The sequence below is a fragment of the Soehngenia saccharolytica DSM 12858 genome (assembly GCF_059568515.1).
The window spans coordinates 1-47,930 of sequence record NZ_JCANTN010000015.1 but is presented as its reverse complement, the minus strand read 5'-3'; the positions used below and the strand labels follow the sequence as shown (position 1 = coordinate 47,930).

40 protein-coding genes, 1 other RNA gene and 1 riboswitch are annotated in these 47,930 nt (G+C 32.4%); of the genes, 36 read left to right on the top strand and 5 right to left on the bottom strand.

What is annotated here, in order from left to right; translation table 11 throughout:
* From BO51_RS05730 to BO51_RS05595, 28 genes are all read left to right on the top strand, one after another.
* The coding region (locus BO51_RS05730) for an IS30 family transposase (RefSeq protein ID WP_496484813.1) at positions 1-302 on the top strand (302 nt) is incomplete at its 5' end.
* 237 nt (positions 303-539) lie between these two features.
* A riboswitch (glycine riboswitch) is annotated at positions 540-639 on the top strand.
* A gap of 147 nt (positions 640-786) precedes the next feature.
* Positions 787-1,725, top strand: coding sequence for a thioredoxin-disulfide reductase (trxB, locus tag BO51_RS05725; protein ID WP_496484811.1), 939 nt, complete (start codon positions 787-789; stop codon positions 1,723-1,725).
* A gap of 14 nt (positions 1,726-1,739) precedes the next feature.
* Positions 1,740-2,057, top strand: coding sequence for a thioredoxin TrxA (trxA, locus tag BO51_RS05720; RefSeq protein WP_496484809.1), 318 nt, complete (start codon positions 1,740-1,742; stop codon positions 2,055-2,057).
* Between the two features lie 56 nt (positions 2,058-2,113).
* Positions 2,114-3,400: a glycine/sarcosine/betaine reductase component B subunit gene (locus BO51_RS05715; RefSeq protein ID WP_496484807.1), complete on the top strand. Its 1,287-nt coding sequence runs from the start codon at positions 2,114-2,116 to the stop codon at positions 3,398-3,400.
* A gap of 38 nt (positions 3,401-3,438) precedes the next feature.
* On the top strand, positions 3,439-3,912 hold the full coding sequence (gene grdA / locus BO51_RS05710) for a glycine/sarcosine/betaine reductase complex selenoprotein A (protein ID WP_496484805.1): 474 nt from the start codon (positions 3,439-3,441) through the stop codon (positions 3,910-3,912).
* 34 nt (positions 3,913-3,946) lie between these two features.
* A complete protein-coding gene (grdB, locus tag BO51_RS05705) occupies positions 3,947-5,257 on the top strand; it encodes a glycine reductase complex selenoprotein B (protein WP_496484803.1) in 1,311 nt (436 codons plus the stop codon).
* A 78-nt stretch (positions 5,258-5,335) separates the two neighbouring features.
* Positions 5,336-6,874: a glycine/sarcosine/betaine reductase complex component C subunit beta gene (gene grdC / locus BO51_RS05700; RefSeq protein WP_496484801.1), complete on the top strand. Its 1,539-nt coding sequence runs from the start codon at positions 5,336-5,338 to the stop codon at positions 6,872-6,874.
* 10 nt (positions 6,875-6,884) lie between these two features.
* Positions 6,885-8,066: a glycine/sarcosine/betaine reductase complex component C subunit alpha gene (gene grdD, locus BO51_RS05695; RefSeq protein WP_496484799.1), complete on the top strand. Its 1,182-nt coding sequence runs from the start codon at positions 6,885-6,887 to the stop codon at positions 8,064-8,066.
* An 85-nt stretch (positions 8,067-8,151) separates the two neighbouring features.
* A complete protein-coding gene (gene rpoN / locus BO51_RS05690) occupies positions 8,152-9,513 on the top strand; it encodes an RNA polymerase factor sigma-54 (RefSeq protein WP_496484797.1) in 1,362 nt (453 codons plus the stop codon).
* Between the two features lie 136 nt (positions 9,514-9,649).
* Positions 9,650-10,657 carry a sugar-binding transcriptional regulator gene (locus BO51_RS05685; RefSeq protein WP_496484795.1) on the top strand — a complete coding sequence of 336 codons (1,008 nt, stop codon included), beginning with the start codon at positions 9,650-9,652 and terminating at the stop codon, positions 10,655-10,657.
* A gap of 12 nt (positions 10,658-10,669) precedes the next feature.
* The gene (gap, locus tag BO51_RS05680; protein ID WP_496484793.1) at positions 10,670-11,680 is read left to right on the top strand and encodes a type I glyceraldehyde-3-phosphate dehydrogenase; all 1,011 of its coding nucleotides are present in this window, start codon (positions 10,670-10,672) and stop codon (positions 11,678-11,680) included.
* 60 nt (positions 11,681-11,740) lie between these two features.
* On the top strand, positions 11,741-12,937 hold the full coding sequence (locus BO51_RS05675; protein WP_496484791.1) for a phosphoglycerate kinase: 1,197 nt from the start codon (positions 11,741-11,743) through the stop codon (positions 12,935-12,937).
* Positions 12,938-12,956: 19 nt separating this feature from the next.
* Positions 12,957-13,703: a triose-phosphate isomerase gene (gene tpiA / locus BO51_RS05670; RefSeq protein ID WP_496484789.1), complete on the top strand. Its 747-nt coding sequence runs from the start codon at positions 12,957-12,959 to the stop codon at positions 13,701-13,703.
* Between the two features lie 13 nt (positions 13,704-13,716).
* Complete coding sequence (gpmI, locus tag BO51_RS05665) at positions 13,717-15,252, top strand: 2,3-bisphosphoglycerate-independent phosphoglycerate mutase (RefSeq protein WP_496484787.1); 1,536 nt, start codon at positions 13,717-13,719, stop codon at positions 15,250-15,252.
* Between the two features lie 24 nt (positions 15,253-15,276).
* The gene (eno, locus tag BO51_RS05660) at positions 15,277-16,566 is read left to right on the top strand and encodes a phosphopyruvate hydratase (RefSeq protein ID WP_496484785.1); all 1,290 of its coding nucleotides are present in this window, start codon (positions 15,277-15,279) and stop codon (positions 16,564-16,566) included.
* Between the two features lie 86 nt (positions 16,567-16,652).
* Positions 16,653-17,597 (top strand): metal ABC transporter substrate-binding protein, encoded by a 945-nt coding sequence (locus BO51_RS05655; protein ID WP_496484783.1) that lies wholly within the window; start codon positions 16,653-16,655, stop codon positions 17,595-17,597.
* Positions 17,590-18,273, top strand: a complete 684-nt coding sequence (locus BO51_RS05650; RefSeq protein ID WP_496484781.1) for a metal ABC transporter ATP-binding protein — start codon at positions 17,590-17,592, stop codon at positions 18,271-18,273. Before BO51_RS05655 ends, BO51_RS05650 begins: the two co-directional genes overlap by 8 nt.
* A 12-nt stretch (positions 18,274-18,285) precedes the next feature.
* Positions 18,286-19,110: a metal ABC transporter permease gene (locus BO51_RS05645; protein WP_496484779.1), complete on the top strand. Its 825-nt coding sequence runs from the start codon at positions 18,286-18,288 to the stop codon at positions 19,108-19,110.
* A 13-nt stretch (positions 19,111-19,123) separates the two neighbouring features.
* Positions 19,124-19,558 (top strand): Fur family transcriptional regulator, encoded by a 435-nt coding sequence (locus BO51_RS05640; protein ID WP_496484777.1) that lies wholly within the window; start codon positions 19,124-19,126, stop codon positions 19,556-19,558.
* Between the two features lie 80 nt (positions 19,559-19,638).
* Positions 19,639-19,863: a preprotein translocase subunit SecG gene (gene secG / locus BO51_RS05635; protein WP_496484775.1), complete on the top strand. Its 225-nt coding sequence runs from the start codon at positions 19,639-19,641 to the stop codon at positions 19,861-19,863.
* 24 nt (positions 19,864-19,887) lie between these two features.
* Positions 19,888-21,888 carry a sodium-translocating pyrophosphatase gene (locus tag BO51_RS05630; RefSeq protein WP_496484774.1) on the top strand — a complete coding sequence of 667 codons (2,001 nt, stop codon included), beginning with the start codon at positions 19,888-19,890 and terminating at the stop codon, positions 21,886-21,888.
* Between the two features lie 89 nt (positions 21,889-21,977).
* Positions 21,978-22,751 carry an alpha/beta fold hydrolase gene (locus tag BO51_RS05625; RefSeq protein WP_496484815.1) on the top strand — a complete coding sequence of 258 codons (774 nt, stop codon included), beginning with the start codon at positions 21,978-21,980 and terminating at the stop codon, positions 22,749-22,751.
* A 24-nt stretch (positions 22,752-22,775) separates the two neighbouring features.
* Complete coding sequence (locus BO51_RS05620) at positions 22,776-24,290, top strand: UDP-N-acetylmuramoyl-tripeptide--D-alanyl-D-alanine ligase (RefSeq protein ID WP_496484772.1); 1,515 nt, start codon at positions 22,776-22,778, stop codon at positions 24,288-24,290.
* Positions 24,291-24,301: 11 nt separating this feature from the next.
* Positions 24,302-25,462 (top strand): D-alanine--D-alanine ligase family protein, encoded by a 1,161-nt coding sequence (locus BO51_RS05615; protein WP_496484771.1) that lies wholly within the window; start codon positions 24,302-24,304, stop codon positions 25,460-25,462.
* Positions 25,463-25,524: 62 nt separating this feature from the next.
* Positions 25,525-27,648, top strand: coding sequence for a ribonuclease R (gene rnr, locus BO51_RS05610; RefSeq protein ID WP_496484770.1), 2,124 nt, complete (start codon positions 25,525-25,527; stop codon positions 27,646-27,648).
* 11 nt (positions 27,649-27,659) lie between these two features.
* Positions 27,660-28,124 carry an SsrA-binding protein SmpB gene (gene smpB / locus BO51_RS05605; protein ID WP_496484769.1) on the top strand — a complete coding sequence of 155 codons (465 nt, stop codon included), beginning with the start codon at positions 27,660-27,662 and terminating at the stop codon, positions 28,122-28,124.
* A gap of 56 nt (positions 28,125-28,180) precedes the next feature.
* Positions 28,181-28,531, top strand: a transfer-messenger RNA (tmRNA) gene (gene ssrA / locus BO51_RS05600).
* Between the two features lie 214 nt (positions 28,532-28,745).
* Complete coding sequence (locus BO51_RS05595; protein WP_496484768.1) at positions 28,746-29,039, top strand: GIY-YIG nuclease family protein; 294 nt, start codon at positions 28,746-28,748, stop codon at positions 29,037-29,039.
* Between the two features lie 27 nt (positions 29,040-29,066).
* Here the strand turns inward: BO51_RS05595 and istB are convergent, their stop codons facing one another.
* Positions 29,067-29,834 (bottom strand): IS21-like element helper ATPase IstB, encoded by a 768-nt coding sequence (istB, locus tag BO51_RS05590; RefSeq protein WP_496484766.1) that lies wholly within the window; start codon positions 29,832-29,834, stop codon positions 29,067-29,069.
* Positions 29,835-29,839: 5 nt separating this feature from the next.
* On the bottom strand, positions 29,840-31,057 hold the full coding sequence (gene istA / locus BO51_RS05585) for an IS21 family transposase (protein ID WP_074366709.1): 1,218 nt from the start codon (positions 31,055-31,057) through the stop codon (positions 29,840-29,842).
* Between the two features lie 400 nt (positions 31,058-31,457).
* Here istA and BO51_RS05580 point away from each other — a divergent pair, with 400 nt between their 5' ends.
* The 8 genes from BO51_RS05580 (at position 31,458) to BO51_RS05545 (ending at position 43,676) form a co-directional block, all read left to right on the top strand.
* Positions 31,458-34,493 (top strand): PD-(D/E)XK nuclease family protein, encoded by a 3,036-nt coding sequence (locus BO51_RS05580; RefSeq protein ID WP_496484764.1) that lies wholly within the window; start codon positions 31,458-31,460, stop codon positions 34,491-34,493.
* On the top strand, positions 34,490-37,678 hold the full coding sequence (locus BO51_RS05575; RefSeq protein ID WP_496484762.1) for a UvrD-helicase domain-containing protein: 3,189 nt from the start codon (positions 34,490-34,492) through the stop codon (positions 37,676-37,678). The genes BO51_RS05580 and BO51_RS05575 overlap by 4 nt, the downstream gene beginning before the upstream one ends.
* 220 nt (positions 37,679-37,898) lie before the next feature.
* Entirely contained in the window at positions 37,899-39,245 is a 1,347-nt protein-coding gene (locus BO51_RS05570; protein ID WP_496484761.1) for an alanine/glycine:cation symporter family protein, read from the top strand.
* A 147-nt stretch (positions 39,246-39,392) separates the two neighbouring features.
* Positions 39,393-39,899: a GNAT family N-acetyltransferase gene (locus tag BO51_RS05565; RefSeq protein WP_496484760.1), complete on the top strand. Its 507-nt coding sequence runs from the start codon at positions 39,393-39,395 to the stop codon at positions 39,897-39,899.
* 12 nt (positions 39,900-39,911) lie between these two features.
* The gene (gene larE / locus BO51_RS05560; RefSeq protein ID WP_496484759.1) at positions 39,912-40,721 is read left to right on the top strand and encodes an ATP-dependent sacrificial sulfur transferase LarE; all 810 of its coding nucleotides are present in this window, start codon (positions 39,912-39,914) and stop codon (positions 40,719-40,721) included.
* Between the two features lie 13 nt (positions 40,722-40,734).
* Entirely contained in the window at positions 40,735-41,490 is a 756-nt protein-coding gene (gene larB / locus BO51_RS05555; RefSeq protein WP_496484758.1) for a nickel pincer cofactor biosynthesis protein LarB, read from the top strand.
* Complete coding sequence (gene larC, locus BO51_RS05550) at positions 41,480-42,751, top strand: nickel pincer cofactor biosynthesis protein LarC (RefSeq protein ID WP_496484756.1); 1,272 nt, start codon at positions 41,480-41,482, stop codon at positions 42,749-42,751. Before larB ends, larC begins: the two co-directional genes overlap by 11 nt.
* A gap of 106 nt (positions 42,752-42,857) precedes the next feature.
* Positions 42,858-43,676, top strand: coding sequence for an SDH family Clp fold serine proteinase (locus tag BO51_RS05545; RefSeq protein WP_496484754.1), 819 nt, complete (start codon positions 42,858-42,860; stop codon positions 43,674-43,676).
* A gap of 40 nt (positions 43,677-43,716) precedes the next feature.
* Here BO51_RS05545 and BO51_RS05540 read toward each other — a convergent pair whose 3' ends face one another.
* From BO51_RS05540 to BO51_RS05530, 3 genes are read right to left on the bottom strand one after another with little or no spacing between them, the layout of a single operon-like run.
* Positions 43,717-45,411: a [FeFe] hydrogenase, group A gene (locus BO51_RS05540; protein WP_496484752.1), complete on the bottom strand. Its 1,695-nt coding sequence runs from the start codon at positions 45,409-45,411 to the stop codon at positions 43,717-43,719.
* Between the two features lie 2 nt (positions 45,412-45,413).
* Positions 45,414-47,288 carry an NADH-ubiquinone oxidoreductase-F iron-sulfur binding region domain-containing protein gene (locus BO51_RS05535; RefSeq protein WP_496484750.1) on the bottom strand — a complete coding sequence of 625 codons (1,875 nt, stop codon included), beginning with the start codon at positions 47,286-47,288 and terminating at the stop codon, positions 45,414-45,416.
* Positions 47,288-47,755, bottom strand: coding sequence for an NADH-quinone oxidoreductase subunit NuoE family protein (locus BO51_RS05530; RefSeq protein ID WP_496484748.1), 468 nt, complete (start codon positions 47,753-47,755; stop codon positions 47,288-47,290). The genes BO51_RS05535 and BO51_RS05530 overlap by 1 nt, the downstream gene beginning before the upstream one ends.
* Positions 47,756-47,930: the final 175 nt, after the last annotated feature.

Genomic DNA, 47,930 nt, shown 5'->3' with positions numbered 1-47,930 from the left:
CGGTAGATAATGGCAGCGAGTTTTTAGACTGGAGAAGCTTAGAACAATCATGTGTAAGTAGCAGTGGCGTATTACGTACCCATATATATTATTGCCATCCATATCATTCATGGGAAAGAGGAACTAATGAACAGGTAAACGGCCACATAAGACGATTTATTCCAAAGGGTTGTGCAATTTCAAAATACAGTAAAAAAGAGATTTTAGAGATTCAAGAATGGCTAAATAACTATCCGAGAAAAATATTAAATGGAAAAAGCGCAAGAGAAGTGTTTGAAGAAGAATTAAAAAAATATTCATAGAGCAAAAGCAAAAAATCTTCTCCCCTAGGGGAGAAGAACATCAACTAACGTAAAAGAGTTCACAAGATATATGAACAATGACATATTAACAGAGATAAAAGTGTTTCATTTTAATTTGCATTTAGCGAATAATTAATATTAAATAATTTTATATTGAAATATTTAATATTGTAAGTTATAATTAAAGCAAAGATAAGTTGTTAATTTAGTAACAAAATTAAATAATTTCGTTTCTGGATGATTATTGCGGGAGAGACCGTTAAGGCGCCGAAGGAGTAATTATTTAAGCTAGCCACTTAAATACGAACCTCTCAGGCAAAAGTACCGTAATATGACAGAACTCTGGAAAGTGACATTACACCGAAGGAGCAATCTCTAATAGAGAGAATCTCTCAGGTCAATAAACAGAGTAAGTAGGCAGGCAGTCTATTTATTCTGTTTTTTTGTAGGTTTATGTTTTAAATATAAATTAGGGGGTTAAGTTATGCTATATGATGTTGTAATAATTGGAGCAGGACCCGCAGGGTTATCCGCAGGTTTATATGCTGCTAGAGCAAGGTTAAACACTTTAATTATCGAAAAAGATGCGGTTGGAGGACAGATTGTCACCACTGAAGAAGTGGCTAATTATCCCGGATCAATCGAAAATGCAACAGGGCCATCTTTGGTAGCTAGGATGGTAGAACAAGCAGAAGAATTTGGAGCAAAAAGAACATCTGATACTATCAAAAGTGTTGATTTTTCAGGGAAGATTAAGGTTCTTAAAGGTGAGAAGGCGGATTACCAAGCTAAGACAGTCATAATTGCTACTGGAGCAACCCCTAAGAAAATCGGTTGCCCAGGGGAAAAGGAGTTAACTGGCAGAGGAGTTTCGTATTGTGCTACTTGCGACGCTGCATTCTTTGAAGATTTAGAAGTATTTGTAGTTGGTGGTGGAGATTCTGCAGTTGAGGAAGCAATGTATCTAACCAAATTTGCTAGAAAAGTTACTATTATTCATAGAAGAGATTCCTTAAGAGCAGCAAAATCAATTCAAGAGAAAGCATTTGCAAACGAAAAACTTCATTTCATGTGGGATAGCGTTATTACTGAATTAAAAGGTGATGAACTTCTAGAATCGATGGTAGTAAAGAATCTTAAAACAGGTGAAGAAAAAGAGATATTTGCTGATGAAAATGATGGGACATTCGGAGTTTTTGTGTTCATAGGTTACGATCCAGCCACACAATTGTTCGAAGGTATCGTTAACATGGATAAGGGCTATATAATAACAGACGATAAAATGGCAACAAATATTCCAGGAGTATTTGCTGCTGGCGATAATAGAGTAAAACCGTTGAGACAAGTTGTAACAGCAACATCAGACGGCGCAATAGCTGCTACACAAGCAGAGAAATATATAGAAGAAAATATTTTTGAATAAAAGGAGGAGTAGTAATGATCGAATTAAACAAAGATAATTTTGAAGAAGAAGTTTTGAAAGCTGAAGGTACAGTATTAGTAGATTTTTGGAGTCCATCTTGTGAACCTTGCAAGGCATTGATGCCATTTGTTCATGGCTTGGAAGAAAAATATGGCGATAAAATCAAATTTACTTCTTTAGACATAACAAAAGCTAGAAGAGTAGCAATAGGACAAAAAGTTTTAGGATTGCCAGTAATTGCTATATACCAAAATGGCGAGAGAATAGATTCAGTTGTGGGAGACGAAGCAACAGAAAAAAGTGTTGAAGAATTAATTAAAAAATATTATTAAGCCTCTAACTCTAACGAGTTTAGGATATATGTAAATATTTAAGGGAGGTGAAGTAAATGCGTCTAGAATTAGGTAATGTCCTAATTAAAGATGTACAATTTGGCGATACAACTAAACTTGAAGAAGGTGTGCTTTCAATAAATAAGCAAGAGTTAATAGACATATTAATGGAAGATGAACATTTAAAGAAAGTTGAAGTTGATATTGCTAAACCAGGAGAAAAAGTAAGAATTACACCTGTAAAAGACGTCATTGAACCAAGGGTAAAAGTTGAAGGTCCTGGAGGAGTATTCCCTGGGATTCTATCAAAGGTAGATATGGTCGGATCAGGGAAAACAAATGTATTAAAAGGCTGCGCAGTAATGACAACAGGAAAAATTGTTGGATTCCAAGAAGGAATTGTAGATATGTCAGGACCTGGTGCTGATTACACTCCTTTCTCAAAACTAATAAATATCGTGTTGGTTTGCGATCCAGTAGATGGGTTAAAACAACATGAACATGAGAAAGCTGTTAGATTAGCAGGATTTAAAGCCGCTAAATATCTCGGAGAAACTGCAAGAAACGTCATTCCAGACGAAGTAAAAGTATACGAAGTTGATACGCTTACAGAGGGATTGAAGAAGTATCCAAATTTACCAAAAGTAGGATATGTACAAATGCTTCAAACTCAAGGATTACTACATGACACATATGTATATGGCGTAGATGCAAAGCAAATAATACCAACTATAATGTATCCAACAGAGTCTATGGATGGAGCAATAGTTAGTGGAAACTGTGTTTCAGCGTGCGATAAAAACACAACTTATCATCACTTGAACAATCCAGTGATTGAGGATTTACTAAAAGTGCATGGTAAAGAATTAAATTTTGTAGGTGTTATAATAACTAACGAAAATGTATATTTAGCTGACAAAGAAAGATCTTCGAATATGACAGCAAAATTAGCAGAGTTTCTTGGATTGGATGCAGTTATAATATCACAAGAAGGATTTGGAAATCCTGATACTGACTTGATTATGAACTGCAAAAAGATTGAAGCTAAAGGAATAAAAACAGTAATCATTACAGATGAATATGCTGGAAGAGATGGCGCAAGCCAGTCATTAGCTGATGCTGATAAAGCTGCAGATGCAGTTGTTACAGCAGGAAATGCAAACCAAGTAATAACCCTCCCTCCAATGGATAAGGTTATTGGTTCATTAGAATATGTTGACATCATAGCTGGTGGATTTAATGGTAGTTTAGCTGAAGATGGCACTATTACCGTTGAAATTCAAGCGATAACTGGCGCAACAAATGAAATAGGATTCAGTAATTTAACTGCAAGAACATATTAGAATTAAAAAGTATTGAAATAAGGAAAGGAAGTGGAAAAATGTCAATCTTTGATGAAAATTCAAAAGTTATCATCATTGGTGATAGGGACGGAATCCCTGGACCAGCGATTGAAGAATGTATAAAAACCACTCCTGCAGAAGTAATTTTTTCAGCAACAGAGTGCTTTGTCTGAACGGCTGCAGGAGCAATGGACTTGGAAAATCAAAAGAGAGTTAAGGAACTAGCTGAAAAATATGGCCCAGAAAACACAATAGTTGTTTTAGGTGGCGCTGAAGCTGAAGCAGCAGGTTTGGCTGCAGAAACAGTAACAGCTGGAGATCCAACTTATGCAGGTCCATTAGCAGGAGTCTCGTTGGGACTCAAAGTTTATCATGCAGTAGAACCAGAATTTAAAGAGTCAGTAGATCCAGAAGTATACGACGAACAAATCGGTATGATGGAAATGGTTTTAGATGTTGACTCTATAATTGAAGAAGTAAAAAGTATGAGGGAGCAGTATTCAAAATATTAATTCTCCAACTAAATTTAGGAGAGGAGGGAAACAAATGGGGAAAATAAGAATAGTACACTATCTAAATCAATTCTTTGCAGGAATTGGTGGAGAAGAAAAAGCTGATTTCAAACCAGAGGTCAGAGAAGGAGTAGTAGGCCCTGGTATGGCTTTACAAGCTGGTTTTAAAGATGAGGCTGAAATAGTTGCTACAGTTATATGTGGAGATAGTTATTTTAATGAAAACATAGAAGAAGCTAAAGCAAAAGTGCTTGAGCTTGTTAAACAATACAATCCTGATTTGTTCATTGCTGGACCAGCATTCAATGCAGGTAGATATGGGGTAGCTTGTGGTGCTATAACAGAAGCAGTGCAAAACGAGCTAAATATTCCAGCTTTAACAGCAATGTATGAAGAAAACCCAGGCGTTGATTTGTACAGAAAATCAATCTACATTATTCCTACAAAAGACAGCGCTGTGGGAATGAGAGATGCAGTTTCAAAGATAGTTCCATTTGCTTTGAAATTAGCAAAAGGTGAAAAGATAGGCTCTCCTGAAGAAGAAGGGTATATCAAGAGAGGAATTAGAGTAAATTATTTTGCAGATAAAAGAGGTTCACAAAGAGCTGTTGAAATGTTGATCAAAAAAATAAATGGAGAGAAATATGAAACTGAGTATCCAATGCCAGATTTCGATAGAGTAACTCCAAATCCAGCCATAAAAGATATCACTAAAGCTAAAATTGCTCTTGTAACATCTGGCGGTATAGTACCAAAGGGAAACCCAGATCATATAGAATCTAGTTCTGCTTCAAAGTATGGTAAATACGATATAGAAGGCTTAATGGATTTAACTGCTGATACATTCCAAACTGCACATGGTGGGTATGACCCAGTATATGCGAACGAAGATGCTGACAGGGTATTGCCAGTTGATGTATTAAGAGATCTTGAAAAAGAAGGCAAGATTGGCAAACTTCACAGATATTATTATTCAACAGTAGGAAATGGAACATCTGTAGCAAATGCTAAAAAATTTGCAAGTGAAATTGCAAAAGAATTGGTAGCTGATGGGGTTGACGCAGTTATACTAACTTCCACCTGAGGCACCTGTACTCGTTGCGGTGCAACGATGGTAAAAGAAATTGAAAGAGCGGGACTACCAGTAGTTCATATTTGTACTGTAGTACCTATTTCATTGACAGTTGGCGCAAATAGAATAGTTCCAGCAATTGCTATACCTCATCCACTTGGGAATCCACAATTAGGCCCAGAAGAAGAGAAAGCATTAAGAAGGAAGTTAGTAGAAAAAGCATTAAAGGCTTTAACTACTGAAGTATCAGATCAAACTGTATTTGAAGATTAAAACAAAATAGTATTTTAGAGATTGGGTGATTAATATCACCCTTTTCTAAAATATAGAGAATTTTTGGGGGTGACTCATTTGAGTAATGCTGTTATTAAAGGTGCAAGCTATATATTGGTACATGCACCAGATATGGTTGTTCACAATGGAACAACACAAACCACAGAGAAAATATTGAATCCAAATTCAGAGTATCTTAAAAATTTAAGAAATAGTTTAAGGACTTTTGAAGAAGCAGTTAAATATTTACCAAATCAAGTATACATCGGCAATAAAACACCTGAGGACTTAAAAATTATTCCTCAACCATGGGTAGAAAAACCTATTGAAGATGCAACAAGAGATGGAAAATTTGGAGAAATTATGCCAGAAGATGAGTTTATTGGCTTAATGAAGATTGTAGATGTTTTTGACTTAGTTAAATTATCTAAAGAATTTACAAAGACAGCTAAAGAAAAACTTTCAAATCACCCATTGATTAGCGATGAATTAGTAGCAAGACTTAAAGATGGAGAAGAATTTGAGGACATCAACAAACTAATTAATGAGCAAGAGGCAGAGCCGATTTATCTTGACAATAACATAGTCGGATGCGTAAAAAGAGCCCATGACATTGACCAAAATTTAAGCGCGCATGTTATTTTTGAGAACCTAGTTTCAAAAGCATCTGCGGTTTTGGCAGCTCTTCATTTAATTGACAAGACAAAGATAGATCCTAATGATATAGAATATGTCATAGAATGTTCTGAAGAAGCTTGTGGCGATATGAACCAAAGAGGTGGAGGAAATTTTGCAAAAGCAATTGCAGAATTTGCAGGATTAAACAATGCTTCAGGTTCTGATATTAGAGGATTCTGTGCTGCACCAACTCATGCATTGATTTCAGCTGCATCTTTAGTTGGAGCAAAGACTTTTAAGAATGTTTTAATAGTATCAGGTGGTTCAACTGCAAAATTAGGTATGAATGGTAAAGATCATGTTAAAAAAGGTTTGCCAATATTAGAAGATGTAGTAGGTGGTTTCGCTGTATTAGTAAGCGAAAATGATGGAGTAAGCCCAATTTTAAGGAATGATTTAGTAGGCAGACATACAGTTGGAACTGGTTCATCACCTCAAGCTGTAATAACATCATTAGTTACTGCACCACTAGACAGAGGAAATTTAAAGATTACTGATATTGATAAATACTCTGTTGAAATGCAAAACCCTGATATTACTAAACCTGCAGGAGCTGGAGATGTTCCTAATGCTAACTACAAAATGATAGCAGCTTTAGGAGTAAAAAGAGGAGAGCTCGATAGAACTCAGATAAATGAATTTATTGAAAAACACGGAATGGAAGGTTGGGCACCAACTCAAGGACATATTCCTTCAGGAGTTCCATATGTTGGATTTGCAATAGATGATATTAAATCAGGAAAAGTAAATAAAGCGATGATTATTGGAAAAGGAAGTTTGTTCTTAGGGAGAATGACAAACTTATTTGATGGAGTATCAATAGTAATAGAAAAGAACGATGGTAGAAAAGAAGAAAGCAAAGGTATTTCAGAAGAAGAAATAAGAAGCTTTGTAGCGGAAGCAATGAGAGACTTTGCAGCACACCTTTTAGAAGAATAGGGGTGATTATGTGCAATCAGAAAACATCAAAAAAACAGTAGCAAAAATATTTAATGATATTGCTGATACTCTTGAAACAGGACAATATGGAGAAAAGATCAGAGTCGGTATAACCACTTTAGGTAGTGAGCATGGCATCTTAAACGTCGTAAATGGCGCAGAACTTGCTCAAAAAAGAAATAGCTCTATTGAAGTTGTATTAATAGGGCCGAAAGTTGAATCTGACTTAACCCAAGTTATAGTTGAAAATGAAGAAGAAGGATATAAAAAGATGGAGGAAATGCTCGACAACGGAGAAATAAGTTCCTGCGTCACCATGCATTACAGTTTTCCAATTGGAGTATCGACTGTTGGACGCGTTATAACTCCTGGAAAGGGCAAAGAGATATTTATAGCTACAACAACTGGAACATCTTCCTCAAACAGAGTAGAAGCAATGGTCAAAAATGGTATTTATGGAATTATTTCAGCTAAAGCTATGGGAGTTAAGAATCCAACAGTAGGGATCCTCAATGTTGATGGGGCAAGACAAGTGGAAAGAATTTTCAAAGAGTTGATCTCTAATGGATATGGCATAAACTTAACTGAGTCAACCAGAGCTGATGGTGGATGTGTAATGAGAGGAAATGATTTATTAGCTGGTACACCGGATGTCATGGTTACTGACACACTAACAGGCAACATATTAATGAAAGTTTTTTCTTCATATACAACAGGTGGTAGCTATGAGGCATTAGGTTATGGTTATGGACCTGGCATTGGTGAAGACTATAATAGGCTTGTATTAATCATATCAAGAGCATCAGGTTCGCCTGTAATTGCTAACGCAATAAGCTACGCAGCGGATTTAGTAAAAGGAAGAGTATTTGAAATAGCAAAAAATGAGTTTGAAAATGCAAATAAAGCCAATTTAAAAGAAGTATTAAAATCTTTAAATAAAGAATCAGTTAAGAAAGAAGATAAGAAAGAAGTTAAAATGCCAGAAAAAGAGGTTGTTACGGGCACTATAGATGGAATAGACATCATGGAACTTGATGAAGCAGTAAGCGTACTTTGGGAAAATCAAATATATGCTGAATCAGGGATGGGTTGTACTGGACCAATAGTAATGGTAAATGAGAGAAATTTAAAAGAAGCTATAAATGTATTAGCTAAAGCTGGATATAATGTAAAAAAAGCTGAAGATTGCTAAAAACTTAAGGTTATCAACCTTAAGTTTTTTTGTTTATGTTTGAATAATTTGATATAATAGAAGCATACAAGAGGAGGGGAAGTAATTGAAACTTAATTATGAGTTAACTTTAGAGCAAAGCCAAAAATTAATAATGACTCCTGAATTAAGGCAAGCAATTCAATTGCTTCAATATACTAGTTTAGAATTGCAGGAATATATACTGAGGGAAATAGAAGAAAACCCACTGTTAGAGCTTGAAGATTCAATTGAAGAGCCTCAAGACATTATAGATGGATTTGATGAAATCGACTGGAAAGAATATATTGAAAATTACGACGATATAAGTTATAAAGAGGAAATAGACAAGGACGTAAAGTCTATTACATTTGAAAATTTTTTCATGCCTTCCCAAACTCTTAAAGAATATCTATTAGAACAATTATCGATGGTTAGCGTTGGACAGAGGGAATATAAGATTGCTGAATACATTATTCAAAATATAGATAGCAACGGATATTTAACAGCAAGCACTTTAGAGATAGCAGAAGCATTGAATGTTTCAGAGCATGAAGTTGAGGTTATGCTTGGCATAGTACAGACATTTGAACCTGAGGGAGTAGGAGCAAGAAATTTAAAAGAATGTTTACTACTTCAATTGAGAGATAGAAAGGATTCATTGATAATTAATATAGTTGAAAATTATTTAGAAGATATTGCATTAAATAAATTGTCTAAAATTGCCACAGAGCTAAACATAGAAGTGGAGGAAGTCCAAAAGTATGCAGATGAAATAAAATTACTTGAACCAAAGCCAGGAAGATCTTTTGGTGGAGACAATAAAGAAGTAAAATATATTATTCCTGATGCAAAAGTAGAAAAAATAGATGGTGAATATGTAGTTATTATAAATGAAATAGCAGTTCCAAAGTTAAATATAAACAGCTTTTACAAGGGACTCATTAAAAATTCGGACGAGGCGACGAGCCAATTTTTACAAGAAAAATTAAATTCTGCTGTTTGGATTATAAAAAGCATTGAACAAAGGAAACAAACATTATATAAAGTAATAGATTCTATAGTAAAATTTCAAATTGATTTTTTTGAAAAAGGAGGAGGCTATTTAAAGCCTCTAACTTTAAAAGATGTCGCAGATGACATTAAAATGCATGAGTCAACAGTTTCCAGAGCTACAAATGGCAAATACATACAGACAGCAAAGGGAATTTATGAATTAAAGTATTTTTTCTCACAAGCCATAAAAGCAAATGAAGGATTAATTTCATCTGATACTGTTAAAAATACTATAAGAGAAATCATAGACAAAGAAGATTCCAAGAAACCAATGAGCGACCAGCAAATAGCTGATAAATTGGAGCAAATGGGTATTTCTATATCAAGGAGAACGGTTGCAAAATATAGAGAAGAATTAAGCATTCCATCATCGAAATTGAGAAAAAGATTTTAATTTGTAATATCTTGATATATTTGCAATTGTTGGGTATAATATGTATGTAAATTTTTTAAAAATGGCGGGACAAAATATTAAACCTAGGGACAAATGATGCCCAAACGTGGAGGTGGTCCCATTAGATACTTTTGATATGATGAAGACAATAGTTCCTGAAGCCTTAGAATTATTTGAAAAAAGGTACATGATTCTTAGAGAAATCAAAAATAATCAGCCAATAGGTAGAAGAATGTTGTCAATGAAGTTGGGAATGACAGAAAGGAATATAAGGACAGAAGTCGAAAAATTAGTTGAACAAAATTTATTAGACATAAAAAATATGGGTATGTATGTTACAGATGAGGGTGAAAATGTATTAAATGAGCTCTCTGATTTATTTAAAAAAATAATGATAAAGCCTGAACTTTCAAAAGAAGTATCGATCATTTTGGGTGTAAGAGATTGCTATGTTGTCAGTGGGAATTCATCTATAAGTGAATTCACACTAAAAGACCTTGCCAAGACTGCCTCTGATTTGTTAGTTAGTTATCTAGCACCAAGTTCGATTGTTGGTGTTACTGGAGGACATACAATGTTAGCAGTTGCAGAGCAAGCTTTTTCTAAGAAAGAATTTAAAGATGTGACTGTTGTACCCGCAAGAGGAGGCTTGGGAACTGATTTAAAAACCCAGGCTAATACAGTCGCTTCAAGACTTGCACACAATATTGGAGCTAATTATAAACTTCTATACATCCCAGATAGTTTAGGACAAGACGTAAACAAGCTAGCAAATAAGAACAAAGAAATAAAGGATACTCTTGATTTAATCGAGATGATTGACATCTTTGTATTTGGAATTGGGAGAGCAGACATTATGGCTAAGAGAAGAAATTTGCCTGAAGAAAAGATACAATTTTTAGAAAATCAGCAAGCAGTAGCTGAAGCGTTTGGACATTTTTTCAATATAGCAGGCGATGACATTTTAGAGTATGGATCAGCGGGATTGTCTTTAAAGAAGTATTTAAAGATAGATAAAGTTATAGGTGTAGCGGGTGGTGAAGAAAAGGCTGAAGCTATTATGGCTATTTCATCACTCAGGAAAGATATCACTTTAGTGATTGACGAAGCAGTAGCAAAAAAAATAATTTTAAATAATTTTTAAGGAGGAGTTTATATGGCATTAAAAGTAGGTTTAAGTGGATTTGGCAGAATTGGTAGAGATGTAACTAGAGCATGGGCAGAAAGTAACACAGACTCTTTTGACATCGTTGCAATTAATGAAATAGGTGGTTCTATCGAGCAAATGGCTCATCTTTTCAAATATGATAGCATTTATGGTAAGTTTAACGGCACTGTTGAAACTTATGATGAAGGTATTATAATCAATGGCAAAAAGATAAAAGTTGTTGCAGAAAAGGATCCTTCAAAATTGCCATGGGGTGAACTAGGCGTAGATGTGGCTATTGATTCAACTGGAGTATTCAAGAAAAGAGAAGATTTCGAGAAACATTTACAAGCTGGAGCAAAGAAATTAGTAATAACTGCACCAACTGAAGGAGAAGATATTACAATTGTTTTGGGAGTAAACGATGATAAATACGATCCTGAGAAACACAATATTATTTCAAATGCTTCATGTACAACAAACTGCTTAGCACCAATAGCAAAAGTTGTTTTAAACAACTTGGGAATTAAAAAAGGATTGATGACCACAGTTCATGCATACACAAACGATCAACAAGTTCATGACAAATTCCACAAAGACCCAAGAAGAGCAAGAGCAGCAGCAGAAAACATAATACCAACTACAACTGGAGCTGCAAAGGCAGTTGCATTGGTTCTACCAGAATTAAAGGGTAAATTAAATGGATTCTCTGTAAGAGTTCCAGTACCAACAGTATCCTTAGTAGATGTTGTTTTCGAAGTTGAAAAACCAACGACTGCTGAAGAAGTTAATAATTTATTAAAACAAGCTAGCGAAAATGAATTAAAGGGGATTCTTGGATATAGTGATGAATTGCTTGTATCAAGAGATTTCTTAAAAGACAAGAGATCATCCATTGTTGACGCTGACTCAACTATGGTAATAGACAATATGGTAAAAATAGTATCTTGGTATGACAACGAGTGGGGTTATTCCAATAGAGTAGTTGATTTGGTTAGCATGATAGCATCAAGATGGTAAAAAAGGTCGGGTCTAATGACCCGACTTATCCATTAAAAAATCATTTTGGAGGTGCATATTTTGAAAAGAAAAAAAACTCTTAGGGATTTAGATGTAAATGGCAAGAGAGTCTTAGTCAGAGTGGATTATAATGTACCGATGGACGAAAACTTAAATATCACAGATGATATTAGGATTACGAGCTCTTTGCCAACAATTAATTATTTATTAGAAAACAATGCCAAAGTGATATTAATGTCTCATTTAGGAAGACCTAAGGGTGAGCCTAATAAAAAATATTCCCTTGAACCAGTAGCGAAACGATTGTCAGAATTATTGAATAAAGAAGTAATATTTGCTGATGATGATAGAGTGGTTTCAGATAAAGTAAGAGAAATGGCAAATAACATGAAACCTGGAGATGTTATGTTGCTTCAAAACACGAGGTTTAGGAAAGAAGAAGAAGAGAACGGGGAAGAATTTGCAAAGGAATTAGCTAGCCTTGGCGATTTGTTTGTAAATGACGCTTTTGGGACATCTCATAGAGCTCATGCTTCAAATGTTGGAGTTTCAAAGTATTTACCATCTGCTTTAGGATTTTTAGTTGAAAAAGAAGTAAGCATAATGGGAAAAGCGCTTGAAAATCCAGACAGACCATTTGTTGCAATATTGGGTGGAGCTAAAGTATCGGATAAAATTGGTGTTATTGAGAATCTGTTATCAAAAGTAGATGCAATAATCATTGGCGGTGGAATGGCATTTACATTCTTAAAAGCTAAGGGATATGAAGTTGGTAAATCTTTATTAGAAGAAGATAAAATAGAATTGGCTAAAAAAATACTAAACAAGGCTATTGAGAAAGATGTGGCAATAGCATTACCTGTAGATGCAGTCGTAGCAAAAGAATTCAAGAACGATACAGAATTCAAAACTGTTCCAATAGATAAAATACCTGAAGATATGATGGGCTTAGATATAGGTGAAGAAACTGTTGAGTTGTTTGAAAACATAATAAAAGAAGCAAAAACTGTTATTTGGAATGGACCAATGGGCGTGTTTGAAATGGATAATTTCAGTAAAGGAACCTTTGAAATCGCTAGAGCATTAGCAAATACTGATGCAATTACGATCGTAGGAGGAGGAGACTCTGCTAGTGCAGTTGAAAAAGCAGGATTAGCTGACAAAATGACACATATATCTACAGGAGGAGGAGCTTCACTAGAATTTTTAGAGGGCAAAGTTTTACCTGGAATAGAAGCTATAAGCGATCTAGAATAGAAAGAAAGGGGTAACAATTTTGAGAAAGCCTATTATAGCAGGTAATTGGAAGATGAATAACACAATAAAGCAAGGCGAAGCCTTGGTTAGAGACATATTGGATAAAGATCTGAGAAATGATGTTGAAGTTGTTATTTGCGTACCTTTCACTTTTTTAGATAGAGCAAGTGAACTAGTTACAGGTACTAAAATAAAATTGGGAGCTCAAAATATGCACTGGGAAGAAAAAGGTGCATACACAGGAGAAATATCGCCTATAATGTTAAATGAGCTTAATGTGGATTATGTAATAATCGGGCACTCTGAAAGAAGACAATATTTTAATGAAACAGATGAAACCGTAAATAAAAAAGTTAAATCAGCACTAAATCACAATTTGACACCTATTGTATGTGTTGGTGAGAGCTTAGAAGAAAGAGAAAATGGCGAATACAAAAAATTGATAGAAAGCCAAGTAACAAAGGCTTTTGAAGGAATATCAAAGGAAGATGCAGTTAAAACTGTAATTGCCTATGAACCAATATGGGCTATTGGAACCGGTAGAACTGCAACAAGCGAACAAGCTGAAGAAATATGTTCTTTAATCAGATCGATATTGGGGAAATTATATGATGGAGATACTAAAGATCTGATAAGAGTTCTCTATGGTGGTAGTGTAAAACCAGATAATATAATAGAATTAATGCTTATGGAGAATATCGACGGCGCTTTAGTCGGTGGAGCAAGTCTAAAGGCTAATGATTTTGTTCAGCTTGTCAACTATTAGTTGGAGGAATATTATGTCAAGAAAACCAGTAATGCTTATGATACTAGACGGATTTGGTCTAGGTAAAGAATACGAAGGAAATGCAGTGTATTTAGCAAACAAACCAAATTATGATAAAATAGTAGCAAAATATCCACATAGCAGTCTTCATGCAAGTGGGCTTTATGTGGGATTACCTGAAGGACAAATGGGTAATTCTGAAGTTGGACATTTAAATATTGGCTCAGGCAGAATAGTTTATCAAGAGCTAACTAGAATAACAAAAGAGATAAATGAAGGTAACTTTTTTAAAAAAGAAGAATTTTTAAATGCAATTTCTCACGCAAGAAAACATGGTTCGAAATTGCACTTAATTGGTTTGGTTTCGGACGGTGGAGTTCATAGTCACAACACTCACCTCTACGCTTTACTCGAATTGATGAAACAGCAAAACTTTAATGATGTTTATATACATGCCATACTCGACGGAAGAGATGTTCCACCGACCATAGGCAGTAAACATTTAAAAGAACTTGAAGATAAGATTAAAGAAATCGGAGTAGGCAAGATTGCGTCAGTTTCAGGCAGATACTATGCTATGGATAGAGATAAGAGATGGGACAGAGTAAAATTAGCATATGATGCTATTAGCCTAGGTATAGGCAGAACAATGTCAAATCCAATAGATGCAGTGGAAGAGTCATATAAAGAAGGGGTAAATGATGAGTTCATTTTACCTACAGTTATAATAGAAAATGACAAGCCAATAGCAACTATTGAAGATAATGACTCTATTATATTTTTCAACTTTAGGCCTGATAGAGCTAGAGAGTTGACGAGAGCTATTATAGATGATGAATTTACAGGTTTTGAAAGACCTCTAAGGAAGAATTTATACTATGTAACAATGACAGAGTATGACAAGACAATACCACATGTTCATGTGGCATATAAGACTGACAATCTAGTAAATACTCTTGGTGAAACAGTGAGCAAATTAGGTTTAAATCAATTGAGAATAGCTGAAACTGAAAAATATGCTCATGTGACTTTCTTTTTCAATGGTGGTAGAGAAGTGCCATTTGAAAACGAAGACAGAGTGCTAATACCATCGCCGAAAGTTGCAACTTATGATTTAAAACCTGAAATGAGTGCCTATGAAGTAAAAGATGAAGTCATAACTAGAATTAAATCTGGAAAATACGATTTAATTATATTAAATTTTGCAAATCCTGACATGGTAGGTCATACAGGAGTAATCCCAGCGGCTGTTAAAGCAATTGAAACAATAGACGAGTGTATGGGAGAAATACTGGATGTTATGTATGAAGTTGGAGGAGAAGTACTGGTTACAGCAGATCATGGCAATTCCGAATATATGCTTGATGAAGTAACAAAAACACCGGTAACATCACATACTTCAAATAAGGTCCCATTTATACTAGTAAGCGACAGAGATGCCTCTTTAAAAGATGGTATATTGGCTGATATAGCACCAACTATATTGTATATGCTTGGCATAGAAAAGCCAAAGGAAATGACAGGTGAATCATTGATTATAGAAAAATAATAGAAGGAATAGGAGTGGTAAGAAATGAGTATGATAGTTGATGTTTATGCTAGAGAAGTCCTTGATTCTAGAGGAAATCCTACAGTAGAAGTTGAAGTTTACACAGAGAATTCATTTGGTAGTGCAATAGTTCCATCTGGAGCTTCAACAGGTATTTATGAAGCTGTTGAATTAAGGGATGATGATAAATCTAGATATTTAGGTAAAGGCGTATTGAAAGCAGTCGAAAATGTAAATGAAATAATCGCTGAAGAGTTAATAGGAATGGACGTATTTGACCAAGTTCTTATTGATAAAACTATGATAGAATTAGATGGTACTGACAATAAAGGCAAGCTAGGTGCTAACGCCATACTTGCAGTATCTATAGCCGTTGCAAAGGCAGCAGCTAATGAACTAGGTTTACCACTTTATAGATATATTGGTGGAGTTAATGCAAAAACTCTTCCTGTACCAATGATGAATATACTAAATGGTGGACAACATGCTGATAACAATGTTGATATCCAAGAGTTTATGGTAATGCCAGTTGGAGCAAAAGACTTTAAAGAAGCATTGAGAATGGGCGCAGAAGTGTTTCACAATCTTAAAGCTGTATTAAAAGCAAAGGGATTAAGTACTTCAGTCGGTGATGAAGGAGGATTTGCTCCTAATTTGTCAAGCAATGAAGAAGCACTTAAAACAATAGTAGAAGCAATAGAAAAAGCTGGGTATGTTCCTGGGAAAGATGTCATGCTTGCGATTGATGTAGCATCTTCGGGGCTTTATGATGAAGACAAAAAAACTTATACATTAAAAGGTGAAGGAAAAGTATTCAATTCAAAAGAAATGATTGATTACTACGAATATCTTTTGGATAAGTATCCTATTATTTCTATAGAAGATGGACTAGCAGAAGATGACTGGGATGGATGGAAGTTAATGACCGAAAGGTTAGGCAAGAGAGTCCAAATTGTTGGAGATGACTTATTTGTTACAAATACAAAGAGACTCGAAAAAGGAATTGAATTAGGAGTAGCTAATTCAATATTAATTAAATTAAATCAAATAGGCACTATAACTGAAACCTTAGATGCTATTGAACTAGCAAAAACACATGGATATACAGCAATAGTATCACATAGATCAGGAGAGTCTGAAGATTCAACAATTGCTGATTTGGCAGTAGCAACTAATGCAGGACAAATCAAAACTGGCGCGCCATCTAGAACAGACAGAGTAGCTAAATACAATCAATTGTTAAGAATAGAAGACAATCTATTTGAAACATCAAAATACAATGGGATTAAGTCATTCTATAATTTAAAAAAGTAAAGAATTGACATACACAACAATAGATTATATAATAAATGCAGATGCGAACTATTCGCATCTGCATTTATTATATAGGAGGAGCTAAAATGAAGAGAAGAATCATTTATATAGTGTTATCATTTATACTGTTAATTTCACTTGCTGGATGTATGAGTGATGAGAATGATAAAAATAGCGAAACAAAGCCAATCATAACTACTACACTTTTCCCACAGTACGATTTTACAAATATTATTGTAGGGGACAAGTTTGAGGTTGTTTTACTTTTACCGCCAGGTGTTGAGGCACATTCATATGAGTTGTCCCCAAAAGATATGAAGACATTACTTTCTTCAGATATATTTATTTACACAGGAGAAGCTATGGAACCTTGGGTTAGCAACATATTGGAAACATTAGAAAAAGAAGACATATATGTGTTAGATTTAAGCGAAAATATAAAATTGGAGAGCTTCAATTATCAATCCCATGATGATTTAGACCATGAAGATTCTCAATATGATCCACATTACTGGACAGATCCAATGAATGCAAAGATAATGGTAGATGAAATTTTAAAAGCTGTGGTATCAATAGATAAAAATAATGAAGAATACTACAATCAAAACGCAAATAAATTGAAAGATGATTTAGATAGGCTTGATGAAGACATAAAACGAGTTGTAAACAATTCGGAAAGCAACACTATTATATCAGGAGGACATTTTGCTTTAGGATATTTTGCTAATAGATATGGATTAGAATATATTTCTCCCTATGAAGGTTTTTCTCCAAATGCTGAGCCATCTGCTCAAGCAATAGCTAAAATCATGAAGATTGTCAAAGAGACTGGTGCTAAGGCAATATTTTACGAGGAATTAATTGATCCAAAAATTGCAAAGACAATTTCCGAGCAAACTGGGATAGAAATGCTAGAGCTAAATGCTGCTCATAATGTTTCGAAAGAACAATTAGAAACAGGAATTCATTACGTTGATATTATGTATAAGAACTTAGATAATTTAAAAAAAGGTCTTGGTTACCATGAATAAGCTGATTGAAGCAAGCAACTTAAATGTAAATTATGGCGATGAAAAGGTACTAACTGATGTTAGCTTTACAATTTATGAAAATGATTTTATAGGACTTGTAGGGGAAAACGGATCAGGAAAAACAACTTTAATAAAAGCGTTGCTTGGAATTATACCTAGTACGAGTGGTAGAATAGAATATTATGGAAGTAAAGAGAATATGACGATTGGATATTTGCCGCAAGTATTAGTAACTGGGAACATTAAATTTCCTGCTCTTGTTAATGAAATAGTTGGATTAGGCTTACTTGGAAATAAAAAATACCCAAAAAGAATTACAAAATCAGATATGTATAAAATTGAGGACACTTTGAGTAAAGTAGGAGCTGCAGATTTAAAGAATAAAAAAATAGGTGATTTGTCAGGTGGACAGCAGCAAAAGGTTTTATTAGCAAGAGCGTTAGTTAATAACCCTAAATTGTTAGTTTTAGATGAGCCTACAAGTGCACTAGATCCAAAAGCTAGAGAAGAAATATTTGATATAATAGATAATTTAAATAAAATGGGAACAGCTATTCTATTGGTTTCTCACGATATTCAAAGCCTGATGAAGAGAGCGAAAAAAATGATGTTAATTGATAGAGAAATACTATATTTTGGGCCTTCAACAGACTTTAAATTGAATTCATTTTACTAGAAAGGTGATTATATGAACTTTTTTGAAACGATAAGTGAGGCAATGTCTTTCGTATTTATGCAAAGAGCAATGATTGTGGGAATATTTATAGCAGTTATCAGTTCCATTTTAGGTGCATTTCTTGTGCTAAAAAAATATTCATTAATTGGCGATGGCCTTGCTCATGTTAGCTTTGCTACTGTTGCATTAGCATTAGCTTTAGGATTATCACCGCTCCTAGTTTCTCTACCAATTGTGACATTGGCTTCAATACTAATAATGAAATTAAATGAAAAAGCATCATTAAATGGAGATGCAAGCATAGGGTTGGTTTCTTCATTTTCTATTGCATTAGGAGTTATTATTGCAAGTAAATCAAAAGGGTTTAATATAGACATTAATAGCTATTTATTTGGGAGCATTTTAGCTATTGATAGAGTGGATAGTTATTTATCTGTTATAATGTCTATAGCAATGATAATCATAGTATTAATATTTTATCAAGATCTCTTTGCAGTTACATTTGACGAAGAGTTTTCAAAAGTTTCTGGTATTAATACAAAAGCAATTAATTATGTGCTGTCAATTTTAACGTCTATTACCATAGTTTTGGGGATGAGAGTATTAGGAACTTTATTAATTTCAAGCTTGATTATTTTTCCTACTATCAGTTCTATGCAGGTAGCGAATAGCTTTAAGTCACTATTAATTACTGGCACATGTATTGCAGTTTTCTCTATGGTTGTAGGGCTTATTAGCTCTTATATACTCAACATACCTTCAGGACCAAGTATAGTAATAACAAACACATTAGTATTTGCAATTTTATATGTTGTTGGCAAATTATTAAAGAGATAAGTGGTGATACAATATGAATTCAGATGTTAAAGAAATATTAAAATCCAAAGGAATTAAAGCGACAAGACAACGCATATACTTGTATGAATTGTTAAAAAAACAAGAGAAACCATTAACTGCCGAAGATATTTATTTACTTGCAAAAAAGGAGATAGACTATTTTAATTTATCAACTGTATATAGAGTCTTAGATATTTTTGTTAAGAACAATTTGATAATTAAGTCTAAGCTAGACATTGATGAAAAATTTTACTTCGAAATAACACGTGATAAACACAGACATTATCTATTGTGTATATACTGCAATCAATTAATTCCATTATCTGATTGCCCAATTGAGAAGTATGAAGAACAGATTGCAAAAGAAACTGGGTATAGCATAGTTGATCATAATTTAGAGATAAAAGGAATTTGCCCTAACTGTCAAAAGGGTTATCAAACGCACTAAAATTCTCAAATTTGTTTGATTTTAAAGCATCTGTATGATAGAATAATAATGTTAAGGGATAATGTAATGGGAGGTGTGACATGGCAACATTTTTTTCAGTGTTGATGCTCGTTTCTAGCATTGTACTTATAGTGAGTATTCTAATGCAAGAGAGCAAACAAGAAGGATTAGGCTCAATTGGTGGTGGTACAGCTGATTCCATTTTCGGGAAAAGCATAGGTACAAGTAAGCAGGCATTTTTAAGGAAAATAACAATAATTGCATCTGTTGTATTTATGATTTCGGCATTGGCATTAGCAATTTAAAATTAAATAAGAGGGGGAAGATTGATGAATATCGCGCTGATCGCAGCTCCTGTCGTTGGAGTTGTTGCTTTGTTGTTTGCTTTATACAAAGCAACTTACGTAAACAAGAAAAAGCCTGGGAATGAAAGAATGGTTGAGATATCTTCTTACATTCATGAAGGGGCAATGGCTTTTTTATCAAGACAGTATAGGTATTTAGCAGTATTTATTTTGGTATTATTTGTTGTTCTTGGTCTTTTGATTAGCTGGAAAACCTCTATAACATTTTTGTTTGGAGCATTATTTTCCATACTAGCTGGTTATTTCGGAATGAATGTAGCTACTAAGGCTAATGTAAGAACTTCTAATGCTGCGATGGAGAGCGGTATGAATGAAGCCTTGAAAATTGCATTTTCAGGTGGAACGGTAATGGGTATGTGCGTTGTAGGCCTTGGAATACTAGGTGTGAGCGTATCCTACATAGTTTTTAAAGATCCTGAAATTATAACCGGATTCGGTTTAGGAGCATCATCTATTGCATTATTCGCAAGAGTAGGTGGAGGAATTTACACAAAGGCGGCAGATGTAGGAGCCGATTTGGTTGGTAAAGTAGAAGCTGGCATACCGGAAGATGATCCTAGAAATCCAGCTGTTATCGCAGATAATGTAGGAGATAATGTTGGAGACGTTGCTGGTATGGGAGCAGACTTATTTGAATCTTATGTTGGTGCGATTATTTCTGCTGTTACTTTAGGTATAGCAGCATATGGAGATAATGGAATTTATTTTGCATTAGCATTATCGTCAGTTGGAATTATAGCTTCAATAATTGGAGTTTTCTTTGTCAGAGGAGACAAGGATCCACAAAAGGCTTTAAATACTGGTACTTTTGTTAGTGCCATTGTTACATTAATATTTGCTTTTGTTTTGAGCAACGTCTTTTTAAATAGTTATAAACCTTTTATTTCTATAGTATCAGGACTTGCTGTAGGGTTAATAATCGCAAGAATTACTGAATATTATACATCTGCTGATTATAAGCCAGTTAAAAGAATCGCTGAAGAATCAGAGACAGGAGCTTCTACTAATATTATAGGTGGTTTGTCGGTTGGAATGATGTCTACAGCACTACCAATAATAATAATAGCAGTAGGTATATTGGTAGCATACTATGCTTCTGGTGGAGCTGAACATCCTACCCAGGGGCTTTATGGAATTGCGTTGGCAGCAGTAGGCATGCTTTCTACAGCTGCAATGACAATAGCAGTTGATGCTTACGGACCAATAGCTGACAATGCAGGTGGAATTTCAGAGATGTGTGAGTTGCCAAAAGATGTAAGAAAGATTACAGACAAGTTAGATTCTGTTGGAAATACTACAGCTGCTATTGGAAAGGGATTTGCAATAGGATCTGCAGCACTTACCGCTTTAGCACTGTTTTCATCTTATACTCAAGCTGTTTCACTATCAAGTATCGATATAACAAGACCAACAGTAATTGCAGGGTTATTTATTGGCGGAATGCTAACTTTTTTATTTTCAGCTATGACTATGGATGCCGTTGGAAATACTGCATTTAGCATGATTGAAGAGGTTAGAAATCAATTTAGAGAAAGACCAGGAATCATGGCTGGAACCGAGAAACCTGATTATGCAAGATGTGTTGATATTAGCACAAAAGCTGCACTTAAAGAGATGATAATTCCTGGATTACTAGCTGTTGTTGCACCATTGTTAACAGGATTATTGCTTGGGCCTGAAGCATTAGGCGGATTATTAGCTGGTTCATTAGTAAGTGGAGTTTTAATGGCTATATTTATGGCGAATGCTGGTGGCGCATGGGATAATGCAAAGAAATATATAGAAGAAGGAAATCATGGAGGAAAAGGCAGCGATGCTCATAAAGCAGCTGTAATTGGTGATACCGTAGGGGATCCATTCAAAGATACTGCTGGACCTTCTTTAAACATATTGATAAAACTTATGACTATAGTTTCATTAGTGTTTGCAAAAGTATTTTTGACATATGGCGGAATATTATTCTAAAACTAAAAATCCCTCTTATGAGGGATTTTTTTGTATGACAATTTATATGATATATGATATAATTTTAAGGTAAAAACTATTGTATGAGGATGAATGATGTGATTGTAAATATAGATGGTATGAATATAAATTATATTGTTGAAGGTGAAGGTTATCCAATAATTGTACTTCATGGGTGGGGAGCAAATATTGATACAGTCATTCCAATAGTTAATATTCTGAAAAATTCATATAAAGTATTTGCTATTGATCTACCGGGATTTGGTAAATCAAGTGAACCGAAAGAGGTATTTGGAAGCTTCGAATATGCAGAAGTCATAAAGAAATTTATAGATCACTTTGGACTTGGAAAAGTCTCTTTGATTGGACATTCATTCGGGGGGAAGATTTCAATAATTATTAGTTCTAAATACAAAGACTATGTGGATAAATTAGTTTTAATTGATAGCGCAGGGCTCATACCTAAGAGAACATTAGCATATCATGTAAAAGTTAAAGGCTATAAATTAGCCAAAAAAATGTATAGATTGTTTTTCTTTTGGAAAGAGGACAGTGAAGTAGCTGAGATAATTAATAAAAGATTTGGATCTGATGATTACAAGAATTCTTCTGGTATAATGAGAAAAATATTGGTTAAAGTTGTAAATGAAGATTTATCTAATCTATTAAGTCAGATTGAGTGCCCAACTCTTTTAATTTGGGGAGATTTAGACGATGCTACCCCATTATATCAAGCTAAAATCATGGAAGAGAAAATCAATAATTCTGGCTTGGTAGTATTAGAGGGAACAGGTCATTATTCTTATGTAGAAGACTATAATAAATTCTCTTTAGTATTAAAATCTTTTTTTAGCATTAAATAATAATTGCTTTGGGAGGGAAATTTTTTGAAATACACTACATATTTATTTATTATTTTGTTTTCTTTATTTGTAACTTTAGGATTTAGTAAAAGAACAAGAAAATTTTTGCATATGTCTCAATTAGAAGGATACGAAGCTAAAGAATATTTAAAATGGTTGAAGAATAATAAAAATACTGCATTTAATCTAAAGAGCAGTGAAAAACCAGTTAAAAAACCGCTTGTAATGACTGACAGGGCAAAGAGATTGTATATATGTAATTATGTATTAAATGTAATTTTATTAGTAGCGCTCACAACATTAATAGAATTGCTTTTTAATAGCATATATATTTCCATAATAAGTTTTTTGGCGTTTACATTTATTCTTTATTGCCTCCAGCCTGTAGTAATGTATATGTCAACAGCTGTTATTAAGCCATTAGAAGATAGAATTAACAGAGGCTACTACTTACAAGCGCAGAATAAAATAATAAATCGAAAAGGTTTAACAGTAATAGGAATTACCGGAAGCTTTGGAAAAACAAGCACTAAGTTTATAGTGGGTACAATCCTTTCAGAAAGATATAAAGTTTTAAAAACCCCTGAGTCTTATAATACCCCAATGGGTTTGTCTAAAGTGATTAATAATGACTTAAAAGAAGAACATGAAGTTTTTGTAGCTGAAATGGGAGCGAAAAAGCCAGGTGAAATCCGAGAGCTTGCAGAATTAGCTAGACCTAAGATTGGAATAATAACTTCAATTGGACCTGTTCATATAGAGACATTTAAAAACATAGACAACATCATGAAAACAAAATATGAATTAATAGAAGAATTGCCAACAGATGGAATCGCTATATTTAATTACGATAATGAATATGTAAGAAAATTAGCAGATAAAACATTCAAAGAAAAGATACTATACGGAATAGAACTTAAAGACAAAGTTGATATATACGTTGAAGACATTGAAACATCAGAAAATGGTTCATCTTTTACATTGAAACATAAAGATGGAAGAAGTATAAGATGTACTACAAAATTATTAGGTAAACATAATATATATAATATTCTCGCTGGTGTAGCTGCTGCATTAGCTACGGGATTGAGTTTTGAAGAAATAAAAGAAGGGATAGCTAAAATTGAGCCTGTTGAGCATAGATTAAACTTAATTGATTCCCCAAGTGGCGTAATTGTAATTGACGATGCTTTCAATTCAAATCCCGAAGGCACGAAAGCGGCATTGGAAGTGATCAGTCAATTTAAAGGTGGTAAAAAAATAATTGTAACTCCAGGAATGATAGAATTAGGCGAAATGGAGGAAAAATACAACAGAGAATTTGGTGCAAACATTGGAAAAGTTTGTGATTATGCAATATTAGTAGGTGAAAAGAGAACTAGACCTATCTACGATGGGTTAAAAGAGTCGAATTTTAAAGAAGATCATATATTTGTTGTAAATAGTTTGGATGAAGCTACCAAAATAATTGCAAATTTAGCAAAACCAAAGGATGTAGTATTATTTGAGAATGATTTGCCAGATACTTATACAGAATAGGGGGTAGAGTGATGAAAAATGTTGGTATTTTATTTGGCGGAAGAAGTGTAGAGCATGAAGTATCTGTAATAACAGCAATGCAGATTATTGAGAATATTGATAAAACAAAATTTAATCCAGTACCTATATATATTAATAAAAATGGTGAATGGTTGGTATCAGAATCATTTCTTAGATTTGAAAGCTTTAAGAATGAAAAATTTGAGAATGCAAAAAAAATTATAATGTCACCAAACTATAAAGACGGTAAATTATATTTACATCCAAATGATATAAAGCTATTCACAAAGAAAGATTTAGAGAACATAGACGTATTTTTCCCTGCTTTTCACGGAACAAATGGTGAAGATGGCACTATACAGGGATTACTTGAACTTATTGGGTTGCCATATGTAGGGGCGGGAGTACTAAGTTCTTCTGTTGGAATGGATAAAATAATCATGAAAGATATCTTTAAATCCAATAATATTCCAGTAGTAGACTATACCTATTATTATAGGAGCACATGGAAAACTAGAAGAGAATATGTATTAAATGATATAGAGTCGAAAATTACTTATCCATTATTTGTAAAACCTGCAAATCTAGGATCCAGCATTGGAATTAGCAAAATTAAAATCAAAGAAGAACTAGAGAATGCTTTAGAACTAGCGTTTAGTTATGATAGAAAAATTATCATTGAAAAAGCTGTTGAAAATCCAAGAGAGATCAATTGTGCTGTCATGGGTTATGAAGATGATTTGGAAGTCTCGTTGTGTGAGGAGCCATTAGGGTGGAAGGAAATACTTTCATTTGAAGATAAATATGTTAAAAATAATAAAAGTGCAAAAGGGGACAATAAAAACAAAAATATCCCAGCAGATCTTTCTGATGAGTTAAGAACTCAAATCGAAAATTATGCAAAATTAGCCTTTAAATCCATTGATTGTAGAGGCAATGCAAGAATAGATTTTTTAGTAAAAGACAATCAAGTATTTGTAAATGAAATAAACACAATGCCAGGTTCCATTGCATTTTACTTGTGGGAAGGAAGAGGATATAGTTTTCAAGAGTTGATAACTAAAATGATTGACATTGCAATAAGAGCACAAAAGGACAAAGAATCTAATATTTATACTTATGATTCAAATTTGTTTAAAAGGACCCAGTTTGGGGCAAAAATTAGGAAATAACTATAAAACATGCTGCGCATTTGATGGTGCAGCATAATTTATTAGAATATTGGAGGTGTATTATGCCAATAAGAGAAAAAATTATTGAATTGATGAGTTCAAGCGAATACAAACCATTGCTAAAAGAAGAAATAGCTTTTGTTTTTGGAATCAACAGAAAAGAAGAAAAAGATTTCTTCAAAGTTCTTAATTCTCTAGAAAAAGAAGGATTAATTGTTAAAAATAAAGATGATAGATATATTTTGACCAATAATGAATATATGGTTATAGGCAGAATAGAAGCAAATGAAAGAGGATATGGATTTCTAATTCCAAATGATAAAACGAAAGAAGATGTATTTATTCCACCTGAAAATATGGATTCAGCTATGCACAATGACATTGTTGTAGTAAATATTATAAAAAAAGCAGGGCCGAATAAGAGAGCTGAAGGGGAAGTTATAAAGGTTATTGAAAGAGCAAATACTGATATAATAGGAACTTTTGAAGATAATGGGAACTATGGATTTGTGATTCCTGATAATCCAAAGATATTTTATGATATATTTATTCCCAAAAATGCTAAGGGTAATGCAAAAAATGGACAAAAAGTTATTGCAAAGATAACAAAGTGGCCAGAAGTTCATAAGAACCCAGAAGGTGTAATTACGGACATACTTGGATTTAGCTATGAGAAAGGAATAGACATATTATCAATTGTAAAAGAGTACAACTTACCAGACAAATTTTCAGATGAAGCTAAGAAAGAAGCTAAAAGGGTTGCTAAAATATATGATGACGATTTAGAAAATAGAGTTGATTATAGGAATTTAACTATTTTCACAATCGATGGCAAAGACGCAAAAGATTTTGATGACGCAGTGTCAATTGAGATGCTAGACAAAAATACTTTTCGCTTAGGAGTACACATTGCAGATGTATCTCATTACGTGAGGCCTAAAATGCAACTGGATAAAGAAGCATTATTGAGAGGTAATTCAGTGTATTTACTTGACAGAGTTATTCCAATGCTTCCGGAAGAATTAAGCAATAATATATGTTCTTTGAATCCTGATGTTGATAGATTGACTTTGTCTGTAATAATGGATATTGATAGATCAGGAAAAGTAAAAGATCACAAAATATACAAAAGTATAATAAAGAGCAAAGCTAGACTAGTTTATGATGATGTATCTGATCTTATTGAGGGAGTTGAAAGGGAATATCCAAGTGAATTATTAAATGTAGAAAGTGAATTATTATTGATGAAAGAACTAATGGATATTTTGCGTATTAGAAGAGAAAAAAGGGGAAGCATAGATTTTGATTTTCCTGAAAGTTATATTGAGCTTGATGAGAATGGGAAAGCAGTTGACGTGAGAAGATTAGAAAGAAGAGTAGCTAATAGAATGATTGAAGAGTTTATGCTAGTTACTAATGAAACAATAGCTGAACGTTTCTTTTGGTTAGATGCTCCTTTTATCTATAGAATACACGAAGAACCTGACCCAAAGAAAGTCGAACAATTTGTTAAAATATTGTATAATTTTGGGTATACCCTAAAGGGAAAAGATCTTCATCCAAAAGAATTCCAGAGAATTACAAAGGAAATAAAAGGGAAAAAAGAAGAGGCTCTTATATCTAATCTTTTACTTAGGACATTGCAGAAGGCTCGATACAGCGCAGAGCATGAAATGCATTTTGGATTAGCCGCAAAGTATTACACACATTTTACCTCGCCAATAAGAAGATATGCGGATTTACAGATACACAGGATAATAAAAGATTATTTAGATGGAAATTTATCAGCCAAAAAAGAAAAAAAATTGCGAGAAATTTTGCCTGAAGTCGCTGAACATGTTTCAATGACAGAACGATTAGCTGATGAAGCTGAAAGAGATGTTGATGATTTAAAGAAAGCGGAATATATGAGTTCGAAGATTGGAGAAGAATATGTAGGATTAATATCATCTGTAACAAATTTTGGTATGTTTGTTCAGTTAGATAATACTATTGAAGGTCTTATACATTTTAGCAATATGTTAGATGATTATTACTTCTTTGATGAAGAAAATTATCAAATTATCGGTGAATTGACAAAAAAAGTATATCGAATAGGAGACGAGGTAAAGATTCGCGTTATTGGAACGGATTTAGTTAATAAGACAATAGACTTCGAATTGGTTACTAAAGAAATCGCATTATAGGAGTGATAAATTTGAACGACAAACAAGTAAAAATAGTTGCATCAAATAAAAAAGCTAGGCATGATTATTTTATAGAAGATACGATAGAAGCTGGAATTGTATTGACAGGAACTGAGGTTAAGTCTATACGTCAAGGCAAAGTAAACATAAAAGATAGTTATGCAAATATAGAAAATGGAGAAGTATTTTTATACAATATGCACATTAGCCCATACGAGCAAGGTAATATTTACAATGTCGATCCGCTCAGAGTGAGAAAACTATTGTTAAATAAAAGAGAGATAAGAAAATTAATTGGACTTACAACAATTAAAGGATATACACTAGTACCGCTATCATTGTATTTTAAAAATGGCAAAGTAAAAGTAGAATTAGCAATAGCTAAAGGTAAAAAACTTTATGATAAAAGGGAAACAATTGCCAAGAGAGATGCTGAAAGGAAAATTCAACAAATAGAAAAGGAAAAATACAGATAATCATATGTTCAATTTGACTTTTATTGACTTTTATGCTAATATGTAAATGTAAATATGGGGGCGAAAATGGTTTCGACGGGGGTCGTGAATCAGGAGTAGCGAGTCGTTGACGCCAAGCAACGTTAAAAGTGGCAACTAAAATAAACGCAGATAATAATTACGCACTAGCAGCTTAATTTAAGCTGCTCGTTCTATCTATGTTGCCCACGGCATAGAATAGAACGTCAAATTTGTGGGGAACCGAGTCTAGCAAAGCTTTGAGCTAGAAACGGAATATATGAAGCTACTGAGGCTTTCATCCTGCCAGTAGGAGGTTAGCTTCAGGAATTTTAAATTACTGGCTGCACTCGGAGAAACTCCTGTGGATCGGTTCTCGGACGTGGGTTCGACTCCCACCGCCTCCACCATACATAAACTAAATATTGATACAATAGGAACTCCTTGATTTCAAGGAGTTTAGTTGTTTTTATTTAAAATAAAATTTCATATAAATTAGCTAACTTATATGATAGAATTAAGAAAATTGGGAATTTATGATTAAAACAATTGATGTATATGTGTGGAATTATTTGCAGTAGTAGCTTTGTCATTCTGAGCGTAGCGAAGAATCTTAAAGGAGTGATGAATTTATACTATGTATATATGTTAACTAATTGGAACAACAAAGTTTTATATACAGGTGTTACAAATAGTTTAGAGCGGAGAATATATGAGCATAAAAATAAGTTAGTAAAAGGTTTTACGGGAAAATACAATGTAAATAAATTGGTGTATTTTGAATATACTTCAGATGTAAATTCAGCTATAGCAAGGGAAAAAGAAATTAAAGGATGGGCAAGGCAGAAGAAAAATCAATTAGTACAGGATGTAAATCCATTAAGTGTAAATGTCAATCCCAAAATGTATAATTTTTAGAATCTCAAAATGTACATTAATTAGAATTTAATTGTTACTACTTTTCTTTGATTCAAGCTGATCCATCTTATCCTTTAAACGATAAGAAGGACCAGTTATTTTTATTATTGTTGAATGGTGTATTAGCCTATCTAGAATTGCATTAGCAAGGGTTATATCTGAAAATACTTCTCCCCACTTGCTAAATGGTTGATTAGTCGTAATAATCGTTGAATTCTTTTCATATCTCTTATTTATTAGCTGAAATAGTAGATTTGCACCTTGCTTATCTATTGGTAAGTATCCTATTTCATCTATAATTAGCAGCTTATACTTAGAAAAGTGCTTTAACTTGGCTTCTAATCTATTCTCTGCATGAGCTTTGTTTAGTTGCATAATTAGATCATGGCAGGATATGAAATATGTTATATATCTTTTTTTAGCTGCTGCAATTCCTAGTGCAACAGCTAAATGGCTCTTTCCTACCCCAGAGGACCCATAAAAAAGTATATTTTCTTTGTTTTCTAGAAACCTTAAGCTCTCCAAATCTAACAATTGAGCTTTATTTAATGATGGTTGGAAATCAAAATCAAAATCTTCTAGTGTCTTTTCAAATGGGAAAGCAGATACTGCTATTTGAATCTTTGAAGCTCTATCATTTCTAAAATCTAATTCTTTTTCAGTCAAGTGTAATAATGCTTCCGTAAATGGAATTTGATTTTTAGTTATTTCCTCTATATAGTTAGGCAAGTAACTTCTAAATTTCTCTAACTTTAAAGTCTCTAGATTATTAAGTAGTTTTGTATAGCTTGTCATATTAATCACTCCTCAAGAAAAATATCCATACTCTTTAAGTTGTTTTCAATGAATTCCTCAATCCTTTCATCTGAATAATGCTTCAGAGCATCTGAACGAAGTATTTCTTTTACATGTTCTTTTTTGTAATGAAGAATTTTATCAGATATCCTATGACAAGCAATTAAATCTTTTGTATAATAGATATATATTTCAGAATCAATTTCTGAAATTGTTGTATATTTACCAATATATTTGGTAGGTACAGAGTATTTTTTCCCTTTATACCTGATCATAGATTCTTTGGATACCTTGTACTCTTTTTCGTGGTGGAAATATGATAGAAGCACATCCATTTTAGGTAAAGGGTTTAAATACTCTTTCTCTTTTTGAAATCGTAATAAAGGAACTTCATTAGTTGCTTGTGATATCTCATTATTTATCTCCATATTAAATGTATTTACTATTGCTTCTAACTCTTCAAATGTATCAAATTCTTCGTTGTAAGGGGTTAATCTATCTACTAACTTTGCCAAGGTCTCTACCTTACCTTTAGTCTCTGGTCTATATGGTCTACAGGTTATTATTTCAAATCCAGCATCTATTGAAAAGTACTTAAATTTTTGATTAATAGCTACATTTTTAAAGGTTGTCCTACTCCTGTCAACAACAGAGGACATATTATCGAATAATATTTCTTTAGGGACACCACCTAAGTATTTAAAACCATGGGTTAAACACTCAAATAACGTCTCCTGAGTTCTATCTGCAGTTAATTTTAAATATTTAAGTCTAGAGTATCCTAGTACCATTAGAAATATGTTAACTTCAAATATTTCACCATGTTTACTGAACATATTAATGCTTTCTTTCCAATCTACTTGAGCTTGTAACCCTGGGCTTGTATCAAATCTCAATGTGGCCTTTTTTATCTCAGACTTCTTATGATCTTTTACAAAGTTGTTAACTGTATGATAACCGCCAGTGTAACCTTTCTTTTGAATGAACTTATATACAGACATTGAGGTAGAACCATAGTTATCTACTTTATCTATGATAGTTTCCTTGAAATCGTCAATTTTACTCTTAAGATTTCTAGGTTTTCTAGTACCTGAACTAGGGTCGTTTAAATACCTATCAATTGTCCTTCTATCACAGTTAAATCTTCTAGCTAATTCACTCTTATTCAAGACATCAAAATCCTCCCCTATCAGTTTAATTTGGTTAAGTACATCTTTCCGCATAATATTACTCCTGTCATAGTTTTTTAGAAATATTATACAAGAAAAAATGTACAAATTTGTACATTTTGAGATTCTAATTTTTGTTCATATTCATTTTAACATTTACATTAAGGAAAGGTTTTTCGGAGGAGTTTAAATGATTAGATTCTTCGCTACGCTCAGAATGACAGGATTCTGAAATATGCTTAAAATGCTGGACTTGTCATCCTGAACGAAGTGAAGGATCACAAGTCGCATGATTTTTTAATCCAAGCTCCTTAATCTTAGAATTAAGGAGCTTTTTGCATATATGGATTTTTAAATAAAAAAATATGTACATAGTTTAACTATTATATTGAATATTAATAAATTACAGTATAAAATTAATGTAATTCATGCATCAAATAATCGAGGTGATTTTTTGCTTAATAGAGTTGTAGATACAATAAAGAGGAATGAAAAAGTAATATATTTAGCACCTTCAGATGAACTAATTGAATTTGTAAGAGAAAGTGTACTTAACGAATTAGGTGCATTATATAATATTGATGTTATAACATTTGATGATCTAATAATGAGGATTTCAATGGATTTTTTGGAGGAAAGAGAAATAATCACAGATGAAAGTTCGCTCATAATTTTAGAAGACATAATCAAAAAGATGCATGATGACAATATGTTGTATTATTTTGATAAAGTATACAACAAAAATGGATTTATCATCAATGTATTAAACGAGATTAGAATTTTGAAAGAAAATAACATAGGATATGAAGATTTGTTGAAGAATATTAATTCGCTAAATGATAAAGTTGCCTATAATAAATCGATTGAATTAGCCGAAATATATAAGGAATATACAAATAAACTTAAAGAATTAAACATATTAGATTTAAACGATTTAATACTTATTGCAATAGAAAATATAAATAAAACAAGATTTTTTGACGATGTCACATTATTTGTAATTGATGGATATATTGATGTATCAACTAGTGAAGAGACATTACTGAAGACAATAAAAAACAACTTCAATATGGAATATATTTATCATCTACCTTTAGATATCCCATTTGTTAGGTCTTTTGCAGAAAATGAGATTTTAAAATTTGCAAAGGAAAACAACTTTGAGATAATTTATCATGATTTCATTAAAGATAGCAAGTACAAAGAACTATCCAGTGTGGTATTCGAATCTGGAAAAGTTAAGTGTAATGAAATAGAAATCATTGATTCTCCATGTATCGAGGATGAGATAAGACAAGTTGCTGGTAAGATAAAGGATATATTGATGCAGAACGACAACATAGACTTATCCAGGATAGCATTGATTATCGCTGATAAGATGGCCTATGAAGAAAAAATACTTGATATATTTAATGAATATGGGATTCATATTGCATTGAGTAAATCAGAAAAAATCACAAATATTCCATTTATACGAACTTTAATTTCGTTACTAAAACTGAAAACAGACAGATTTAATAAGGATTTGTTAAAAGAAATTGCAACAAGCCCATATATCGATCTAGAAAGTAGAGAAGGCATTTTATTTATATTAAATTATTTTTACAAAGGGATTGATACTGCTGAGTATTTAAATAATTTATCCCAAGAAGATGCAAAGATTAGAGAAATAAGCAAGTCTTTTATTGCATTTGATGAAAAGGTAAGCGAAAGATTGTCACTTTTTAAATCAGAAGCTAAGTTCGAGGAGTTTAAGGACGAACTTATAAAAATAATTAATGATCTTAAGCTAAAGGAAAGAATTGCAGATTTATACAACAGCAATGATATTTCATTTGATTTGATGACAAGGGATTTAAAGGCCTTATTTGAATTTGAAGATATCTTAAATAATATTGCTAAATCATATGCTTACTACAATAGGGATATTAGCTACAATGAGTTTATATTTACACTTGATTTTTATCTAAGAGATAAAACTGTCACATTACATAACAAACTTAGTTATGGAGTGAAAGTATTAACTACTGACGTGATTAGAGGCACGACGTATGATTATGTATTTTTTATGGGGCTAAATGAAGGTATAATTCCTAGTATAATAAAGAATACTGGGATATATTCTAATAGGGAAAGGGATTTATTCAATAATTCAAAAATAAATCGAAACCAATATGAGATGGATAAAGAGAAGATAAGGTTTTTATTTTCAATAGCATCGCCTAATAAAGCGCTATATTTAAGTTATAGAACAGCGAATGAAGATGGATCATATATAGCTAAATCTCAATTTTTAGATGAGCTATTGTATAAGATAGGAGAAAATAATCCCAAAAAGGATCTAAGATCAATGAAAAATAGGTTTGAATTCAATTCAGTACATTCTAAAAATGAAGCTTTAATGAGATACTGTATAACACATGAAAAAGAGATTGGCGTATTATTGAGTAATATTTCAAGTAAAGAGCTAAATAATATCATAATGGCAAGAACTGTAGAGGACAAGCGAAACAGTGAAATATACACAGAGTATGATGGAAAAGTTGATGAAAAGTTAGTATATAAAATATTTGACGATGCTAAATACAGCGCTTCTAAAATAATGACATATAATAAATGCCATTTTAAATATCTTCTTGAACAAGGGCTAGGTGTATATAGATGGGATGAATACATATTTTCTAGTATTAATCAAGGCAATATATTCCACGAAATATTAGCAAACTATTATAGAGAATTTATTCATAATAAAACAATTTATGATGAACAGAAAATTGAATATTTAGCGGATGCAGCATTCAAAAAATACGGACTAGTTCTTGACGATATTTTAACTGATAGAGCAAAAAAGATTATTCTAGATAAAGCTAAAAAGTTTATTAGTATTGATGTTGAATTTAATGAGAAAATAGATTTTAGACCATTCTTTATAGAACAATGGTTTTCTGAAAATGACTTAATTGAAAATGCACAGATTTATGGCCGCATAGACAGAGTTGATTTAGAGTATTCTGAGAATAAACCTACAGGAAGATACATAGTATATGATTATAAAATGTCTAATGCAGGGTCGTTAAGTGATATTTTAAAAGGCGATGCAATACAGGTAATTATATATTATTTTGCTGTGGAAAAATTGCTTAGATCAAAAGGGTTAAATCCTAAGTGTGTTGCTCTTGTGTATTATGACATAACTAAAACACTTGAAAGAGGAAAACCTAAAATCTCAGGGATAATTGTAGATGAAACGAGAAAAATTCTCGATATTGATAGAAAAACTAATACAGTTTTGCAAAACAATTTGGATGTAATATTTGCTCATATAAATAAAAACTTCATAGAAAATAGCATAAAAGGGATAAATAAAGGGTTATTTACGCTGCCAAAGAAATGCAAATACATTAATAACTATGGTTATAAGTGCGATTTTCAAGATATCTGTCGATATAATCCTATTGTGTTAATGAATAAAAGAGAGGAAATAATATGATTGATTTAGAACAAATAATGCAGAAATACAATGTAAATGAAGAACAAGCAAGAGCGTTAGATATAAACAAAAATATCGCTTTACATGCAGGAGCTGGTTCTGGAAAAACAAGAGTTTTAACTAGGAGATATTTAAAGATATTACTCGATACAGATGCAAAAATTGATGAAATAGTTGCAATTACATTTACTAAAAAAGCTGCATTGGAGATGAAGGAGAGAATATTAGACTTAGTAAATGAATTTTTAGAAGATGAGAAAGACGATGAAATGGTATCTAAACTTAATGAAATAAAAGAAAATATGGTTCTTTCAAATATCTCAACTTTTCATAGTTTCTGTGATGATATAATCAAGGACAATTACTACTTAATTGGGATTGATCCAATGTATAAAATTATTGAAAACACAGATAGACAGGCAATGTTAAAAAAGTGTGCAGAAGAAATATTGAATTTATTCATTGAAGATGAGAGATATTACAGTTATTTTGATATGTATTTTTCAAATGTTAAAGTAAAATACGATTTAAAAACTCAAATTATAAATGAAATTCTGAGCATATATAAGGAAATAACAACTAGAGGAGACAGCATAAAAGAAGCTATAGAATATTCAACTAATAACATTATAAAGTATTATGAGAATGATGAGAATTATAGAGATTGTCAATTAGTTATTGACTTTATACTGGAAATGGTAAACGCAGTCGATGAAAAATTTAAGGAAGAAAAAAGAGCGTTAAATTTCATGGACTTTAATGATTTAGAAAGATACGCTTTAGAGATCTTAGAAAAAAATGATGAAACCAGAGAAAAGTTAAAAAATAGATTCAGATACTTTTTAGTGGATGAATTTCAAGATACTAATGAAATTCAATTAAAAATATTATTATATTTGACTGAGAATAATGGAAAAATTGAAGATGGGAAACTATTTGTTGTTGGCGATATTAAACAATCAATTTATCAATTCCGAGGAGCCAATTACAAAGTATTTGATCAGATTACTTCAATTATACAACAAAATGGAGAAAAGATGAATTTGTTAAAGAACTATAGAAGCCATGATAAAATAGTTGAAATAACTAATGATATTTTTAATAGGATCATAGAAATATATGAACCTTCTGAAACTACAAACTCATTAGAAGGAGAGTCTGGGTTTATCTTTACATTTATTGACAATACAAAAGAGGTAACAAATAATAAATTAAATATTAAAAAATTGAGAGAATCTCAGGTATCTGTTGAAGAACTATTGACACTGGTTGAAAAAAATGAAAGTGATAGTAGAATAAAAGAAGCCAATTTCATAGCGAACAAGGTAGCCGAATTAAACAATAAAGGCATGAGATATAAAGATATTGCAATACTCCTAAGAAATAGAAATAGTTTGAAAGAGTTTGAAAACGCATTAAAAGAAAAAAACATTCCATATACTGTGCTTGGAGGAATAGGATATTACGATTCTCAAGAAGTCAAGGATTTAATTAATTTAATTAAGTTTATGTACAATCAAGATGAGAAAAGATCATTTTTGGCATTGATGAGAAGTCCTTTTGTTGGCTTATCTGATAATGATGTGATTGAGGTCTTTTCTCGTATTAAAAGCACTGATGATTTAGAAGTGGCGAAAGGATTGAATAATAAAATTGATATATTATTTTATATAAAGCAAAAAGCTTCTTTTTTAAAGATACACGATTTAATTAAATTGGTTGATCATGAGCTAAACATACAAAAAATTCTTTTAATTCAAGATGATGGCTTGCAGAAATATAGAAATTATGAAAAATTTTTAGAAATAGCAATTGAATTTGATAATAAGGGGATTTATTCGCCACTTGAATTTATTGAGTATATTGATAATTTATCCAGTGAATCAGATCAGGAACAAGTGGCATTTTTGGACACTGAAAATAGCGATGCAGTTAAAATCATGACGATACATGCAGCAAAGGGGCTTGAATTTGAAGCTGTTTTTATTCCAGCCCTTGATTATCAGCTTACTAAAAACAATAATGAAAACTTCATATACGATACATCCACAGGCGATAGCTCTAGATTAGGTTTGTGTTTAAGAAATTCAAAGACAGAAGCAATGTTTAGCGATATAGTGAATAAAAAGGTCATAGAAAATAAATATGAAGAGCTGAGGATACTTTATGTGGGCATAACTCGTGCAATTAGGTTTTTGTCATTAAGTGGTATAGAAAAAAGGAATAATGCAAATACAATATTTGGCGAACTAAGTACTTTACCTTTTAATAAATATGAAGAGCTAACTAAATCATTTGATGATTATGAATACATCCAAGAAGAATCATCGATCAATAGACAACTTACTAGCCTAGATACAGCAAAAGTTCTTGATAATATTAATTTTAAAATTGATTATAATTCAAAATCTATCGTTAGTATTTCCAAGTACATGATGTTTAAAAATTGCCCTAGAAAATATTTTTATAGATATATTCTACATTTAGATAATAATAGATTAAATAAAAGCATGCTTTATGAGAACTACGAAGATATATCAGAAAATGCTTTAAATGCCACAGAGCCAACAGATGCTTTAAAACTAGGATCATTTGTACACGGAGTATTGGAGGATTTAGCATTAGATAAAGAGATAGACATTGAAGAAAGAATTAAAAAATATCTAGGCTCAATAAAAGAAAGTCAAAGGATTAGAATATATAGATTAATTGATAATTTCTTAAAAATAGAAAATAATCAAAGTATAAGTAAGAAAATAAAAACTGAGTTTGAGTTTAGAGTGAGATTATTGGAAAGCGATTTAATTCTTTATGGCATTATTGACAGGTTAGATGTTTATGAGGAAAATGGAGAAAAGAAAATCGATATTATCGATTATAAAACTAGCAGAGTGAATAGCATTAACGATGAGAAGAAAATAATGAAAGATTATGCACCTCAGTTTGTTGCATACAAATATGCGATTGAAAGAATCTACCCAAATATTGATATAAATCATATGTATATTTATTTATTAGACAAAGGTAAAAGAATAGAAGTAGCTTTTGATGACATAGAAGAAAGCTATATTTTAAATGACATTGTTAATATTTTTTCTAAACTTGAGATAGTGAACGAAAATGAATTTTTCACACAAAAGAATTGTGAAGGAGAATGCGAATATGGCTTTCTGTGTGGAATTTAAACTATTTTGATCTATTCCATGGATTTGTTTTAACAACATATGAGATGTGATACAATTTATAATTTTGTAAAGATAGTGGAAAAATTATTCTACTATCTTTTTTTATTTATATTAAATTATAAAATATTGTATAAATTTTATCAATATACCTATACAATCATATTAAAAAATATTATGGTAATATATGGAGAGAAATTAACAAACTATGAGGAGGTAGAAAATGGAATCATTTGTAAAGTTAGTCAACAGTTTTTTGTGGGACAAGTTATTAATTTATGCTCTATTACTTACTGGCATCTATTACACTTTTAGACTTGGTTTTCCACAAATAAGAAAAGTAGGAGCAGGTTTTAAACAAACTTTTGGAGGTTTATTCAAAAAAGACACAAACGAGAGTAAAGGTGGAATGACATCTTTTCAAGCTTTAGCTACTGCTGTGGCAGCTCAAGTAGGAACGGGAAACTTGGCTGGTGTTGCAACAGCAATTGCATCTGGAGGTCCAGGGGCAATTTTTTGGATGTGGGTTTCAGCGATATTAGGTATGGCAACTAACTTTGGAGAAGCTGTCTTAGCACAAAAATATGCAGACAGATCAGGAGAAGAAGTGACTGGAGGTCCAGCATATTATTTGTCAAGAGGAGTTAAAAGCAAATTTTTAGCGGGATTTTTTGCTGTGACAATAATTGTTGCACTTGGCTTTGTTGGAAATATGGTTCAATCAAATTCTATTTCAACTGCTGTTAATGCAGCTTTTAATATTCCAAAACCTATAGTGGGTGTTACGATAGCCATTTTTGCAGCTCTTATACTTGTAGGTGGAATGAAAAGAATTGGAAGTTTTGCAGAATTAGTTGTACCATTTATGGCAATTCTCTATATAGTCGGTAGTGTTATAATTATATTTAAGAATTCAACTACAATTATTCCTGCGTTTAAAAGCATATTTCAAGGAGCATTTACAACTAAAGCAGCTGTTGGTGGAGCTTTAGGAGTTACGATGAAACAAGCTGCTAGATATGGGATTGCTAGAGGCTTATTTTCAAATGAAGCTGGTATGGGTTCAACTCCTCATGCTCATGCTGTGGCAAACGTTGCACATCCGGCACAACAAGGTATGGTAGCTATGGTTGGAGTTATCATTGATACATTAGTTATTTGTACAATAACAGCTCTAATTAATCTTGTAACAGGAGCAAATACATTAGGATTGACAGGTATAGAGATGACTCAAAAAGCGTTTGGGTTAGGGCTAGGCAAGTTTGGTTTAGTATTTACTGCAATAAGCTTGTTATTCTTTGCATTTACTACTATTATTGGTTGGTATTTTTTCGGGGAAGCAAATATTAAATACTTATTTGGAAAAAAGGGTATAAACATATATAGAGGTTTGGTATTAGGTTTTATAATACTTGGTTCATTTGTGAAAGTTGAGATTGTCTGGGATATGGCAGACATGTTTAATGGGCTCATGGTAATACCAAATTTAATCGGATTAATCATATTGGCACCTCAAGCTTCAGCTATATTAAAGGATTACGATTCGACTTTTATAAAGCAAAGTAAATAAATTTAAACATATATAATAATATAATACTTCCAAATTAGGCAGTCTAGTTGATTCAATTAAGATTGCTTATTTGGAAGTATTTTTTTATTGTAAATAACATGATCTATGATTATAATTAGAGATACAAAATAATGTAGAGGTGAGTTTATGGAGTTTAGGAAAGCTACGCTAAAAGATGTTCCTCAAATAATGAACATAATTTATAAAGCTCAAGAAAATTTTAGAATAAAAGGAATCGATCAATGGCAAAACAACTATCCTAATGAAGAAATAATAAAAGATGATATTGATAAAGGATATGGATTTGTTTTAGTAGATAATGACTCAATCATAGGATATGTTGCAATTTCTTTTGATGGAGAAGAAACATACAATAAAATATATGATGGTAAGTGGCTTAGCGATTTGGAGTATGCAGTAGTGCATAGAGTAGCAATAGACGAGGAGTATAAAGGGAAGGGGTATTCATATATAATAATGGAAAATGTCGAAAAATACTGTACCGACAACGGGGTATATAGTATAAAAGTTGATACACATATTAAAAATATACCTATGCAAAAAGTATTAAGTAGACTTAATTATAATTATTGCGGCAAAATTTATATTAGAGATGGTAGTGAAAGAATAGCTTTTGAGAAGATACTGAAATAGAAGAGGTGAAAAATGGATACGTTGAAATTATTGTATAACAAAATAGAAAAATTACTTGAAGATGGGCTTTGTATAGCTTTTTCAGGTGGAGTTGATAGCAGTTTGCTGCTTAAAGTTGCTGCAGATATAAATAAAACTAACAGATATGTTTTATATGCTGTAACTTTAAACACAAAACTTCATCCTATAAATGACGTTGAAATATCAACAAATTTAGCCAAAGAAATGGGTGTAGCCCATAAGATCATTGAAATAGATGAGCTTCAAAATGATGAAATTTTAAATAATACTGTAGATAGATGTTATTTCTGCAAAAAATTTATGTTTCAAAAACTCGTGGATTTTGCTAAAGCAAATGGTGCTAAAAATATAATCGATGGTACTAATTTAGATGACCTATCTGCATATAGGCCTGGGTTAAAAGCTCTGAAGGAGCTGGATATAAAGAGCCCATTAGTAGAGCTTGGCATTGATAAAAATGCTGTTAGAAAATTGGCTAGCGATTTGGGTATAAGTGTTGCTAACAGACCTTCAGCACCTTGTCTTGCTACACGCATACCATATAATACAAAACTTGATTTAAATTTATTGAATAAAATTGATAAATGTGAAAATGAGATTAAAAAAATGGGATTTGATATTGTTAGACTCAGAGTTCATAATGAAATAGCTAGAATAGAAGTAAAAAGAGATGACTTATACAGATTATTAGATAACTCAGATGTAATAATAGATCTATTAAAACCCAATGGATTTACTTATATTACTGTTGATATCGAAGGGTTCAGATCAGGAAGCATGGATGTTAATATAAAATTTTAGAGGAAGTGAAAACATGGATTTAGAGGATATTTTGAAAAAAGTAAAAGCTGATGAGATTTCGATTGAAGATGCTGTTAAAACTTTAAAAAAAATGCCATATGAAGAGCTTGGATATGCAAAACTTGATCACCATAGAAAACTCAGAAAGGGGTATGGAGAGGTCATATTATGCGAAGGGAAATCGAAAGATCATTTAATTAATATATTTAAACATTTTGCAGAAAATGATGTAGATGTACTTGGCACAAGGGCATCAAAAGAACAGTTTGAAAGTGTCAAATCTGTGATCGAAAATGTAGAATATGACGATTTATCTAGAATTTTAAAGCTTAAAAGGTCAAGTTACAAAAATTTAGGTAATATTGCTATTTGTACAGGTGGGACTTCAGACATACCATTTGCTGAAGAAGCTGCACAAACAGCTGAATTTTTTGGAAGCAAAGTAATGAGAATTTATGATGTTGGTGTAGCCGGCATACATCGACTTTTATCAAAAATAGATGAGATATCTAGTGCAAATTGTATTATCGCTGTGGCTGGAATGGAAGGCGCATTACCAGGAGTTATTGCAGGTATGGTAGACAAACCGGTAATTGCTGTTCCTACATCGGTGGGATATGGCTCGAATTTTAACGGAATATCTTCGCTACTTACAATGTTAAATTCATGTGCAGAAGGAATTGCTGTGGTAAATATTGACAATGGCTTTGGAGCTGGATATATTGCAAATCAAATTAATAGACTGGTGGTGAGTTCTAATGGGAAATAGAGCATTATATTTCGAGTGTTATTCTGGAATCAGTGGGGATATGACTGTATCAGCACTTTTAGATTTAGGATTAGACATAGATACATTGCTTAATTATTTAGAAAGTTTAAAAATAGAAAAATTTAACATCAATATCAATAGGGTATATAAAAATTCAATATCAGCTTTGAAATTTGATGTAATTTTAGATGACAAGTTAAGCGTTAAAACTAAAGAAGAACAACATGGAAAAACAAAATTGAGTTCTTCATTGATATTAAAATCTGTTAAAAAAGAACATAAACATAGTCATGAGCATAGAAATCTCTTTGATATTCAAAAAATTATTGAAGATTCTTCTTTGACAGAAAATGCTAAAAGAATTGCAAAAGGAATATTTGAAATAATTGCTAAAGCAGAGGCCAAAGCACATGGCGTAGAAATAAGCGAGGTTCACTTTCATGAAGTAGGAGCAATTGATTCGATTGTAGACATAGTTGCTACTGCTATTTTGATCGATGAATTAAGTGTGAAAGATATTTATTTTTCTCCAATATCTGAGGGTAGGGGAACAACAAAAATTCAACATGGAATATTACCTGTTCCTGTTCCAGCAGTTGCAAATATATTTGCACAAAATAATCTCTATATGAATCTTACAGATGAAGAAGGTGAAATGATAACTCCTACAGGTGCAGGAATTGCGGCTTTTTTAAACTCGAAAAATAAGATGCCAGATAAATTTAAAATTAAAAGAATTGGATTGGGGGCAGGATCAAAAGATTTTTCGAGGGCTAATATATTGAGAGTATTTGAGATTGAAGAATTAGAAACTATTGATATAGACGAAGATGAAGTTTATTTACTAGAGACTAACATAGATGATTCAACAGGAGAAAATTTGGGATTTATTTTTCAAGAACTCATTGATAACGGAGCTAAGGATGTATACTACACTCCAATATATATGAAGAAAAATAGGCCTGCTTATATGTTAAGTGTTATAACTGATGAAGTCAAAAAAGAAAAGTTAGAAGATATTATTTATAAAAATACCACATCTATAGGTATTAGAGAGCAAAGACTAAAGAGAAGAATTCTTAATAGGGAATTAATAACTATAAACACGAAGTATGGTGACATAAATGCTAAAAAAATTCTTATCGATGATTGTAATTACAGGATTCAGCCAGAATTTGAAGATATTAAGAATATATGCAAAAGAGAAGGAGTTGGATTTAACAAAGTGTATTATGAGGTTCTTTCTGAAATAAATTATTGATTTAGCTATCAACTTATATTTTTGCTTAATTGTTTAAAATATTTTTGCTTAATTGTTTAAAAGCGGGGTAGTATTATAAATATAGATCATAAAAGGAGGGGTAGCTATGTTTTTTAACTTGCTTATGATTTTCTTCATAATATCAGCTTTACAACCATTAATCAAACAACAGTCCTTACGTGCTAGCAGAAGAAGGATCATTCATCAACTTGAAGTTAAAAATAAATCTAGAGTCATAACTCTTATTCATAGGCAAGAAAGCATGAATTTTTTAGGATTTCCTGTTATGAGGTATATAGATATAAATGATTCGGAACAGTTAATAAGAATAATTCAAATGACTGATGATGATATGCCCATAGACTTAATAATACACACACCCGGAGGCTTGGCATTGGCAGCTTTACAAATAGCGAGAGCCTTAAGAAACCATAAAGGCAGAGTTAGAGTATTTATCCCTCATTATGCAATGTCTGGTGGGACTTTGATAGCTTTAGCAGCAGATGAGATTATAATGAGCGAGAATGCGATGTTAGGGCCAGTAGATCCACAACTAGGGCAGTATCCAGCACCTTCTATTGTTAATGTTTTGAATAAAAAACCAGTTGACAAAATAGATGATGAAACTTTGATTATGGCAGATGTAGCACAAAAGGCAATTAATCAATTGTACAATTCAATAATATCATTATTACCAGATAGCTACACGCTAGAAGAAAAAAAACATATATCCAATATGCTAACGCAAGGGTTTTGGACTCATGATTATCCTATAACAGTTGATGTAGCAAAAGAATTAGGATTGCACGTGAGTACCGACATGGATCCTTTAGTATATCGATTAATGGATCTCTATCCACAGCCTGTAAATGCTACACCTTCAGTTGAGCATGGATACATTCAGAGGAACAAGAAAAACATTTAAAATACCTTCTAAAAATTTAGAAGGTATTTTTATATGTTCTCTATTTATGAATTTTGTGTACATGTAGTATTTCATGATCATCTTTTAATAAGCCTTCAAACAAGTCTCTAATCAATGGGTTTTCTTCAGATGACTTAATTTGAGCCGTTCTATTTAATGAATACAACCCACTAGCTCTTTTCTTTCGTTTTTCTTCATCCATTGGAGTTGGTTGGCCTCCACCAGCAATACAACCACCTGGACAAGCCATTACTTCAACGATATCGTATGTTTTCTCGCCGTTTTGTATTTGTTTGATTAATTCAGAAGCATTTTTTAGTCCATGAACCACAGCAATTCTAATTTCTTTTCCATCTAACACAAAATTAGATTCTTTTACCCTTTTCATACCGCGAACATTGCTGAAAATAATCTCTTTATCTGAAACTGAAGGTTTTTGTTTCATTAATCTAGTTAATACAGCTTCAGCAACACCACCGCTTGAACCAAATATTACACCTGATCCACTAGATAGACCAAATGGCATATCAAAAGAATCTTCATATAAATTATCAAACATCAAACCTGCATCCTTAATTAGCATAGCAAGCTCTTGTGTAGTTATTACTAAATCAACATCTCTTACTCCATCAGTTATAAATTCTTCTTTGCTTGCTTCAGCTTTTTTTGCAGTACATGGCATAACTGAAACAACAACTGTTTCTCTGCCATCTTCTTTATCTATACTCTTGTAATATTTTTTAAGAACTGAACCAAACATCTGTTGAGGCGATTTGCAACTTGAAATATTATGCTCGAGTTCAGGAAAATTATTGTTAGCATATTTAACCCATGCAGGACAGCAAGAAGTAAAAAGAGGTAAATTCTCGTTTTTTTCTAGTCTATCAACAAATTCTTCTGCTTCGGCCATTACAGTTAAATCAGCACCAAAAGAAGTATCAAATACACTTTCTACTCCCATGTATTTCAATGCAGTGATGATCTTTCCTATTGTTACAGTGCCAGGTGCTAAGCCAAAATTCTCACCTAAGGCTACTCTAACTGCTGGTGCTATTTGAACTACAACCCTCTTAGTTTTATCATTAACTAATTCCCAGAAGTATTTATTCTGATTTTTAATTGATATAGCTCCTGTAGGACAAATTGCTCTACATTGGCCACAGTCAACACAATTTACTTCTGAAATATTTTTATTGAATGCGGGCGTAATTTTCATCTTTGATCCTCTATATGCAAATGTCAATGCCCCTACGCCTTGAACTTCTTCACACATTCTGACACAATCACCACATAGGATACATTTGTTAGGATTTCTAATAATTGCTAAACTACTATAATCGATTTCGTGTTCTTTCATACTATTAGGAAATCTTACATCATCCATACAGAGCCTAGAAGATAGATCTTGCAACTTACAATTACCAGTTTTTACACATGTTGTGCAATCTCTATCGTGATTTGCTAATAGAAGCTCGAGTATATTTCTTCTGTATTTTCTTATCTTAGGGGTGTTTGTGTATATTTCCATACCATCTTTTGGCAAAGTAGAACAAGATGCTAAAATTCCACCTCTATCATCCTCTACTATACACATTCTACAAGCACCATACATACTTAGTTCTGAATGATAGCAAAAAGTTGGCAAATCTATACCAGCATTTCTTGCTACCTCCAATACATTTTGCTCATTTTCAAATTCGACTTTTCTACCATCTATAATCATCGTACCTTTCATGATTAGGCCTCCTTAACAGCTGAGAATGCACATGCTTCAATACAGCTACCACATTTGATACATTTGTTTTGATCTATTTTATATGGTTCTTTAATCTTTCCACTTATAGCATCAACTGGGCATACTCGTGCACATTTACTACACCCTCTGCAAAGCTCTTCATCAATATAAATTGTTTTTAATTTTGAACATACTTTCGATGGACACTTTTTATCAACAACATGAGAGATATATTCATCTCTAAAATATTTTAAAGACGATAATACAGGGTTAGGAGCAGTTTTACCAAGTCCACATAGTGAGGTTTTAGTAATTGTATCTCCGAGCTCTTCAAGCATATCTAAATCTTCTAAAGTGCCATTTCCATCTATTATTTTATCCAGTATTTGCAACATTCTCTTAGTACCCTCTCTACAAGGAATGCATTTTCCACAAGATTCATTTTGAGTAAAATTCATAAAGAATCTAGCAACAGAAACCATACAAGTATCTTCGTCCATTACTACCATTCCACCTGAACCTATCATAGCTCCCGCTTTTTTTAGAGAATCAAAATCTAAAGGTAAATCTAAATGTTCTTCACTCAAGCAGCCACCAGAAGGTCCTCCAATTTGGACAGCTTTAAATTTTTTCCCATTGGCGATGCCGCCGCCGATATCAAAAATAACTTCCCTTAGTGTTGTTCCCATTGGAACTTCTATCAGCCCAGTATTTTTAACGTTTCCAGTTAAAGCAAATGCTTTAGTACCAGGGCTATTTGATGGGCCATATTTTTTAAACCATTCAGCTCCGTTATTTATGATATGCCTTACATTTGCAAATGTTTCAACATTATTTAATACAGTTGGCTTACCCCAGAGGCCTTCTTCAACAGTTCTCTTTGCCCTTACTCTAGGCATCCCTCTTTCTCCTTCGATAGAAGCCATTAGAGCACTACCCTCTCCACAGACAAATGCACCTGCTCCTTTATTAATGTGGATGTCAAATGAGAAGGACGTTCCCAATATGTTTTCTCCTAACAATCCTATTTCTCTCGCTTGCTCAATAGCTCTTGACAACCTTTGTATTGCAAGTGGATACTCAGCTCTTACATAAATATATCCTTCTGTAGCCCCTGTAGCACATGCAGCAATTAACATACCTTCTAATATGCTATGTGGATCACCTTCCATAATACTCCTATCCATAAAAGCACCAGGATCTCCTTCATCGCCATTGCAGATGACATACTTTACATCTGAATCAAAGGACATTACTTGAATCCACTTTTTCCCTGCAGGGAAACCTCCACCACCTCTACCTCTTAAGTTAGCCTCAATCATTTCGTTGCAAATATCATTTTGACGCATATTAAGGGATTTAACAAATGCGCTATATCCACCAATCCCAATATATTCAATTATAGATTCTGCATCAATATGCCCACAGTTTTGTAAAACCATTCTTGTTTGTTTTTCATAGAAAGGAATTGATTCCTGTGAAGGATATATTTTATCATTAAATTTATATAGTAGTCTTTCAATTGGTTCATTATTTATCAAAGTCTTTTCAACAATTTCTTCACAATCATTGACAGTAACTTTTAAATATAATAAATTGTTAGGTTCAATTCTTACTAGTGGACCCTCTTCACAGAATCCATGGCATCCAGACTTCTTTATTCCAATAGAATTCTTGTCATCATGAATATCTAATACTGTTTCTACATTTAGTCCTCTTTGTGTACACAAAGATTTAATCTTATCGTAAACATCTAAAGAGCCACCAGCAACACATCCAGTGCCACCACATACGATTACTTTTTGTGTCTGGTTATTTAAAGCATTGTTAAATTGATTTTGAAATTTATAGAAATCTTCAAAGTTGTCTATTCGCATTATTTATCCTCCTTTAAAGAATTTAATAATTCTACTACAACCTCAGGAGTCATTTTACCATGGACTTTGTCATTTATTGTTATAACAGGAGCTAGACCGCAGGCGCCAAGGCATGATACAGTTTCTAATGTAAACATCAAATCATCAGTTGTTTTCTTACTATCTGTTAGTTTCAATTCTTTTCTAAGAGCTTCTAGTATTGGTGTGGATTTTCTGACATGGCAAGCTGTTCCATCACAAACTTTTATTATGTATTTGCCTTTGGGCTCTAATGAGAAATTCTCATAAAATGTTGCGATTCCAAAAGCTTTTGCAGGACTGATATCGAGTTTATTAGCAATATACTCTAAACAATCTTGAGGAATATAATTGTACTTACTTTGTACATCATGTAAAATTGCAATGATAGACGATTGATCATTACCGTGTTTGGATATGATTTCATCGATTTCATTAATCGAATACATAATCTAACCTCCTGTTAAATATTAATTAATTGTATTTATGCAATTATTTTAGCATATTATAATATATTGTCAATAAATTAACAAGATGTCTATATATTCAGTCAACTTGCCAGATATAGTAAATTTCGAGATTTCTCAAATACGAGGCAAAAATTAATTACATTTATGATATAAT

Bases quoted from the DNA above. Each gene is read 5' to 3' on its own strand.
- BO51_RS05565 (WP_496484760.1), top strand. From the start codon at position 39,393: ATGGAGTTTAGGAAAGCTACGCTAAAAGATGTTCCTCAAATAATGAAC.
- BO51_RS05615 (WP_496484771.1), top strand. From the start codon at position 24,302: ATGAAAAATGTTGGTATTTTATTTGGCGGAAGAAGTGTAGAGCATGAA.
- rnr (WP_496484770.1), top strand. From the start codon at position 25,525: ATGCCAATAAGAGAAAAAATTATTGAATTGATGAGTTCAAGCGAATAC.
- BO51_RS05545 (WP_496484754.1), top strand. From the start codon at position 42,858: ATGTTTTTTAACTTGCTTATGATTTTCTTCATAATATCAGCTTTACAA.
- BO51_RS05535 (WP_496484750.1), bottom strand. From the start codon at position 47,288: ATGCGAATAGACAACTTTGAAGATTTCTATAAATTTCAAAATCAATTT.
- gpmI (WP_496484787.1), top strand. From the start codon at position 13,717: ATGTCAAGAAAACCAGTAATGCTTATGATACTAGACGGATTTGGTCTA.
- istB (WP_496484766.1), bottom strand. From the start codon at position 29,834: ATGACAAGCTATACAAAACTACTTAATAATCTAGAGACTTTAAAGTTA.
- BO51_RS05570 (WP_496484761.1), top strand. From the start codon at position 37,899: ATGGAATCATTTGTAAAGTTAGTCAACAGTTTTTTGTGGGACAAGTTA.
- BO51_RS05640 (WP_496484777.1), top strand. From the start codon at position 19,124: ATGAATTCAGATGTTAAAGAAATATTAAAATCCAAAGGAATTAAAGCG.
- secG (WP_496484775.1), top strand. From the start codon at position 19,639: ATGGCAACATTTTTTTCAGTGTTGATGCTCGTTTCTAGCATTGTACTT.
- BO51_RS05655 (WP_496484783.1), top strand. From the start codon at position 16,653: ATGAAGAGAAGAATCATTTATATAGTGTTATCATTTATACTGTTAATT.
- eno (WP_496484785.1), top strand. From the start codon at position 15,277: ATGAGTATGATAGTTGATGTTTATGCTAGAGAAGTCCTTGATTCTAGA.
- BO51_RS05575 (WP_496484762.1), top strand. From the start codon at position 34,490: ATGATTGATTTAGAACAAATAATGCAGAAATACAATGTAAATGAAGAA.
- BO51_RS05595 (WP_496484768.1), top strand. From the start codon at position 28,746: ATGAATTTATACTATGTATATATGTTAACTAATTGGAACAACAAAGTT.
- BO51_RS05540 (WP_496484752.1), bottom strand. From the start codon at position 45,411: ATGAAAGGTACGATGATTATAGATGGTAGAAAAGTCGAATTTGAAAAT.
- BO51_RS05715 (WP_496484807.1), top strand. From the start codon at position 2,114: ATGCGTCTAGAATTAGGTAATGTCCTAATTAAAGATGTACAATTTGGC.
- larC (WP_496484756.1), top strand. From the start codon at position 41,480: ATGGGAAATAGAGCATTATATTTCGAGTGTTATTCTGGAATCAGTGGG.
- trxA (WP_496484809.1), top strand. From the start codon at position 1,740: ATGATCGAATTAAACAAAGATAATTTTGAAGAAGAAGTTTTGAAAGCT.
- BO51_RS05625 (WP_496484815.1), top strand. From the start codon at position 21,978: ATGAATGATGTGATTGTAAATATAGATGGTATGAATATAAATTATATT.
- BO51_RS05650 (WP_496484781.1), top strand. From the start codon at position 17,590: ATGAATAAGCTGATTGAAGCAAGCAACTTAAATGTAAATTATGGCGAT.
- larE (WP_496484759.1), top strand. From the start codon at position 39,912: ATGGATACGTTGAAATTATTGTATAACAAAATAGAAAAATTACTTGAA.
- BO51_RS05685 (WP_496484795.1), top strand. From the start codon at position 9,650: ATGATGAAGACAATAGTTCCTGAAGCCTTAGAATTATTTGAAAAAAGG.
- gap (WP_496484793.1), top strand. From the start codon at position 10,670: ATGGCATTAAAAGTAGGTTTAAGTGGATTTGGCAGAATTGGTAGAGAT.
- trxB (WP_496484811.1), top strand. From the start codon at position 787: ATGCTATATGATGTTGTAATAATTGGAGCAGGACCCGCAGGGTTATCC.
- BO51_RS05630 (WP_496484774.1), top strand. From the start codon at position 19,888: ATGAATATCGCGCTGATCGCAGCTCCTGTCGTTGGAGTTGTTGCTTTG.
- BO51_RS05530 (WP_496484748.1), bottom strand. From the start codon at position 47,755: ATGTATTCGATTAATGAAATCGATGAAATCATATCCAAACACGGTAAT.
- istA (WP_074366709.1), bottom strand. From the start codon at position 31,057: ATGCGGAAAGATGTACTTAACCAAATTAAACTGATAGGGGAGGATTTT.
- larB (WP_496484758.1), top strand. From the start codon at position 40,735: ATGGATTTAGAGGATATTTTGAAAAAAGTAAAAGCTGATGAGATTTCG.
- BO51_RS05645 (WP_496484779.1), top strand. From the start codon at position 18,286: ATGAACTTTTTTGAAACGATAAGTGAGGCAATGTCTTTCGTATTTATG.